The organism is Parendozoicomonas sp. 209JJ7-1, assembly GCF_058147085.1.
On sequence record NZ_JBYVJU010000002.1, the window covers coordinates 230,685 to 288,355 of the forward strand.

Consider the following 57,671-nt stretch of genomic DNA (forward strand, 5'->3'; position numbering starts at 1 on the left):
GAACAGGTCTCCTATATTTCCACCGGCGGTGGCGCGTTCCTTGAATATGTTGAAGGTAAGGTTCTGCCGGCAGTTGCCATGCTGGAAACGCCGGCTAAGTAAACGTGTTTTTCGGTTTTTGAGGGGTGCGACATGTACCCCTTTTCTCTGGACTTTGAAAACAGGACAGACTCATGTCTCAGACTATTTCTCAAAAGCGGGCTGATTCTCAAAAGCTGGCCGACCTGGTAAAGCCGGGTGTGCTGTTTGGCGATGACGTGCAGAAGGTATTTGCTGCGGCCAAGGCCGGCCAGTTCGCCCTGCCCGCTGTGAACGTTGTGGGTACCGATTCTGTAAATGCTGTTCTGGAATCCGCTGCCAGGGTGAAGTCTCCGGTTATTGTGCAGTTCTCCAACGGTGGTGCGGTTTACTTCTCCGGTAAGGGGCTGAAGGAAGAAGGCCCGAAAGGTGTTCTGGGGGCGATTGCCGGTGCCAGGTATGTTCATGCTGTGGCCGAGGCTTATGGCGTACCCGTAATCCTGCACACTGACCATGCTGCCCGTAAGTTGCTGCCCTGGATTGACGGCCTGCTGGATGCCGGCGAAGAGTTCTACGAACAGACTGGCAAGCCCCTGTTCTCTTCCCACATGATCGACCTGTCTGAAGAGTCCCTTGAAGATAATATCGAAACCTGTGCTAAGTACCTGGAGCGCATGTCAAAGATCGGCATGACCCTGGAAATTGAACTGGGCTGCACCGGAGGTGAGGAAGATGGTGTGGATAACACTGGCATGGACAGCTCCATGCTGTACACCCAGCCGGAAGATGTGGCTTATGCCTGGGAAAAACTGAGTCCCATCAGCAAGCGTGTGACCATTGCTGCATCCTTCGGTAATGTTCACGGTGTTTACAAACCCGGCAATGTGAAGCTGACCCCGAAGATTCTGGATAACTCCCAGAAATTCTGTTCCGAGAAATTCGGCCTGCCTGAAAAGTCCCTGGACTTTGTTTTCCACGGTGGTTCGGGCTCTACTCAGGACGAAATCCGCGAAGCTGTATCCTACGGCGTGGTGAAGATGAACATCGATACCGATACCCAATGGGCAACCTGGGAAGGTGTTCTGAACTATTACAACGACAAGAAAGATTATCTGCAGGGCCAGCTGGGTAACCCGGAAGGTACCGAGAAGCCTAACAAGAAGTTTTATGATCCCCGAGCCTGGCTGCGTGCCGGTCAGGTAAGCATGATTGAGCGTCTTGAACAGGCGTTTGGTGATCTGAACAGCAAAGATGTGTTGTAAGTGTTTTTGCCAGCTCCGGTGGTAAAGCCGGGGCTGGTTTTTCCCCATAGTTAAGGTTAATTATCCCCCCACCAGAACCGTTGGCCAGCCCATGATTACCGTGCCTCCATGGGCTGTCTGGGATGTCATTCTGGCAGCCGGACGGCCATTCACCAGAACAGTAAAACTGCCTGCCACAATAGCGTCGGGTGGACCAACGCAAATACAGGGCTGACCAACAGTAGCCGCTGGCAGGCAACCAATCAGAACAGTGGATGGAAGCGGCATAATGGGGCCGCCCACATGGGGAATAGGCGGAAGTGCCGGCGTCTGCATCGGGCAGACGTGCATATCGAGCATACGGGCAGCAGGAAACATGGCAGGAGCACCCTGTGAAAAGCGACCCTGGAAGTTTAACGATCAGACGCTGGCTTGCCTGTAGTGGCCCTGCAGTTCCTCAAAACTTCTGCAGATAAAGTCTCCTGTAGCCGCGTCCGGGTTTCTTAGTGTGGCTGATGAACGGGACTGGATCTTTCTCCACCCAAGCCGTGCGGTCAGAGTGGTAAGCTCTTCTTCTGAGTTGGTGGTACACAGGGATTGCACAGTATCCGGCGTAAGTCTGCCAAGGCTGGCGGAAAGGCTCTGGAAGTTGTCTCCCACCGGGCAGTCACAGGCGGGAAGCCGGGTGCAGGATGCCCAGTATTCCTGGTACTTGGGCAGGGACTGGTACATTAAATCCATAAACACCTGCAGATGGTTTGTTAATGAAGTGTCGTGTTGCTGCCGGGCATTGGAGAAGCAGGTGGTAACAAGGTTTCGGCCATTATTTCTCAGTTCATCGTTTGAATCGAATGCCTTGCTGATATCCGCAAGCAGGCTGAAATCCAGCTGGGAGCCGTTGTATAACCCGGAAAGCGCTGCGGCACCGGATTCTGTACTGGAATGGTTGAGCATCTGATTAAGGGCGGGAATAATGGAACTGCGGTCCCCCAGACGTGCCAGAAGCAGAGCGCAGTTTTCGGCGGCGGGGGGCGAGAGTTCGGGGGCTGGCTGGTCAAACAGTTTCAGCACCCAGCGGCGCTCATCCCTGGAGAGAGACAGCACAAGTTGTTCAAGAATTTCCGGATGCTGTTCCATCAATCTGGAGAGCAGCCTGCTGCCATTGGTGGTGGCATCGAGATAGAACAGTTGAAGGGCACGGCGGCCAGACAGGGACCGAATCATCTTAACCACAGCCTTTTCCGACATGCTGTTCAGTCGTGTCAGATTCAGCCCGGCCCTTCTGGCCAGGGACAGCATCAGCGGTGTCCGGGTGACACTGGCAACGATACGGTCAAACAGCGGAATGGTGACCCGTGGGATATTACCATCCATCAATACCCGGGAGCCTGTTGTCGCACTGATCTGGCGGTTTTGAAAACGGGGGCCGGGCAGGGCTGTTAACAATGTTCTGAGTTTCCGGGTCAGCCATCCCGGGAGCATCCTTGCCATGGGGCTGCATCCTGTCTGAAGGTTCTGTTATTCAGCTTAGACGGGTTAAGCCGTGGGTTGGATTGGCAAGGGCAGGCGCAATCTGGCTACCGGTTAGCCAGCATTGCAGGGTCTGGCCTTTGCCTCGCCAATTATCTTGAACTTATCGGGAAATCCCTGTTCGTAGGGTTCCCAGACTTTCCTCTGGTCTACTTTAAGTTGATCCATGATTATTTGTTTTTTCTCTGGATTAGGACTTTCGTACGCTTCAGGGGGATAGGTCAGTGCTGACCTATTGATCAGGGTGAGATCCGGATCAACAACAACATCTTTGCCAGAGGTGATAAGCGTTTTCATAACGGTTTTGGCCGGCCCGGTGTCTGTGCTGCCCGCAAGCAGGACAGTGTCCGGATTAATCTCTTTAATAAGATCATTCAGTCCTTCTTTGCCTGCTGTGACATGATGATGGACTTTGGCTTTGGCCCATTGAGTAAATTCCATTTCGTTTTCTACATAGATATAACCTTCCCCGGTGACTCTTTCTCCAGCAAAGTCGCGGCAAAAGTCGTCGTATGTCTGGTTTTGTACACGATATATTTCATCAGCAAACATATCAGCAATGGGTGAACCTTTGGGAACTTCTCCATTACGGATTCTCCCGATATGGGCATCAATGAAGTGAACATTCTTATTGTCTGCATACTGCCCGATGAGAGCTCTCTGTTGTCCAAGAACCCCTTCCGTGACTTGTGCATACAATGGCTTGCTCCTGGCCGGAAGAGGCTGGAGATCATTGACCACCCGAGGGTTGAACCTGCGTGCGTCCATATCAACGATCAGGATAAGCACAGTCTTTCCTTCATTAATCAGGGCATCAATAGCATCATAGGTGCGGAAAAGGACGGCGCTGCAGGGAGAAAGAAAAGACAGCGTACACCACAGAACAGTAAGCTGCAGGACGACTTTGCGTAAGGATATAACAGGTAATATAAACACGGGTCAGAAACAGGGAAAACCTGCTCGCACTTAATTAATGTGAGAGAAATATAGCTGTAAATGACAATGCCAGTGTATTTTTTGTGACTGTTTTTTTTAAAGCTTGTCCTGCTGGCACCAATAGCGCGGTAATCCAGGGCGTAATTCCCTGAAATAATGTTTAATTACAATTGAACTTCCATTGCCGTTGCATTGTCGTTGAGCATGAAGCAATGGTTTTCTGTCGTTTATATATAGACACTTGTGGATTGGTTAAACAGCGCTGCTTTTATGTTCAACTCGAAGTGAAAAACGCAAAAAATATAGATTGACAGAAATCCCGAATTTGCGCCATTCAACTATAGTTGAGCTTCATCATTTGAGAGTTGAGCTGCATCGGGAGACCGGATAAATGGTGCGGAATATAAGGTGGAATTCACAGCAACATATCCGAGAATACTGATTTATAAACTCCACCGTCCTTGAACGGTATCCAGGCTAATAACCTTATGGTTGAAGAAGTAATAGATGTACCTGAAGATGTTTCAGGCTGGCGCCACGCGTTCAGCGATGATGACCGTAAAATCATTCGGTCAATGGAAACAATTGTTGATGGCATTGCCGGGATTTTCGGCTCCTTTTGCGAGGTTGTACTTCATTCTCTTGAAGATCCTTCCCGTTCCGTTGTTAAAATCGTCAACGGTGTCACAACAGGTCGTGACCTTGAAAGTCCGATCACCGCAGAAGCCCTGATGCAGCTGCACGAAATCGCCCAACAGGAGGGCAGTGATATACGTCATTCCTGTAAAAAAACAGCTGATGGCCAGCTGTTCAAATCCACAAGCATGGTTATACGCAACAGCGCCCAGCAGCCGGTTGGCATGCTGTGTGTAAACATCAATATGAACGTACCCACTGCGGACTTCCTGCAGACATTCGCTCTGGACCGAGCCAGCAACACGCCTTCTGTCGGGTATTTTCCGTCAAGTGTTGATGAACTGGTGGAAAGCACCGTTGACCGCACTATTGCGGAAGTGAACAGTAATCATCATCTGTCCAACAAGGTCAAGAACAAGCACATCATCATGTCCCTTTTCGACAAAGGCATATTCGATATCAAGGAAAGCGTGCCTATGGTGGCGAGGAAACTGGGTGTTTCCCGGCACACGGTTTACCTTTATATCCGCCAGCGCAAACAGGAAGAGAGTTAACCAGAACTCTCTTTCCCCGGAATTCAGGCGGCGTGGGTGGTGACCTTTCCCGGGCCGGACGAGTGGGATTAAAAACTACAGGGCTGTTTGATTTTGTATCAAATGGGCCTTTTTTATACAGTTTTTGCTGGTATAGTCGCCTCCATCCGGAAGGGAGGGGTCTCCGGAAGAATGGAAAATAATAATCCGAAGTATCAGATTTTTGAGTAAAACCATCTCTGATAACTGACCAGGGAGCCTGTGAAGCTGCAACAGCTATGTTGCAATTGCACGGCAATTGTCCTTCAGGAAGCCAGGGGCCGTATCATCGGACATCAACAGCCCCTTAATATAAAAATTACAGCTTACTGAGGTGTTTTATGGCCCATTGGCGTTTTATTGGGGGAGCCGCTGCACTTGCTCTGAGTATGCAGTCTGTCGCGCAGGTTGTACCTATTCATGATGTTCAGGGTTCCGGGTCTTCCAGTCCGTATGTGGGGATGCAGGTCGCCGTAGAAGGTGTTGTTGTCGGTGATTTTCAGGCAGCCAGCCAGCTGAAAGGGTTTTTCCTGCAGGAGCAGGTGGCGGATAACAACCCCGCGACATCCGAGGGCATTTTTGTTCACACCGGTAATAACTTCTTTGATGTCCAGGAAGGCGAAAAGGTTTCCGTCTGGGGCACCGTCAAGGAATACAACGGACTGACTGAACTGGCCAACCCCTATATTACCCGTATGGGCTGGGAGAACCTGCCGGAACCGGCGGTTATCTCCCTGCCTGTTTCCTCTAATAACCAGTTTGAGCGCTATGAAGGCATGAGGGTTACTGTTGAAGAGCCTTTGCTGGTGTCAGACACCTATGGCCTGGCGCGGTACGGGCAGGTCTGGCTGTCCAGCAAGCGTCTGTTTACCCCGACATCTCTGGTTGCCCCTGGCCCTCAGGCTGCAAAGCTGCAGAAGCAGAATGATCTGCACACCCTGCTGATTGATGATGGCAGTAACAGGCAGAACCCTGGGACCATCCCGTTCCCCTCTTCCGGTTTAAGTGCATTTAATACCATGCGTGCTGGTGACAGAGTGACTGGAATAGAAGGTGTAATGCACTTCAGTGACGATTACTACTCTGTACAGGTCACCCGTGATCCGGTATTTACCAGAACCAATTTCCGTTCAGCCGCTCCTGAAGGCATTACTGGCAATCTGCGGGTAGCCAGTGTCAACGTGCTGAACTACTTCAATGGTAACGGAAACGGTGGCGGCTTCCCCACCGAGCGCGGGGCCAGCAGTTTTGAAGAGTTTGAACGTCAGCGGGCAAAAACCATCAGCGCTATTCTTGCGACGCAGGCGGATATTATCGGTCTGATGGAGATGGAAAATGATGGTTATAACGCAAGAAGCGCAATTGCTGATCTGGTTAAAGGGCTGAATGCTGTATCAGTTAACGGGACTTATCGTTATCTGAACCCCGGTGTCAGCAAGATTGGTACTGACCATATTAGTGTTGGCTTTATCTATAAAACCAATACCGTTTTACCGGCAGGCCGTGCCGCCATTCTCGACAGTTCTGTTGATTCCCGTTTTAACGATACCAAGAATCGCCCCAGTCTGGCACAGACCTTTACCCAGAAGAGCGATGGTAAGAAGCTGACGGTTGTCGTTAACCATCTGAAGTCCAAAGGTTCCAGCTGTGAGGAGCTGGGCGACCCAAATAAGAATGATGGTCAGGGTAACTGCAATATCACCCGTACCAATGCTGCCAAAGCTGTTGCCCAGTGGGCAAATAATGCTCCAACCGGTATTGCTACAGATAACGTTCTGTTGATTGGTGATATGAATGCCTACGCCAAAGAAGATCCGATTTCAGCCTTTAAGGCCGCGGGCTTCAAGGATATGGTTGCTGAGAAAGTAGGTTCTCACGCTTATTCCTACGTGTTCCAGGGGCAGTCCGGTTATCTGGATCATGCGTTGGCCAGCGCTGCCTTGGAAGACAAAATTTCCAGCGTTGTGGAGTGGCATATCAATGCCGATGAACCACGCAGCCTGGATTACAATACTGAATTCAAGACTGACGCCCAGAAAATCAACCTTTATGCGCCTGATGCTTTCCGGGCATCTGACCATGACCCGGTTGTTATCGGCTTAGACCTGTAAACAGGGATAAAAAGGAAGTACGGCTATGCTCGTACTTCTTTTACTCTTTTTGCGCTCTGTTTTTTACTATCTGTCCTGCCTGCTCCTGAAGCTTCCCATCAGTATCCGCTTTCTTCAGTCTGTGAACAGGAATAGCCTCCATTCCCTGCGTTAAGTCCAGGCTGCAGGCACTCATTTGGAATACAGGGAAAAGATATATTTCGGCAAATCATAGACCATCGTACAAGATTCGCCCGCTACCCAGTATGAGAGGCTGGCGTGATTCACGTTCAATGCTAGTCTGCCTCTTTTGTAAATATGCAGTGAAGGTTATTTATGTCAGAAACCGGCATATCCAAGGTTATGATTATTGCTGCTGGGAAGGTGGAAGATAATAAAGGTGAGCTGGATGATGTTTTGAATCTGGAGAAAGAACTGGAATGCCGGGATATTCAACCTCGTCATTTGGTTATAGAACCCTTGTCAGCAGACTGGACAGCGCCGGAGCAACCGGGCTTTTACCGTACGGGCTGTGGTCCTCTGGAAGCTCTGGCAGAAGCCAAAGCACTTATTGCTTCAGGCCAGAAAGCCGTTGTGATCAGTGGTGAAGACCCTTTGAAAACCGGATACAGCCGGGATGAGCGGTTAACAAAAATGGCCATTTATGGGGAGGATTATCCCCTCACCCAGGCTTATACGGATTTGGCCAGGGCATTTATTGAGATGCACCAGATAAGTTCTGAACAATTTAAAGAGCTGGCGGCGGCTCTCTTTAAGAATTATCAGGGCAGTTATCGTAGAGCTATGGGGAATCAGTTCCACGACACCCTGCTGCCTGATTCCCGCTGGTATAAACCCATTACTGAGCTGTTTCGCGGAGTTGATTGCGCTAATCCTCTGGTGGATTTTTCCGGACGACTTCTGATTGCCGACAGTGATACCGCAGACCTGCTGAATATACCCGGGTATAAACGCATTCAGATAAAATCTGTGGGAATAAATAAACTGGCTGGTGACGGGAAAGATTATCTACGCAGCATTGTTCCCTATGGACATCTAAAAGCTGCCTGCCAACAAGCCTGTAAGGATGCAGGTATTAATTTTGAACAGGAATTTCGTCAGGGTCAGGCGCTAATGGAGGCTTATACCTGTTTTACTGTTGTACCTGTGGCATTCATGCTGGCAAGTGGGCTGGTTGAACGGCTTGAGGATATTCCGGAGTTTCTGGAAAAGCACAGTATTACCATAACCGGAGGTATGAACCTCGCTAAAGGTGCCTGGAATAATCCGGCTCTTAATGCATTGATTATGATGTATCAGCGCCTTCTTAAGGGGCCTGAAACACTGGGGTTGGTGCATGGTAATGGTGGGCTCGGCTATCGACAGGGGGTGGCGATACTGGGTAATTCCGCTTCAGGATAATTTGCTATTTAAGGAAACGGTCAAGTGATACCGTGTTTATGCTGATATAAAGCATTGAGTTGAATGGTATTTAACAGGAAGAAGGATTCCCCCTCGTGGCAATAGTTGAGCGTCCGGAGTTGAAAAAGGACATCATCCTGGGGATAAGCGCCTGCCTGATGGGGCAGAAGGTTCGTTATAACGGAGATCATAAACGTTCCTCTTTTGTGATGAATATCCTCGACAGGTTTTTCCATCTCAAGCCGGTCTGTCCCGAGGTGGAAATTGGTATGGGGGTTCCCCGTGAACCTATCCGGCTGGTGGGAGAGGCTTCTGGAGATTATCGGGTAAAGGCCACGGACCATCCGGAAAATGATTTTACCGACCAACTGTCGGACTTTGGTAAACAGACAGCTGAAGCCCTTGAACAGGATATCAGCGGTTATATTCTGATGCAGAAATCCCCCAGCTGCGGCATGGAGCGGGTGAAAATCTACCATGAGAACGGTCATCCCCTGGGGGAAAGTGGAGCAGGAATGTTTGCCCGTTCCCTGATGGCAAGCTGTCCGTTATTGCCGGTGGAAGAAGAAGGCCGTCTGCACGACCCGGTATTAAGGGATAATTTTTTTGTCCGGGTTTACGCCTGGCACCGCTGGCAGCAGGAAATGAGAGATAACCCTACCCATGCCGGAATGGTGGCATTTCATTCAGCCTATAAATACCAGATCATGGCTCACAGCCCCCAGAATTACCGCCGTCTTGGACAGATGGTGTCTGTTGGCAGGAAAAGGCTGATTGAAGAACTGGCAACAGAGTACATTGAACTGTTTATGGCCACTCTTCGAATGAAAGCTAACCGAAAAAGTCATACCAATGTGATGATGCATCTTCTGGGCTATATGAAGAAGACTCTGGATAGAGAGTCCCGTAAAACATTGCTGGACCTGATTGAACAGTACCGGACAGGCATGATTCCCCTGGTGGTGCCCATTACCATGCTGCGCCACTTTCTCAGTATTCATGGCAGCCAGTATGTTCAGGACCAGGTATATCTTCAGCCCCATCCGGAGGAGCTGGGGCTGAGAAACACCCTGTAAACGACCATGTATTTCTGATGATCAAGGCGTAAGCTTTCGGGTTATCCGAAGTACAAGCCCTGTTGGCAGAATACTTAACAGTTTCAGAGGCCAGATCAGCCGTTTGGGAAAATAAATTTCGAACGGCCCTTTCCAGAACTTTCGGGCAATACGTTCAGCCGCTTTATCTACAGGCATAAGAAACGGCATCCGGAACCTGTTTTTGCGGGTCATGGGTGTATCCACAAAACCGGGATTAATAATTCGCATGGCAATACCCAGTTTATGCAATTCCGGCTGGAAACTTTCTGCAAGATTTATCAGGGCTGCTTTGCTGGCACCATAAGCGCCACCACCGGGCATGCCCCGATAACCAGAGGGGCTGGTGGTAATAATAATCTGTCGGGGCTTCTGTTCGAGAGCATTCAGGCAGATATCCAGGCCGTTGGTGACGGTTTCTATGTTCAGGGAGAAGATACGGTTGGCAGCACTGGCGGAAAAGCATTTCAGCGGCATTGGCATATAAATAGCGGCGTTGTGGAGCACTGTATCAATGGAGCCAAGAATACTTTCCACCTGCTTGGCAGCCTGATGAAATTGTTCAATATTGGTGGCATCAAAGGGAACTGCTGTAATCTCTCCCGGTAAATCAATAGATTCTGCCGCCAGTTCCTGCAGTGGGCTGGAAGATCGGGCGCTGACAGCAATATGATGGCCTGATGCTGCAAGTTTTAAAGCAAGTGCACGGCCTATGCCTGTTCCGGCACCAATCAGCCAAGCTGTTTTTGTAGGAGTGTTCTCTGATGTTGTCATGCTTTTTATAGTTATATTCAGGGTGAACAGCTTCTAGCATAAGTGGTTATTGTGCTGATGAATATGTCTCTTAAGCCTGCAGCAGACTGGCAGCATATTTATAAAGGCTTATGTACTGTTCGGAAGATTCTACAAACATCTCACGACGTTGCCGCCGACCTTGGGCAATCAGTTCCTGAAGATCTCTTATCAGGTTTTCCTTATGCAATAGTCCGAGGTCATGCATTTTCTTAAGTGCAAAAGCGACCATCAGCATACCGGTTCGCCCCTTACCGAACTGACAGTGGATGATGCCAGGTCCTAAGGCTGGTATATCAAGTTCTTCCAGAGCGTTGACAAGGCAGCTGAGAATATAGGGGCTGACTGCAGACCTGGCTTTCAGATGTCTTACATTAAGGGCAGGGATTGCGAGCCTTGAGGTTTTGCTTTCGCTCAGGCTCAACTCTACAGCCCAGATTTGGGTCTCGCTGCATGGGTAATTTAACCGGGTAGACGAGTTAATTACGAAGGGCCCTCTGGGAAGAGTTTGATGCTTTTCCATAAATTGAGGCTTTAAATAATTAACTTTTCCCCCCAGACAAACAAGGTAAGTGGAATGCTGTAACAACAGATCAAAAAAAGACGGCAATGTTTCCTCTTGAGGTCCCGCAGCGGCAATTCCGTAAAACAGGACATGGTCACCAAGTTGGAGGGTAACGACGTTGGCATCCCAGATAGTTTGTGTATTTTCAATAATAATCCCTGGTGCTCGATGACACTTTTTGGGCAGTTCGGAGAACTGCTGCTCTAGCTCCTCTTTACTGACAGATTTCTGGTCCGTTCCAGAGTGGGTTTTTCCCGTGTCAGCTCTTTGAGGAGAGCTTTGGGGAGAGGGAAGCGTGGCATTTATGCTGGCAGGTTGCATGAGTTTTCTGTCTTTGTTCATCCAGAGATTAAGGAGATGAATTTAAGAATTGGACATCAGGATTTTATCTATTGCAGAAATCCCTGACAGCCTGGTCAGGCTGTTCAAAGCTGGTGGTGTGGAAAAGTACTGCTCTCAATGCCCATAAACCGGGAAAGAGGTTCTGGCATTCTATAAAGCAGAAAAGAAAAGGCCGCTCATTTGAGCGGCCTTTATGCTGTTAGTACAGAACCCGACAGCGGATGGTGCCTTCAATCTTACGCAGGGCGGCAATAGCTTCCGCACTGTGCTGGGCTTCCAGGTCGGTTACCACATAACCAACGCTTTCATTGGTCTGCAGATACTGGCCGCTGATATTGATGCCCATGTCGGAGTAGATATGGTTGATCTGTCCGAGAATGCCGGGAATATTGCGGTGTACGTGCAGAATCCGGTGACGGCCTTCATGGGCAGGCAGAGCGGCTTCCGGGAAGTTGACGGAGGACAGTGAGGTACCGTTATCGCTGTAACGAACCAGTTTGTCTGCCACTTCCTTACCAATGTTGGCCTGGGCTTCCAGGGTGCTTCCGCCGATATGGGGCGTCAGAATACAGTTGTCGAATTCCCGCAGGGGAGAGACAAACTCTTCATCGTTGGAGCGTGGCTCAACCGGAAATACGTCGATAGCTGCGCCAAGCAGGTGCTTGTCACGGAGGGAGGACGCCAGAGCATCAATATCAACAACGGTACCACGGGAAGCGTTGATCAGAATGCTGCCCTTTTTCATGGTGGCCAGCTCTTTCTCACCCATCATCCACTGGGTGGATGATGTTTCCGGAACATGCAGGGAAACAATATCGGAGGTAGACAGCAGTTCTTCCAGGGATGCTGCCTGGGAAGCGTTGCCCAGAGGCAGCTTGGTGATGGTGTCGTAGAAGGAGACTTTCATACCCAGGGACTCAGCCAGTACGCTCAGCTGGGAACCTATGTTGCCGTAACCAATGATGCCGAGCTTCTTGCCACGGACTTCAAAGGAGTTGGTTGCGTTCTTGCGCCATACACCACGGTGAGCCTGTGCGCTCTTCTCGGGGATGCCGCGAGCCAGAAGAATAGCTTCTGCGAGAACCAGCTCGGCTACGGAGCGGGTATTGGAATAAGGCGCGTTAAATACGGCAATACCGTGTTCAGTAGCGGCAGCCAGGTCAACCTGGTTGGTACCAATACAGAAACAGCCGACAGCGATCAGCTTCTCGGCTGATTCAAAGATCTCACGGGTCAGTTGCGTCCGGGAACGAATACCCACGAAGTGGGCCTGTGAGATTCTTTCCTTCAGTTCTTCGTTGGGCAGAGAAGTCTTCAGGTAATCGATATTGTTATATCCGGCGGCCTGCAGTGAATCCACGGCAGACTGGTGCACGCCCTCAAGAAGCAAAAAGCGGATTTTGCTCTTGTCGAGTGAAGTTGTGGCCATGCTCACTTTATCCTGACAGCTTTAATGATTGTGCTTATGTGTACTCTTGTACATTTTAGCCCCCCGGCCCCTTAACCGGGACGGCAATACTAACACATAACAGGTGTTAAATACCTATGCTGTTGCGGCCATCAAAGGGGTTTACAGTAGAGTCTTTTTCTGCGGAAAACCTGATTCTTGCTGGTTTTATCTGACATTTGAAACCTGAATAGAAAAAGGGACCATCAAGATAAAGGCAGAAAAACAGGGGGTAAACGAATACAATGCACCGAGCCAGAACAGAATAGTAAAGAATAATGAACCAACAGCAGTTAACCGCCCAGCTAGAAGCCGCTGTCGCTCCGGCCCGTGTACTTACAGATGCAGATTCTCTGGTGCGGTACGGACGTGACTGGACACGCTTCCATGACCCCGCCCCTTTGGCTATTGTTCTGCCAGCTTCTATTGAAGAAGTTCAGGCCGTTGTGCATTTTGCCAATGAACATGACATCGGCCTGGTGCCATCCGGTGGCAGAACCGGGCTGAGCGCTGCAGGTGTTGCTATTCATGGGGAGATTGTTGTCGCATTCGACAGAATGAACACTATCAGCGACTTTAGTCCCATAGATCGTTCTGTTGTCTGCGGGCCGGGGGTGATTACCGGGCAGCTGCAGCAGTTCGCTGAAGAGCATGGACTGTTTTATCCGGTGGATTTCGCTTCCAGTGGCTCCAGTCAGATTGGCGGTAATATCTCTACCAATGCCGGTGGTATAAAAGTTATTCGCTATGGTATGACCCGGGACTGGGTTGCAGGCCTTAAGGTTGTAACCGGTACAGGTGAACTGCTGGAACTGAATAGTGGTCTGATAAAAAACAATACCGGTTACGATTTACGACAACTGTTTATTGGTGGCGAAGGCACTCTCGGCTTTATTGTTGAAGCCACCATGCGCCTTGCCCGTCCTCCTCAGGATCTGACGGTGCTCTTGCTGGGGGCGGAAAATATGTCCGGGGTGATGTCAATTCTGGAAACTTTCCAGCAGAAAATTGATCTCACTGCTTTTGAATTTTTCTCTGAAGATGCCCTCAGCAAAGTGGTTGAACATGCGGGTGTGCCCCGTCCCTTTGAAACGCCGGCACCTTTTTACGCATTACTGGAATTTGAGTGCAGCAGTGAAGCGATATCTGATACGGTAATGGAGCTGTTTGAGCATTGCATGGAGCAGGGCTGGGTGCTGGATGGCGTAATGAGTCAGAGTCTGGGTCAACTGCAGAACCTGTGGCGCTGCAGGGAAGATATTAGTGAAACTATTTCTCGCTGGACCCCCTATAAAAATGATATTTCAGTGGTTGTTTCAAAGGTTCCAGAGTTTCTGGCAGAGATTGATGCCATTGTGGCAAAAGAATATCCGGATTTTGAAGTTGTCTGGTTTGGCCATATTGGTGATGGCAACCTGCATCTGAATATTCTTAAGCCGGATGATCTGTCCCGTGAAGAGTTTCTCCAGCAGTGTAACCGTGTCAGCAAGTGGGTTTTTGAAGTTGTGCAGAAGTATGGTGGTTCCATATCTGCGGAACATGGAGTTGGCCTGTTGAAAAAAGATTACCTGACATACACCCGCAGTGAAGCGGAAGTGAATTTGATGTGGGGAATAAAAAAGGTTTTTGATCCCAGAGGGATTATGAACCCGGGGAAAGTCTTTGATCTGTAATTTTTAGCTTCTAATCTTCAAGGGGCTGAAGTGCAGAGAGTCTGTCGAGGTTCGATCGACAGGCTCATTTACAGAATAATTTAAATCCCGATATTGCTCATGGTGTTCATGATTTGTCGAATAACCTGGGAAATCGCGGGATGTTCCTCGGCAAATTTCAGCGCTTCTTTTTCCAGTTCTTCATTGAACGCTTCTTCTGGAATGGCTCCTTCGGCCTGGGCCAGGGCTATCTGCAGTTCGGTGGTGATTTGTTTGAGAGAGGCCGCTGTACATTCATCAACAGGCTGGCCTTCCAGTATGTCATGCAGTCTCTGGATGTGGGCCTGTAGTTGTTCACTCATGGCTATGCTCCATTATCAGCAGCTCTCCGCGCTGCTTTGCATGTTTATCATAGACCAGCAGGGTACTCTGTGAATAGCAAGAAGACAGTAAATAAGGGCATAGACACCACCTTGCCTGCAGGACATGTTTAATTATGAACACTGCCTGGTGGTATGGTATATGAATAGCGGAAGGCCGTGCTAAATATAAGGAATCGAAATATGGCTTATCAACACCAATGGGCAAACGGGGAAACGGTTAATCTTCCTATGGGTAAGGTTGTCTGTGTTGGCAGAAACTATGCGGAACATGCCCGGGAGCTGAACAACCCTGTTCCCGCAGAGCCTTTGTTGTTTATGAAGCCGGGGTCCGCGGTTACGCCGATGGAGCAGCCCATTCTCTTGTCAGACGACAAAGGCGGTGTTCACTATGAAGCTGAGATTGCGGTTTTAATGGGTGAGACACTGACTTCTGCCAATGAGAGCGAAGCCAGAAAGGCGCTTATTGGTGCAGGGCTGGCGCTTGACCTGACCTTAAGGGAGCTGCAAAGCAAACTGAAAGAGAAAGGCCACCCCTGGGAGAAAGCCAAGTGTTTTGACGGTTCCTGTCCGTTGTCGCTTTTTGTTCCGGCGGAGAGTATTGCCAGCTGGGAAGATATTTCTTTTCAGTTATCGATTAACGGGGAGCTGCGGCAGGATGGAAATGCCATGCGGATGTTGAATGGTATTATTCCTCTGGTCAGTTATATCAGCCACCACTTTACCCTTGAACCTGGAGATGTCATTTTGACCGGCACGCCCGCCGGTGTAGGGCGTCTTGAATCGGGTATGGAGTTGAAGTTGACTTTATCCCGACTGCTGGAAGCCGTCACCCGGGTTGAGTAGTTCAGCTGCTCAACATTGCCCAGACTTTGCTGCTTGCTTCGTTCCTGGCATGACTTTGGGTCAGATTGAGCAAAGGTTCCTGCCTGTTTTCGTTCAGGAACAGGGCAAGGGAATCAAGGGCGATATGGCTCAGACAGAATTCATAACAGGGTATGCCCGTCAGAGCCTCAAAGAACAGCGCCATGGAGGCCGGACGTACTATTCGACCATAGTCCATAACCGGGAACTTGTATGAAACCCGGTTTAAAGCTATCTGTGTTGTGGTGAATCTGGTGGGGAAATCAGCGGATTCTTCTGGTGCGGCGATTTTCGTCGATAGCGACGAATATAAATGTACCGTCTGTTACTTTGTGGGGTTCCAGGTCTGCCGGTGGACGAACCCAGACCTCAACATCAACATGAATAGAGCTGGCACCAATATTGGTGACATTGGTGTAGCAGCTGACCATATCACCCACTTCAATGGGTCTCATAAAGGTGAGCTGGTGGATGGAGACTGTAGCAACACGGCCTTTGGCTACTTTGCGGGCGGTGATTTCAGCGGCCATATCCATTTGAGAGACAACCCATCCCCCGAAAATATCATTGTCGGGATTTGTGTCCCGGGGCATGGCTGGAATTTGTAAGGTCAGTTCACCTTGGGGAGCCGGACTGAGGTCACTCTCAGGGCCATGTTCGTCATCAAGCTTTACGAAGTTCATCATCGCTTACCATATCGTTATTATTGTTCTCGGTTACGGCATATTAGAGTATCAATAACAGGGTATTCTGCTTTGGCCCGTATTACGAGAAAGAGTGTCTCGCATGCATCTGCGCATTGCTGCTGCGCGGATTATACAGTGGGCGCACTCTTCTGGTAAGGCGTTTCTTTTGATTCCGGAATATGGACGTTCGCTGACTTTTACCAACAGGAGAAATAAAAATATTTCTCCTGTCATCTTTCTGTCATATCTCTTACATATATTTTTCATCAAACAACTAGATACTGACTGCGCACTAAGCCATTACAGATGGGCGGATGAATACGAACAATGAAAAACCTGCCCGAACAGACAATAAACACTGGGAGCGAATAATGACATTTAAAGGTCTCGCAACTGCCCTGACTCTGGCCGCTGCCAGCGTCTCTTTCAGCGCCAGCGCCAGCAAGATTGACGCTGATATTCCTGCTTACTCCAAGGCAAGCGGCGTATCCGGTAACCTGTCCAGCGTTGGTTCCGATACCCTGGCCAACCTGATGACCCTGTGGGCTGAAGACTTCAAGCGCACTTACCCCAACGTAAACATCCAGATTCAGGCTGCCGGTTCTTCTACTGCGCCGCCGGCCCTGACTGAAGGGACTTCTAACCTCGGCCCCATGAGTCGTAAGATGAAGGATAAGGAACTGGCTGCTTTCGAAAAGAAATTCGGCTACAAGCCCACTGCCGTTCCCGTTGCTATCGATGCCCTGGCCGTATTTGTAAACAAGGACAACCCCATCAAGGGCCTGACCATGGCTCAGGTTGACGCTATTTTCTCCTCCACGCTGAAGTGTGGTGGCGACAAGGCTATCAACACCTGGGGCGGCGCTGGTCTGACTGGTCCCTGGGCTGGCCGCGACGTACAGCTGTACGGTCGTAACTCTGTATCCGGCACCTACGGCTACTTCAAGAAAAAGGCTCTGTGTAAGGGTGATTACAAGAACAATGTAAACGAACAGCCTGGTTCCGCTTCTGTTGTTCAGTCCGTATCCGCTTCCCTGAACGGCATTGGCTACTCCGGTATCGGTTACAAGACTTCCAGCGTTCGTACTGTACCTCTGACCAAGAAGGCCGGTACTCCTTTCGTTGAAGCTAACCCCGCTAACGCTGTAAACGGCACTTATCCGCTGGCTCGCTTCCTGTATGTATACGTGAACAAGCAGCCCAACAAGCCTCTGGCTCCCATTGAGCGTGAATTCCTGAAGATGGTTCTCTCTCAGCAGGGTCAGGAAGTTGTTGTTAAGGACGGCTACATTCCTCTTCCTTCCAAGGTTGTTGAGAAGCAGTTGAGCGCTCTGGGTCTGTAAGACCGACAGAGCCTGGCGCAGGGAAGCGCCACTTCTGACTAACGCCCGCATTACTGATGCGGGCGTTTTTTATTGTCTTTATATAGGTAGCCGAAGCGCTGTTTCCAGCTGAAATAAAGGGATTTTGCAGTTTCTGGCAGCTGGATTTTATAAAGATGACATAGAAACATGATTGTTACAGATGTGTAATATTACTGTCATATTGCACGGGTATCGTTCGCACATACTAAGGACCGAACCGGCCAGACAATAACTCATGAGCGAACAAAGTATGCAATCGGCTCCGGACATCAGCTTTGATACGCCGGCTCTTCTGCGTTATCGCAACCTGCGGAAGCTGAAAGATCGCACAGCCCGTTACGGTATAGCTGTTGGTGGGTTAAGTGTTATAGCAGCCATTCTGCTGATCTTCTTTTACCTTCTTTATGAAGTTATTCCCCTGTTTCGTTCCGCAGAAGTGAATGAACAGTACCGTTACACTGTTCCCGTAACCAGTAATCAGAATTTCTACCTGGCCACAGAAGAACAGGCTGAAATTGGTCTGCAGATCAGTCAGGCTGGTCAGGCTGTTTTCTTTGATGCTGCCACCGGCAAAGAGCGTTTGAGCAGTCAGCTGCCGGTGCCTGCCGGTGTGACTGTGACATCCGTTTCTGAATCCGGCCCGGGCGACAACCTGCTGGTAGCCGGCCTGTCCAATGGCTCTGCGATTGTCTTTAAACACAAATACAAAACCACCTGGCCGAACGACCAGCGTCTTATTACTCCTTCTGTTTCCTATCCCTACGGCGAAGAAGCCATTTCCCTGGCTGAAGGCTTGCCTCTGGAGCAGGTGGCTGTTCAGGATTCAGAAGAAAAATTGATGATTGCCGGTTCCAACGGCGGTCAGCTGTTCCTGGCCAGGTTTACCCGTGAAGTGGATTTCCTCACTGAAGAAGAGACTCTGGAGCGGGAATCTGTATCCATGCCGGTGATTGGCAGTGATATTCGCAAGCTGCTGATTGAGCCGGACCTGAAACATATGTACATCCTCTCCGGAAGTGATGCTCTGACCCAGATTGATATCAATTCTTCCCTGCCCTCTGTGGAAGACACCATTGTGCTTGTGGATGGTGCAGGCGAAGTGACAGATATTGAGTTCCTGCTGGGTGGAATCTCTCTTCTGGTGGGTGACAGTAACGGTAATATTACCCAGTGGTTCCAGGCCCGCGATGAGTCCGGCAAGAAGGTTCTGACCCGTATCCGCAGCTTTAAGCAGGGCAATGCCGCGATTACTCAGATTATACCTGAGCACCGTCGTAAAGGTTTCCTGGCTCTGGATGCCGATGGTGTACTTGGTCTGTACAACACAACTGCTGAACGTCAGGTTCTGACTGTTGATGTTTCTGATCGGACTGTAAATATGGCGGGTCTGGCCCCTCGGGGTAACGTGCTGTTATTGCAGTCAGGTAACGAGCTGGTGTCGTTCAAGGTTGAGAATGAACATCCGGAAGTGTCCTGGAGCGCGCTGTGGCACGAAGTCTGGTATGAGTCCTACGACGAGCCGGAGTTTATCTGGCAGTCCTCTGCATCTAACAATGATTTTGAACCTAAGCTGAGCCTGACGCCCCTGGCATTTGGTACTCTGAAAGCTGCGTTCTACGCTATGTTGCTGGCGGCGCCCCTGGCGATCTGTGGTGCGATCTACACCGCTTACTTTATGGCTCCGGTCATGCGTCGCAAGGTCAAGCCGGTTATCGAATTGATGGAAGCGCTGCCCACGGTCATCCTGGGCTTCCTGGCCGGTCTGTGGCTGGCACCGTTTATTGAAAATAATCTTCCGGCCATATTCAGCCTGTTGTTGCTGATGCCGGTGGGTATTCTGGTGTTCGCATTTTTCTGGGATCGCCTGCCTGTAGAAGTTCGCAGCCGTGTACCAGAAGGCTGGCAGGCACTGCTGCTGGTTCCGGTGATTCTGGCTGTTGGTTGGATCAGCCTGGCGATGAGCGGACCCCTGGAAGGCGCTTTCTTCGGTGGCGATATGCGCACCTGGATTACCCATGATCTCGGTATTCCTTACGACCAGCGTAACGCACTGGTGGTAGGTCTGGCGATGGGCTTTGCGGTTATCCCGACCATCTTCTCAATTGCTGAAGACGCTATTTTCAGTGTGCCCAAGCACCTGAGCTATGGCTCCCTGGCATTGGGTGCGACGCCCTGGCAGACCCTGACCAAAGTTGTGCTGCTGACAGCCAGCCCCGGCATTTTCTCCGCTTTGATGATTGGCATGGGGCGGGCAGTCGGTGAAACCATGATCGTACTGATGGCGACAGGTAATACGCCGATTATGGATGCCAATATTTTTGAAGGTATGCGAACACTGGCGGCTAATATCGCTGTAGAGATGCCTGAATCTGAAGTGGGCAGCTCCCATTTCCGTATTCTGTTCCTGGCGGCTCTGGTGCTGTTTGTTTTCACCTTTGTCGTTAACACCGTGGCTGAGCTGGTTCGTCACCGGCTGCGTCAGAAGTACAGCTCCCTTTAATGGCCTGCGCCCTGCACTTATAAAGAATAGAGTGACGGTATAAAGAACGATGAAAATATCTGTCGGAAACTGGTTCAAAAGTGGGTCGCCGTGGGTCTGGATGAATGCCGGCGCGGTGGCTGTGAGCCTGATTATGGTGATCGGCCTTCTGGCCCTGATCGCCGTGCGTGGGCTGGGCCACTTCTGGCCCTCCTCCATCATGGTTGCGGAGTACACGATTCCCGGTCAGTCCACTGTGACTGTTATGGGGCAGCTGGCGGATGAGGAAGAAATTCCTACCCAACGCCTTATTGATGCGGGTTTCAGCAATCTGAAACCGGATGAACTTGTAACCCGCAAGCTGATTAAAGTGGGTAATCGTGATGTTTCCGGAAGCGATTTTGCCTGGGTTGTTGAGCCCTGGCTGGAGAATATTAAATATCCTGAAAATGCTATCGCTCTTGAACGACGGGAGTGGGGTAACTTCTACGGTTACCTGAACGAAGTACGTAACAACGGTGCTGTTGTCGCCAGCGGTACAGAAGCCTGGGCTGCCCTGAATGCCAGCATTGAGCGTGCCCTGGATATCTACAGCCAGATTTATGAAATCGAAAAAGGCGACATTGGTGCGATTAACAGCAAACTGGAGCGTCTGCGTCTGAAGCAGCGTGGCCTGGAGCTGCGAGACAAGGCCACCCCTGAAGCTCTGGCGGATATTGAAGCTCGCAGAGCTGAGTTGGATGCTGAGTACAAGGTTCTGGAGAAAGAGCTGGGCGATCTTTATGTCGCATTCACCCGGGACAGTATTCTGGCCCGTACCGTTGAAGGCAAAGACGTTGAAATTAATGTTTCCAAGATCGTGCGGGCGTATCAACCTAATGGCATGAGTACTGGTGGCAAGATCGCTTTCTACGGTAGCAAAATTTGGGAATTCGTTGCTGACGACCCCCGTGAGGCCAACACCGAAGGTGGTATCTTCCCTGCGATTTTCGGTACCGTGATGATGGTTATCATCATGTCTGTGATCGTAACCCCCTTTGGTGTGATCGCGGCTGTTTACCTCCGTGAATATGCCCGCCAGGGGTTCACCACTCGGGTGATTCGTATCGCGGTAAACAACCTGGCCGGTGTGCCTTCCATTGTTTACGGTGTGTTTGGTCTGGGCTTCTTTGTTTACTTCCTGGGAGGCCAGATGGACGCCATGTTCTTCCCGGAAGCTCTGCCTGCGCCCACCTTTGGTACTCCTGGGCTGATGTGGGCCTCCATTACTCTGGCTCTGTTGACTCTGCCGGTGGTGATTGTTGCTACGGAAGAAGGCCTGTCTCGTATTCCCAGCTCTGTCCGTGAAGGCAGTCTGGCTCTTGGCGCGACCAAAGCAGAAACCCTGTGGCGTGTGGTACTGCCCATGTCCAGCCCGGCCATGATGACTGGCCTGATTCTGGCGGTAGCCCGTGCCGCAGGTGAAGTTGCGCCTCTGATGCTGGTGGGTGTGGTAAAGCTTGCGCCGAGCCTGCCTCTGGACGGAAACTATCCGTTCCTGCATCTTGACCAGAAATTTATGCACCTGGGCTTCCATATTTATGATGTGGGCTTCCAGAGTCCGAATGTTGAAGCAGCCCGTCCGCTGGTTTATGCCACGGCCCTGCTGCTGGTGATTGTTATTGCGGCGCTGAACCTCTCAGCCGTCTCGATTCGTAATCATCTGCGTGAGAAGTACAAGTCTCTCGAAGTGTAATTAACAGAAAGTTAAGGTAGTTCTGGGCCAGGAGTGTCCGGGCTGAAAATAATAAAGGAGATGGCTGACGCGCTGATGCTGTCAGCCATCTGGAAAGAATCAGACGACTGGAAGGCCAACCATGAGTGAAACACTGGCTATAGCTCCGGAAGAGACAAAGGTGGAACCAATGGAAACTACCCGCAATGACCGCGAGAGTGACTCCAGGAGCCACGGTATAAGCCTCGATCAGCTCGGCCGCGGCCGGCAGAAGATGGTTTTGGAAGAAGAAGAGACCTGTCTTGAGATTCAGGGCCTGAATCTTTACTACGGTGAGAAGCAGGCGCTGTTCGGTGTGAATATGCCGATTCCCAAGAAGCGTGTAACCGCTTTTATCGGTCCTTCAGGTTGTGGTAAATCAACACTGCTGCGTAGCCTGAACCGTATGAACGACCTGGTGGAAAGCTGCCGTATTGAAGGCAAGGTTTTGCATGACGGCGAAGATATTTACCGCCGGGGTATTGATGTTTCGGATCTGCGGCGTCGGGTGGGCATGGTGTTCCAGAAACCCAACCCCTTCCCGAAAAGTATTTATGAAAACGTAGCCTATGGTCTGCGTATTCAGGGAATCAACAAGAAGCGCGTTCTTGATGAGACTGTTGAGTGGGCACTGAAAGGTGCGGCTCTCTGGGAAGAAGTGAAAGATCGTCTGCACGACAGCGCACTGGGACTTTCCGGTGGTCAGCAGCAGCGTCTGGTTATTGCCCGGACTATCGCAGTAAAACCTGAAGTTCTGCTTCTGGATGAGCCAGCTTCTGCACTGGACCCGATTTCAACCCTGAAAATTGAAGAACTGATTAACGAACTGAAGGAACGGTTCACCATCGTAATTGTTACCCATAATATGCAGCAGGCGGCACGTGTTTCTGATTACACCGCTTTCATGTACATGGGACAATTGATTGAATTTGGCGACACCGACACCATTTTCACTAATCCTCGTGAGAAGAAAACTGAGGATTACATCACCGGCCGCTACGGTTAACAGGCTAAGGAAAATATTATGCCAGTTGATATGAATTCAGACCTGAATCAGCACATCTCCCAGCAGTTCAATTCTGAGCTGGAAGAGTTGCGCAGTCAGCTGCTGGCTATGGGCGGTGCGGTTGAGAAACAGGTTTCTGATGCTATTGAGTCCCTGATTGAAGCGGACAGCGACCTGGCCCTGAGCGTAAGGGCCAAGGATGACGATGTGAACTACATGGAAGTCTCCATCGATGAAGAAGCTGCCCGTATCCTGGCTCGCCGCCAGCCCGCTGCTTCTGACCTGCGTCTGGTTATCGCCTGCACCAAGGCTTCTACCGATCTTGAGCGTATTGGTGATGAAGCTGCCAAGATCGCCCGTTTCTCCATGGAGCTGGCGGAGCATGGTGAATCACCCCGCGGTTATATCGAAGCCCGTCATATTGGTACCCATGTGCGTAAAATGGTACAGGATGCCCTGAACGCTTTTGCCCGCTTCGACGCTGATATGGCTCTGGCCGTAGCCCAGGAAGACAAGAGCGTTGACCGCGAGTACCGTTCCGCCATGCGTGAGCTGGTGACTTACATGATGGAAGATCCCCGTTCTATTACCCGGGTTCTGAACATTATGTGGGTGCTGCGTTCCCTGGAGCGCATTGGTGACCATGCCCGCAATATTGCCGAGTATGTAATTTATCTGGTGAAAGGTACCGACGTGCGCCATATTGGCCTGAAGCGGATGAAAGCAGAAGTATTTGAAAAGCATACGACTGAATCCTGACAGTTTGTCTGGCGGTGCCTTTTGAGGTGCCGCCAGCCATTTCTCGTTCCTGTTATAAAAACCTGATTGCAACCTGCTCATAACAGCAGCTGTAAGCGATATATTCTATTGCCTTTCCCGAGCTGGCCAGAAACTCCTCCAGCGCCTTTTTCTCGTGTTTTTCGTACCCTGAATAGTTATAAAACTCATCAAATAGTACGATTGAACCTTTTACCAGACGATGGGCAATGGCATTGAAGGCATCCATTGTTGATTGGTAGATATCGCAATCTATATGGAGAAAAGCAATGGGCTGTTCCTTTAGGATTTCCCCGGAGAAAACAGGGAGTGCCTCATGAAACACGCCCTTGTCCAGACATCAGACAAGCTTGAGTTGGTTTGCCAGTAACGGCATTGCTGAAAAAATTACCGCGATTGGTAACGCACAGAATGACAGTGTTTATTAGTTATGACGTTTATAACTATGATGTGTTCGACAAAACACTGTTGTTTAACCTATCCCGGGAGCTGCCGGGGATAGCTACCGGGCGTGCTGGCTTTCCCGCGTTAAAAACGCCAGCAGTTCCTCCTGTCGTTCCACCAGCTGATGGCTTTTACCATCCATATTGAGCAGGTTAAGCACGTCCAGCAGTTCCTCCCCGTCAGGGTAGAAATGCTTTCCCGACCCTAATAGCCCGGCATCATCAATGCCGAAAAAACGGGCAACATCCCGCCATTGGCTGGCATGACTCTGCAACAGTTCAACCGAGATACGGTGGAAGTCAGAACCATAAACAACCGGCCTGGGAGGAACGGCCCCAGGCCCGGCATGAACCCGGTCCGGGTCAAGAAAATCTGGCAGCGACCGGAGCACCCGGTGGTAGCCATAGGCCCGGGCAGTCTGCACGATTTGGCCAATAGTGGGGCTATAGCCTGCCTTAAGCTCCTTCAACATCAAATAAAAACAGTTTTTTGCGTGCTTGTAATAATTATCCTGACTGATCTTTTTCAGATCTGCATAAGGCAACCCGAGAATATGCCCCAGGCTCATCCAGTCAGCCGTTGGCTCAAGCAATGGGATATGTTCGTTATGGAGCCGGCTGTTAGAAGAGGTGGTAACCATCTGCAACATGTTAAAATCCCAGGGGGGTATATCAGGCCGTGGCAGGGGCTGGGTTCCGGGAAACAATTCCAGCAACTGCTCAATAGCATCCGGTAAACCCAACGTCTGAAGAGCCTGGAGAAAATAGCCCGGAGCCAGCAAACCCTGCTCTTCCAGCATATGAAAAAACAGCCAGGGGAAATCCTGCTGATGCTCACCATAAACGGCAAACTGCCAGGGATGTGACAGCTCCAGAGCCTCCGCTAACTGGTCAAGATGAGGCTTATCATAGTGACCAAACAGGGCGTCTATCTGGTCACTCTCCAGAGTTGCGCCTTCAGTAGTTGTACTTTCTTTAGCTGCCTCCTCTGGTACAGCCGGATCTTTATAACAACCAGCCAGATAACAGGGCCTGTTTATAGCTGGATGACGAAACAGTTGTTCCAGCCTGCGGCGCGACAACGGCCCGGCTTGAGAGAGCATCAATAAACGAATCATCCCTATCTTGAACTGCTCGTCTACCTGAAGCTTATCTACGTCAGGGAGAGTCATGCCCAGGGCAAGCCCCAGCTGCAACGTATCTATTCCGGCATCACTAATCACCTTGTGTGCCACCAGCAGGCTTAGTGGTTCATCTGGCGCACTGTTCCTGAATTGTTCTAACAGGTTTTCCGGGTCGACCACCGGGATGGGCAGTTGCCACTCCATGGCCAGTTTCTCTGTCAGGTAATGTTCTCCAATCACCGCAAGGGCCTCAATAACAGCCTGTTTATTCAACTTATTTTCCTGGCTGGCTATTGCAAGTACACCTTGCCGGAAGGCATCGGTTCTGGTGCGTGAGAGACTCTTTATCTGTGAAAATTCAAGCCCCAGAGCCAGAGCAAGTCTGATAATTGTTTCGTCAGTCGACAGGTCGAACAGGGCATGATCGTAGAAGTAGACAGCGGCTTCGTGGTTGGTATCTTTGTCCTGCAACACTCGCTGCCATCTATGGTGACCCCAATCTTGCAGCTGTTCAACCATAGAGCTGAGAGGTGTATTTTGCGAAACCTGTACAGCAGGTTCCAGATTTCTGGCCAAAGCAACAGTTTGGGTAATATCCTCGCTCTGTGACCTGTACGGATGGCTGAAGATGGTATCCAGATTCTGGCATAGCTTACTGGCCTGCTTAAATATCGCCTGAATTTTCTCCTGGCTCTGCCCCAAAAGGGTGAAATCAAGCTCATCGTTATCCTGGCAGGCCTGCCTGAAATGCTGGTATTGCACAGCATCTACCACATAATCCTGCAGATATTTCATATTCTCCTCAAAGTTATTGCAGTAGCATAGCCGTCTCAGGTCTGGCAAGATTTTTTGGGCTACCTCTATTTTCTGGACTGCCTCAGAATAATTATCCTGCTGCGCCAGCGTGACAACTTCTCTTACAACATCCTGCACCTTGTCTTGGAGTGCAATAGCGGGATTCGGGCCAAAAACGACAGGAGCCAGCATGGTATTAACGATGGCGCTCAATTTGTCAGTCACCCGCCGGACTCTAAGTGCGTGGTTATCTTTAAGCTTGTTATAAACAGCGCTCTGTACACGGTTAATATGGGGCAATGCGTGGTCACAGGCCTGCACATTGTGCCTTAGCCTGGGCCATGACGGACTTGGCTGGCCATCATGGCCTGCAGGCCTTCTGGGCGGGAGGGATATATCGGCTCCTGTTCGTTTCATCATCAGGCTTCCCTGCAACAATGCGATAAACACGGTATTCTCAAACAAGCTAGGGCAAACCGCCCTAACCAGACGGTCAGGCAGGCCGAAAAACTGACGGATTTCCATAACCCTTCATCAGATAAAACAGAGCCGAAAAGGCGAGTGACAGAATAACGACATTTATTTCCGGGCAATGTACGCCTCAGTCGGCTGTTGAGTACGGAGAGTGAGAAATAAAAACCGTTTTCAGTCAGCTTTGTTCCTACCCCTGAAATCACAACTTGCCTGATTAATGGCGGCTTTCTTTCATCCTCGGGACACTCTCTGATCAAGCTCCTAGTCTGATAGCAGGATTTCTGAAAGGTAGTTTGTCGGTCTTATGTCTGAATCAGCCGGCGCGTTTTCAAGGCCCCCTTCCGGTCAAGAGAGTAGTCAGGACTGGGCTATTCCCCGTGATGGCAGTACCCATCTTGACCCTCTGCTGGATTCCCTGGTTACCATCACCCGTATCCACGGCCGCCCCTGCAGTGCTGATGCCTTGAGGCATGGCCTTCCTCTTCAGGATGGCAAGCTGACCGCAGAGCTGTTTATTCGGGCTGCTGCCAGGGGGGGGTTCTCTGCCCGGCTGGTGAAAATTTCCCTTAAGAAAATCTCTAACCTTGTGACGCCGGTGGTTCTTCTGCTGAAAGACCGGCGGGCCTGCACCCTGGTGAGTGTTGACCGAAAAAAAGCCAGCGCACGGGTGATTCTGCCGGAATCCGGTACCGGAACCCGGGAAATCAGTCTGAATATGCTGGCCAAAGAGTATACCGGCCATAGCTTCTTTATTCGGGAAAAGTACCAGTATGATGAGCGAACGCCGGAATCCCTGAAGGTGCACTCCCGTCACTGGTTCTGGGGCACTATCACCAAGTCATGGCGCATCTACCGTGATGTTCTGATGGCATCTTTCCTGATTAATATTTTCGCCATTGCCAGCCCGTTATTTGTGATGAATGTGTATGACAGGGTTGTGCCAAATAATGCGATTGAAACCCTGTGGGTGTTGGCGGCAGGGGCATTTACCCTGTTTACCTTTGATGCCGCGTTAAAGCTGATGCGCAGCTACTTTATCGATCTGGCGGGAAAGAAGTCGGATATTCTGTTGTCGTCCCGTATTTTTGAGAAGGTGCTAGGGATTTCCATGGCTGCCCGGCCCCAGTCCGTGGGTTCCTTCTCCCGGAATATTCAGGAGTTTGAAAGTATCCGTGACTTTATTACCTCATCCACAGTTACGGTGCTGGTTGATTTGCCTTTCACGGTAATCATTCTGCTGGTTATAGGTTTTATTGGCGGGCCTCTGGCCATTGTTCCGGCCATTGCTGCTGTAATTATCGCAATTTATGGGTTTTTACTGCAGGCACCACTGCGTAAATCTGTTGATAAAACCATTCGCTCTTCCTCCCAGAAAAACGCCACCCTTATAGAGGTGATGACTAATATTGAGAGCCTGAAAGTGGCCAGAGCGGAGAGTGAACTGCAGGCCCGCTGGGAAAAGAATGTTGGTCATATCGCGAAATGGGGCATCCGCAGTAAATTGCTGTCTGCCTCTGCCGGAACCGTCGCTGCCTTTATTCAGCAGATGGTCACTGTAGTCATGGTGATTGGCGGTGTATACATGATTGCAGAAGGCGAATTGAGTATGGGAGGGTTGATTGCTGCCGTTATGCTCTCTGGCCGATGTCTGGCTCCCATGGGGCAGATTGCGGGTCTCTCTACCCGTTACAACCAGAGCAAGGCCGCCCTGCAGGCTCTGAACGATATTATGGAATTGCCCACAGACCGCCCGGAAGGGAAATCCTACGCTCACCGCCCGGTCTTAAAAGGCGATATTGAATTTGACCAGGTGAACTTCTCCTATCCCGGCCAGGAATTTAAAGCCCTGAATAATGTGAGTTTGAAGATTCAGGCTGGAGAAAAGGTCGGCATTATCGGCCGCATAGGATCAGGGAAAACCACCGTTGAGAAAATGCTGCTAGGGCTTTATCAACCCGGAGAAGGCGCTGTTCGTATAGATGGTGTTGATATACGGCAGATTAACCCTTCCGACCTGCGCCATAACATCGGTTGCGCACTCCAGGACAGTACCCTGATGTATGGAACCCTGAGGGACAATATTGCCTTGGGTGCCCGCTATATGGACGACAATGCTGTTTTACATGCTGCTGAAATATCCGGGGCAAAAGAGTTTGCTGACCGTCATCCGGAAGGTCTGGATATGCAGGTGGGAGAGCGGGGGAGCTGCCTATCCGGTGGACAGAGACAGAGTGTTGCTCTGGCCAGGGCCATGCTGATGGACGCTCCCATTATGGTTCTGGATGAACCCTGTAGCTCCATGGATAACACTACGGAAACCCGCCTGAGGGAAAACCTGCGAACCTACTGCAAAGACAGAACCCTGATACTTGTAACCCATAAAGCATCCATGCTGGAACTGATTGACCGGCTTGTGGTGATGGATCAGGGCAGGGTTGTGGCTGATGGCCCTAAAGAGCAGGTATTCGCGGCCCTGCGTGAAGGCAAGCTGAGGATTTCCTGATGAGTGATAAGCCTTCTGAGAAAAAGCCCGTTAGCAAAAAAACGGTGCCTCTTGACCCTAAGAGGGCTCGTAAAAAGCAAAGACCCCCGATTCCCAAAGGTGAAAAAGCCCCGGTTGCCCAGTTTCCTCCCGGCGGGCGCGCAGGAAAGGCTTCCGGCATTGAATTGGAGTATATGTCTGATGCTTCGGCTGCACTGCTGCTGAAATCCCCTCACGGCGGCCGAATGCTGATTCTACTGAGTTTTATGGCCATTATCATGGCTGTGCTCTGGGCCAGCTGGGCAGAAGTGGATGAAATTACCCAGGGTGATGGCAAGGTTGTCCCCTCGTCAAGATTACAGGTTGTACAGAATCTTGAAGGGGGAATCCTGAAAGAACTTCTGGTTCGTGAAGGCGACAGGGTTGAACAGGGACAGCCTCTGATGCAGTTAGACGACATCAGTTTTAATTCGTCGTTTAAAGAATCTGAGGTGGAGTACTTCAGTGTTCTGGCGGCAATGGCCCGTTTAAGAGCGGAAACAGAAGACAGGTCTCTGGTATTTCCCGATGAAGTGCGTGTTTACCCGGATATTGTTCACGGGGAACGTCAGCTTTTCAAAGGTCGCCGTGAAGGCCTGGAAGCGGAACTGGCCACTGTCAGTGAAAAAGTGCGTCAGAGTGAGCAGGAACTTCGGGCAATGGAGACCCGAAGGGGGCACCTGAAACGCAGTTATGACCTGGGACTGAAAGAACTCTCCCTGACCCGTCCTCTGGCATTAAAAGGCGTTGTGTCGGAAGTGGAAATGATTCAGTTGGAACAACGGGTGAATGATCTGTTGTCTGAGTTGAATGAATCAGAACTGACCCTGCCCCGCCTGCAATCCACCATGCAGGAGCAGAAAAGCCGGGAGAGGGAGGTCAAGCTGAAATACCGTGAAGAAGCTCTGGAGCAACTCAGGGATCAGGAAGTCAGGCTGGCGCAGCTGTCTGAGAGCAGGAAGAGCTTGAAGGATCAGGTCAGTCGCCGTGAAGTCCGAGCACCTCTGGCGGGTATTGTTAAGAAAATTCACGTTACTACCCTTGGGGGTGTGGTTCAGCCGGGAATGGACTTGATTGAAATAGTGCCGGTTGAGGAAGCCTTGCTGGTGGAAGCAAAAATTAATCCCAAAGATGTAGCCTTTTTGCAGACAGGTGACCGGGCCATTGTAAAACTGACATCCTATGATTTTGCCATATACGGAGGCCTGAAAGGCGTAGTCGATCATATCAGCGCAGACACAATCACCGATGAAGAAGGGGAAAGCTTCTATCAGGTGCGTATCCGGACGGATAATAATCACCTTGGAACATCTGCAAATCCTCTGGAAATCATCCCCGGCATGCACGCCCAGGTGGATATTGTGACCGGCAGAAAAACCATACTCTCCTATCTGCTGAAACCCATTTTGAAAGCCCGTGACAACGCCCTGACAGAGCGTTAACCGACAAGGCATTCTTCGGCTTCCTGATAACGATTGGAAATATCCCGGTGAAGCGCTCATTCCCTATTTTCAGGAAGTGACTTGTCAGTGCTATCTAACCTTTAAATAAGCCCTGCCAGAGGGAACAGCAGGAATTCTGTACCCGGCAGGTGACTTCTCGAAGTTATGAGGTGAGAAGGATGCTCCAGCCAGAACCCACTAGCCAGTCCGCTGTTGTTGTCAGTATTGATGGTATCCTGAACGGACAGCTCCCCGATGGTTCCATTGTTGGCCATGTCCCCGGTGACGAGCTTGTTCCGGGTGAAATGCTGTTGTTAGCAGAAGGGACCACTGCGCAGATAAGAACAGAAGACGGAAGGCTGATTACTTTGCCTTCTGGCGTAAATATCTCTTTGGAAGACGCCATTGAAAGTGCTGCGATGGAAGAGACAACCAGAGAACAGGCTTCCGGTGATTCAGGGAGTACGGTTGCCGAGGTTGATGAGCCAACTGATAAAGAACCAAAGCTGGAAGTTGAGCCTGAACAGGGGGGGAACTCTGAACTTCACAGCTTTGGTGTGACACCGGTTTTAAATCCTGCGGTAGATTTTTTATCTCCTGGCCCTGCCCCACAGAGCTTTAGGCCACAGGCTGTTGCAGAAGAATCCAATAAGTTTGTTGCTGGCCAGGAAGCCAATGTTGATGTTGCTTTCCGTAATGTCAGTGGATATTCAGATGTTCAAATACAACCGTCACAGGTTGTAAATACACATCAGGATCAGTCATCAGCACCACAATTATCAGGCTCTTCATCCAATGTTGTGATTGCACCGGGAGGACAGTCTGTTGTTAATAATGCCCCACCGCCGCCATCCACAATGGATCTCGAGAATGACAATGGTGTTGTACGTGTTGGAGCGCAATTACAGAGCCAGGTCGGACTGTTAAGCAATGATGATGTTCCGGACGGTTCCAGAATCACCAGTATCAATGGCATCGCGATTGCTGAAGGGGGCCAGACTGTTGTTCAGGGAAAACTGGGAACTCTGACCGTATCTGCAAACGGAGAGTACAGCTACAACTCTTCAACCGCAGATATTCAGGATGAGATGATGGGCCAGTGGACATTTGATGTTCTGCACGGCGGAAGCACATTTATCGATACCGGCAGTGATAGCAGTGAAGATGAAAACCTGAGTAACTCCGGTGGACAGGTGGTGGCAGGTTTATCAGGCAATGCTCTTTCCGTAAGCAATGGGCAGTTCGCAACGACCACTGTGACCAATGAGTCCTCACCGGCAGAGGAAGATACAGATGCTCTGACAATGTCACTGGCATTCAAGATAGGCGACGGTAATGATCTTTCTGGCCGGCAGGTTATCTTCTCGAATTTTAATGAGATGACCGGAATTGTGGCCTATATCGATGAAGGTACTCTCTATGTGGGCGGTGTGCACCACACCCCCAGTTCTACATTTATGACTTTTGATCTGAGTACTACAGATACCAGCGCCTGGCACCATATAACCCTTACCCATAACGCAGATACCAATTCTCTTGCGGCTTATTTTGATGGCGAGCATATAAGTGGTTCCCCCAGTGGTCTGCCCAGTATTAATAATCAACCGGATTTTGAACTGACATTCGGTGCTTCCGTCGGGCAGATTATCTACCATGATGGCGCAAGCAGCGCGACCAATGGTTTTAATGGTCTGATTGATGAAGCCCGTTTTTACAGCAGAGAGCTGGAGTCCCATGAAGTTGCTGTGTTAGCCGCGAATCAGCTTGGTACAACACTGGAAGAGTCGTTCACTTACACGGTGACAGACCCGGATGGAAATACCAGTACAGCGGATCTGGATATCCTGTTGCAGGAGAACCATAACAGTCTGCCTGTTATTGAAGGGCAAACCCTGAACGTCGCCCATGCCCAGAGCGCGGCAGCTGTAACCATTCCATCCCTTGGGTTGCTAGGTAATGTCTCTGATGCTGATGGTGATAATGTCACGCTGGCCAATATTAATGGAACGAATATCGCCACTAACGGAACAACCAATATCTCCGGCCAGTACGGAACCCTGGTGGTGGCTGCGAACGGGACATACAGTTATGTGCCCCTGGAGTCAGCTTCCGGAGGGGGAACCGATACCTTTACCGTGGCAGTTTCCGATGGCATAGGGCAGAGTACAGCAACCCTCACGGTAAATGTTCTGGCAGCTGGTTTTGCCGGATATGACAGTGCCACGGTCTATGAATCTGAAGCGCCTGCTTCCATGTTCCTGATGTTTGACAAGGGTGGTAGACAGATTGTTGCCGTAGATTCTGAAACCGGCGTCAGCCACAGAATTTATGCAGGGAGCCACAATATAGTTGACCTTGCGATTGGTCCGAATAACACCATTTATGCGGCAACGGACGGGAAAATCCTGTCTGTTGATATTGAAGCAGGTACAGTTTCAACAGTGGTTTCCCATAATGTGTACTACACGCAAGGAATAACATTTGCTGATGATGGCACTTTATATGCCGTGAACAGACATGGCGGTTTTTACAGTATTGACCTGACCAATGGCACAACAACACTGCGCGGCCAGGTGTCTGGTACCCCTTCCGGAGGGATGACCTGGTATGAAGGGGAAGCTTATATGCTTATCTCCGCTGATGGAGGTTCCCTGAGAAAAATTGATCCTTCCACCGGCTCAGCAAGACTGGTAAGCGCGGGATTTGAAGACTTTACAAGTCTGGCTACAGTGGATGGAAAACTGGTCGGCGTAAAGGAAAATGGCTCTATATATGAGATAAATCCGGATACTGGAGCCATTACGCCAATGGCGGAAACCAGTACCGGGGAAGATGTTCTGGGCGCGGTTCAAATTGCCGATGGGCAGGCTTCCGGGAATATTATCAGCAATGATACCGGGGCCACCGGAGTCACCCAGGTGATGGGGGCTAATGGACAGAACACAGCCATTAATGAGAGTGGCGTGACTGTTATTCAAGGCGCTTTTGGTGAGCTGCGAATCAGCCAGGATGGTTCTTACTCTTACCATGTGGATAACAGCAAGCCGGCCTTTAATGAAATTAATGCTGGTGAAACAGCAAATGACCGTTTTGTATACACAGCAGTCAACGCAAACAATGAAACAGCCCAGAGTGTTCTAACGCTGTTCGTATCCGGAGCAACGGATGTTTCTGTGGCCACAGCCCCTGCATTCACTGGTGCCCTCAAGACTTACATTTTCGATGAGAACCAGGACAGCATGGGGGTTGCCTTCAGTTTTGATGCTGGCAGTAACCAGAAAATAACCGGAATCACCATCAGTGGTCACCAGAACGCTTCCCTGTCCTCACCAACTGAGTTGACTGATGCAGGATCAATAAACTCCTCGCATAATTCATGGTCCTGGTCAGCAACATCGGGCAATAATGCAGGATTGCAGGTTTATAACGGTGAAGGGCTGACCCTTGGTGATGTAAATAATGGTCTGTCCGGCAGCCTTCGTATTGAAGTGACTGTTACGGCTTACAACGATGATGGAACCCCTTCTGGCAGCTGGACGTCCACGGTGCCTATGGATGCCAGGATTCTCTATCTAGAGGATTCAGTCGTTGGAGATAACCATAACAATACTCTGAGCGGTACCGACCAGAATGACGCCATTATTGGCGGTGGGGGGAATGACATCCTGTCTGGCGGAGGAGGTATGGACGCATTTGCCTGGCAGACAGAGCACGTCGGAACCCCCGGGCAGGCTGCGGTGGACACTATTACTGACTTTTCCCTTGGCTCAACTGGTGATGTATTGAATTTGGCAGATTTGATACCGGAAGCGGTTGGTGCCACCAATCTTGATGAATACCTGAGTTTCAACTTTGATGGTGGCAATACCACCATTGATGTCAGCACCACAGCAGGTGGTGATACCGTTCAGCAGATTGTTCTTCAGGGGGTTGATCTGTCAGCCAACTATGGCACCACCGATGCTACCACTCTGATCAATAATCTCACCGATGATGGTAATTTAATGACTTGATCGGTTTGCCAGCCATTATCCTTCAAGGTCCAGGTGCTTATAATGGGGCCTTGTATCGGAACCCAGCAAAACAACGCCTGATGAAACGTTTACCTGATAGTCCTGATATTGTGCTGATTGGCACACCTTCCCTGTTTGATGTTCAACCAGTCGTTGAGCCGGACACCATTAAAAATGATGATTTCCAGCACAATATTGATGTGCTGATAGAGAGTCAGGCTCGCTTTAACGGCGTTGGCATTGCCGCTCCCCAGATAGGCTGGGCAGCGAGGGTGATGACTTTCGGAATTGCCAAACCCAACCCCCGCTATGCCGCTGCCGGTGTTCATCCCCTGGAATGCTGGATAAACCCGGAAATCATCTGGAGCAGTGACCAGATCTCGTGGGTTTGGGAAGGCTGCCTGTCTGTTCCTGGGTTCAGGGGTTGGATTGGGCGGCCTGCCGAGGTCGTGCTGAAAGGCCTGAATAGAGAGGGGCAGGAGCTGGAGAAGAAGCTGGATGGCTTTATGGCCCGGGTGGTTCAGCATGAACTGGATCATCTGGACGGTGTTCTGTTTCCACACCGGGTTGGCAGTCCTGAACGTATTGTCCCCATGCCCTGCTTTGATAACCAGGATAACTGGGCCGACGGATGGCCGACACCCGGTGCCCGCAAAACAAAACCGGGAGAAGTTTCTTCCCTACCTTAAGGCACCTTCTAAACTCAAAAGCGAGAGCCGTCGATAACGAATAAGAGTTGTCGGCCCTGGGCAAGCTGTTAATCGGGCCGGAAATCTTTCGCTGCAGGTTAACATGAGGGTCCATGGATGGGCTTTTCCACCGCAAAAGGCTTCCTGGGAGGGCTGACACTGGCTTTAGCCACTTTTTCCCAGGCGGACTCTCTCCAGGAAACAATCTCCTACACAATTGAAACCAACCCCGAAGTGCTGATCAGCATCAATCGTTACCGTGCCGGGGAAGAGGCCGTGACCATTGAAGAAGCTGGTTACCTGCCCAAACTGGGGGTAAGTGCCCGAACCGGCTGGCAGAGAAAGCACAATCGCAGGAAAGGAGGCAATTCCAAGACGACAGACCGGGTTGGGGAAGCGACTTTCTCCATCCGTCAGATGCTGTTCGACGGTTTCCGCACCAGTAACCGGGTGGAAGGGGCCAGAATGGATGCCCGTTCCCGCTCTCTGCTCATGCACTCCCGGGCAGAAGATGTCGCCCTGAAAGTGGCTGAAGTTTATTTGAAGGTGATTCGCTCAGAACAGCTGGTGGAACTGGCGCGGGAGAATCTGGCGGTTCATGATGAGATTTACGACCAGATTCACCAGCGTACCGACAGCGGCCTGGCCCGTAGCTCTGATCTGGAGCAGATTCGTGGCCGTCGGGCCAGAGCCAGCGCAAATCTGGTTACTGCTATCAATGACCTTTCCAACGGTCGCAGTGAGTTCTTCAGTATTGTGAACCGAAAGCCTACTGATCTGGTGATGCCGGGTGTGGACAATACCTTACTGCCGGTCACCCTGGATGAAGCTATGGCTTTGGCGGGCAATAATAATCCGGTGATTCTGGTGGCCGGTTACGATATCAAAACCTATGAAGCCCAGGCCGAAGCCACGAAGAGCAATTTCCTGCCCAAGCTGGATCTGGAAGTTGGCCAGACCTGGAGTGATATCCGTTCCGATATTCCCACTTCTGATGGTCGTACCGATGAACTCAGCGCCATGCTGAATTTCTCCTTCAATCTCTACAATGGTGGTGCAGACCAGGCCCGCCGCCGTGAATCCGCCTGGAAGGTGGAAGAAGCCAGGGCCAGCCGGGAACTGAGTTATCGCACGGTAACCCGGGATTTACGTCTGGCCTGGGATGCCTTTGTGTATATGGAAGGACAGGTGAAATATCTCAGAGAGCATATTGAAGCGAGCCGGGAAGTCGCGAAGGCTTACCAGCAGCAGTTCAGGCTGGGGAAGCGCTCTCTGCTGGATTTGCTGGATACTGAGAATGAACTGTTCCAGTCCCAGCGGGACTTTATTCAGGTTGTGCACGAAGAGATATTTTCCCGATACCGGATTCTGCACAGCACCGGTCAATTGCTGGATTCTATGAATGTTGACCTGCCTATGGTTATGCGGGCAGATATGAACTTCAGAGCAAGCCTTCCTGAGGATCAATAAGATGGGTGGTATCATCCTCTCCCCTTAACTTCTGGCGATACCAGCGCCTGTTCAGCAGCTTGTCCTGAGCGGGCGTGGGCAGTTCGGTGAACTGAAACAGCTGTTTTTCTATCAGCAGTTCAATTACATCATCAAGAACCCGGATAAACTGCAGGTCAGACTCTGCCAGAGCGTTAGCCTCTGCGGTCTGGCTGTTATCCTGGTGCTTCAGGAACTGCTGGGCTTCCTGTGACGCTGTATCCAGCTCCTGCCACTCGCTGGAAATCTGTTGTTCGCCTATGGCTATCAGAGCGCCGGATTCATCCCTGAGTCCGTAAATCATGGTGAGTTATCCTTTGCCAGGCTAATCGAATAAGAACTTCCATTCAGATTAGCAGCCCGGCTCTAACTGGTTTCTTACACCCCCGGAACCCAGCTGAACCAGCCCCGTATACCGGGGGGAGCAAGGTTCTCTGTAAGGGGCAATCCGGAAAGCAGGGTGTTGGTCAGGCTGCGGCCAATGGTGAATGGATCATCACCGGGACGACCTTCAGCTTGCCCTGAGGTTGTCCAGAGGACTTCGCCGGATTTGATATCAACCAGCTTCAGGGTAAGCCCGATCAGGAAGCGGCCATCGGATTCCTGCTTCCATTCATCAACGGAGCCTGTCATGCCCAGAACTACGTTATGTTGTTTGGCCCACTGGGTGGCATTCTGAAGTCTGTGGGCACTTTTCATCAGGGTTGAGTGGCCACTGGTTTCTGAGCCGGGTGTGATTTCAACTTTCTGAATACCTTTGGCCGCCAGCAGCACTTTCAGCATTCTTTCGGCCTGCACGCCAACCTCACCGGACTCCAAAGAAGTCATGGGAAGAACTGCCCAGTTTTCCTGGCGGGGAAAGCCATCACGATAGGGGGATGTGCTGCATCCGGCCAAAAAGGTCAGGGCAAGGATCATTAACAGGTAACGCAGCTTATTCATGGGTTATGTCTCGGGAAAAATCCTGTTTTCCTGCATTCTCAGACTTGTTCCCTGTAGGAGCGCAGCCATTGCAGGGCAATAATTGTTGTGGCGTTATTTATCCTGCCCTGATCCAGCATGGCAAGAGCATCAGCGCTTTTTAACACATGGACAAGAATATCTTCATTCTCTGATTCCAACCCGTGGATTCCACCGGCATCAGTACTGTCTGTCAGGCCGCAATAGAGATGAATAATCTCACTGCAGGCACCAGGAGACGGGTAATAACTGCTGATAGGGATCAGCTCCCTGATGATACAGCCGGACTCCTCTTCCGCTTCCCGCCTGGCAACCTCCTCCGGCTGTTCACCGGGCTCCTGAATACCAGCAACAACCTCCAGCATCCACGGATGCTCCCCGGCAATCATTGGACCGGGGCGGAACTGTTCAATCAGGACAACATTATCGTTTTTGTCATCATAAAGAATAACGGCGACAGCTGGCGTACGCAGAAACATTTCCCGGTCGATGGTGGCGCTTTGCTTGCCACCAAACAGACTGTGACGGAAAAAATACCGGGCAGCCTGGAAAAATCCGGAATACAGAGACTCTTTTCGTTCAATCTCAAAGGTGTATTCGTTGCTGGTTCTGTGCTTATCCATTTACGTATTCCGGTATAAATTATGCTGCTGAATAAAAGACAGTACAGAAGGTGGAACAAGACGGGAGAGCAGCGCTTCAAAGTCGCCCGGTTGTTCAGCCAGAAGTTCCCTGATACGTGAGCTACGGGCCGGATTGTTCTCTTTGGCGGTAAAAAGTGGCCAACGATGTTCTATGTCCTGATAACGGTAAAAACGCTGCCAGGTGCCCGGCTCGGCATTATCCGGCCCGCGAATAAAGCCTATTTCTTCATCCGGGCGTTGTTTGCTCAGGGCATCCAGCAGAGTCCAGGTATATACAGGCTGGTTAGGCTGTTGAGCCAACAGGTCTTTTTCCAACAGGCAGACTTCTACTTTACAGGACAGGCCAGAAGCATCGGCGCAGAAATGTTTCAACAGCTGTTCTCGAATATCTACGGGCTGGGAGCGCTTCTGAAAGGCATGGGCGACACTGGGCACCAGTAAAATTGTGTCAAACTGCGATGCGGCCTGGCTCAGAACATCCAGATGTCCGTAAGTGGGAGGATCAAAGGCTGAGCCGAATACGCCTGTGCGCTGCATGGATAATAGGCCGCTGTCTGGAATACGAACCAGTCATTCTATCCAAACAGCGTGCGACTGGCATAAATTCTTTTTGAAGTCCGGAAACCCCGTGCCCCGAAAACGCAGAAGGATGGGAAAAGGCTCCGCTCAGGGCATGTGAAAACGACTGTCCAGGTACTTACTATCGGGTGTTTGGAGATCCAGGGAAGGAATTAAAGCCTGGCAAATAGTAAGTCCCAAACCCCATAGCCCAAGCGTTCACCCCGCTTTTCAAATTTAGTGATTGGGCGATAATCCGGACGGGAGGAGTAGTTATTGTCTCCGGCCTGGTTTGTCCAGCCATCGGCGGCAGACATGACTTCCATCATCTGTTCCGCATAGTTTTCCCAGTCCGTTGCCAGGTGCAGAATGCCACCAGCTTTCATCTTCGGACGAATGGACTCAACAAACTCCGTTTGAATCAGACGACGCTTATTGTGACGCTTCTTGTGCCACGGATCAGGGAAGTAGATCTGCATGCGATCGATAGAGTTATCGGGAATGCACTGGCGCAGAACTTCCACAGCATCATCACAGTAGGCACGCAGGTTGCTGAGTCTGGCTTTATCGGCTTCATTCATCAGACTGCCGACACCGGGACGGTGAACCTCAATGCCGATAAAATTCTTGTCAGGCTCTTTACCGGCCATCTCCACCAGAGACAACCCCATACCAAAACCTATTTCAACAACAAGAGGCGCTTTACGCCCGAATGTTGTGACGATATCCAGCTTGCCGTCTTCAAGCTTCAGGCCCTGTTTGGGGAAAATCGTATCCCATCCCCGCTGCTGTCCTGAGGTCATTCGGCCTGCTCGCAGTACGAAGCTCTTGATCTTGCGGTGATGCTGGTTTTCAGTTTCGGTCATGGAGGTGTTGATTTTGCAAAATAAAGCACAGGGTGAGGCATTATACGGGGATATTCAGCCGGTGCCAGAATTCCCCGTATGGCGGGTGTCAGGGCTTAAGTTTCATCCCGTGGAGGAAAAGTGTAAGCCAGCCAAGTAAAAAAGTGACTCCACCAAAAGGAGTCACCATACCCAGCTTGGAAACACCTGTGAGTGCCAGTACATAGAGACTGCCGGAGAACAATACAATACCAGCCAACATTAACCTGGCGGACCAGTTCAACAGCTGGCCAGGATGTTGAATCGCAAGTACCGCAACAATGGCAAGAGCTACAGTATGGAACATCTGGTACAGCACAGCCTTCTGCCAGATGCTTTGCTGATAGGCACTGAAAGTTGGCTCAAGGACATGGGCACCAAAAGCGCCCAGTGCCACCACTAAAAAGCCAGAAACTGCTGCTGAAGACAGGTAAAACCGGGACATATTATTCTTATCCTGAATCTTGAAAGAGGAGACCGTCAGGCTTCCTGTTCTGCTGCCATGGCCAGGCCTTTCTGGAAGTAGCCGGAACTCAGTTCGTGTTCACCACGCTGAGCCAGTAACAGGCCAAGTTCGTTGTAGATATCTATGCTGTGACGCAGCTTCAGGCTGGTTTCCAGATATTCCCGGGATTTGCCCCAAAGCTGGTTACGGGTACAAATACGACCAAGTGCCATTAATAAATCGGCATCGTTGGGGCGTTCTGCCAGCAGCTTTTCCGCTGTCAGAAGCTGGCGGCTGCTGTCTGTACATTTCAGACGACCATAAATACCAATAAGCCGGGCGCTGTAGATGGAGGAAAACTGCCTGCGTATAAAGGCTTCTGTCTCTTCCTCCGCTCCCAGTCGATGGAGGCAGCGGGCATAACTCCATACCAGGTCTTCGTTCTTGCGCTGGGCCTTGCTGAAGGATTGCCAGACTTCATCGGCTGGCTCTGTACGGTTTTTGTACAGATTGCGTCCTTTGTTCCAGGCCTGCTCAAACAGCTCATGGAAAATATTCTGCTCAAGTTCCTCCAGTGCTTCCGTATCCAGTACCTTAAGCTTGCGCAGGGATGGTAACAGTTGGGCGAGAGCGTTCCAGTCGGCCAGTTTTTCATAGGTCTGCTTAAGCAGCTTATGAACATAGGGGTGCCGGGGAGACTTCTTCCGCAGGGATTTCAGGGTGGCCAGCGCTTGTTCAAGCTGGTTGTGGGAAAGTTGTATCTCTGCCTGGGTAATGCCTATAGCCATATAGGCTGCGGGGGCTTCCTCATCCGCTTTGCGCAGAAAATCCTTGCTGGACTCCATATCGTTGTTGGCGCTGGCGGCACGGGCAGCCACCAGATAATTCAACAGAGGCAGGGTGCCTGCTTTGGCAGACTGTCCGAGCAGGCGCTGAGCGTTTTTCCAGTGGCCGTTGGCGAACTGGATAAGCCCTTTATTAGATAAACGCTCTGAACGTTTACGACGTGCACGGGATGTCATGGGCAGAATAAATTCAGCCTTGCCGGTCAGCAGTTTCAACAGATAAATACAGGCTTTGAAAACAACCACCGTGATAACCATGGACAGCAGCATGGCCCACAGACTGCTTTCCAGGGTGTAGCCGTTATAGGCGATCAGTACATAACCACTGTCTGTCAACATATACTGGGTCAGTAAATAGCTGCCAACAATCAACAGCAGGATCAGGACAGATTTGAGAAGAAGTTTTCTCATGACTGCCCTCCGGCCCTGGTTTTCTCGACAGGCTGCTTTTTAACAGGCTGTACGGGTAGGCGCTGGCCAGCTTTCTCGTCGATATAGGCTTTCAGGGCGATAAGTGAACGGCTTATGTCGGGTATTGGCTGTTCAACCGGTATGGTAGAGAGGTGAGTCAGGGTTTTCTGGGCCGCGATCATTTCCGGCGTGTTGTTAATAAACCACTGCTTCATCCAGCTCTGGGCTTTCTTGATACTGGCACGATAAATATCCGTACGGCCCTGCAACAGGGCTGTCTGTGCCTGTTCCAGCATCAGCTGCAGGTTCTGGCGCAGATACATTTCCTGCTCTGGTGGCAGCAGTGCGGGAATCTGTTGGGCAGTGTTCTTACGAATACGGAACTGTCCAGAAAACGCTTCCCATATCGTTTCTGCGCCAGCAAGAGTCTGATATTTGATTTCATCCAGTGTGATGTCGGAAAAGATATTGTTACCTGTGTTGGTTTCAGGTTCTGCCTTAACGGGGGGAGTCTCTGCTTCTGGCTGTGTTTGTGCCTGAGTCTGGAACTGGGGCGTTTTATCAAGGATGGATAACTTATTAATGCGGTTAGACAGAGCATTCAGCTCCATCCATGCGCCATCAATATCCGGAGACGGCGTCGCCCGCAGCGCGGCAATGTCTTCGGCCAGGGCCTGACGTACATTGAACAAACCATATTCATCTACGGCAATCAACAGTTCATCAGCCTGACGCAGAAGCGTACGGGCACTTTTTACATCGTGCATGGTGAGCAGACGCTGGTTGGCCAGTCTCATCAGGTATTCCGCTTCCGCCAGCTTCCAGTCGTTGCGGTCTGCGCCCTGGAGTTGGTTCAGGCGGCGATTCACATTGTCGATACGGGAAACCAAACGCTGAGATTGTTCCGTGACACTGGTCATTTCACTTCTGGATAAAGCAGCAGACTGACTTGCCGAGATTTCCAGCTTTTTCTCAGTGGTATCTATTTGTTGAGTAACCCAGCTTCGATCCGCCAGGGTTCCCTGGGAAATAATGGGCCAGACGGTTTTGTATCCGTACCAGCCAACGCCACCCAGACTCGTCAGAGCACCCACAGAAAGAAGCAGCGACAATACAGCCAGTTTACTGACCGGATTTTTCACCGGAACCGTGGCTTTGGATTGTGCTTTTTTACCAGCTTCAGTTTTACTGCCTGAATCCTTTTCTGCAGGTTCAGTAACGCTGGTGGAAGGAGTGGTCTTTTCCGGTGTGTTTTCGTTCACCCTGATCTACTCATTCTCTGTTTGTTTGTTACAAGGCTGACAAGCGCTTTGGCAATATCGTCGTTGCCGGCTCCCTGACAGGTTATTACCCGGGAAAAATCCTGTTCCCGGGCCTGTTCGGCCAGGCGCTCACTGGGTACCAGCAAGGGTATCTCTGTTACGGTGTCTGGACATCCGCAGCAGGACAACAAATTGGTAATAATCTGACCGCTGGTGGCGACGATAGCGTTGATATCAGCCTGTGCCATTGTCCGCTCAACCTGTCCGGTCGGATATTCCGGGCAAATACGGCGGTACAGCGGAAGCTCTGTAATGGTCGCGCCCCGTTTTCCAAGAACGCTTGCGAGAACATCACGGCCTCCATGCCCTTTTAACAACAGAATCCTCTCTCCCTGCACATTTTGCAATGTCGGCAGGGCCAGCAGGTCTTCGCTGGTAAAGCCTGAAGCCGGCATTTCCGCCTGTATGCCATGGCGGGCCAGGGCTTTGGCTGTCCCTGTTCCCGGAGTAAACCATGCAGCAAGTTCCGGGTTTACAGGATTATGGCTGAACGCGATGTCCACTGCGGGAATGCTGATGGCAATGACTTTGTTGAATTGAGGAATATTGGATAATGGAAAACTATCGTGCAAATTTCCCCGGTCTGGGGAAGATGAATTCGAAAGGCCTGGCTCTGAAAAAGCCAGCTCAGAAAAAGAAAGCGGATGAATCTCAACCATCGGAGTAATGGTTGTGTCTGCGCCGTAGCGGCGCAGGTCTTCTGAGAGACTGTCAGCCTGGGGCTGAGGGCGGGTTATCAAAACCCGTAATCCTTTCAGTGTATCCGCAGTCATTCTTGAGAGGGGGCTTCCGGCGTTGCGGCGGTGGAGTGTGGCAGAGACGCGAGGATTTCTCCTGCTCCCTGGGCCAGAAGATGTTCTGCTGAGCTGATACCCGCCTGCTCATACTCACTGGCGGGCACTGTGCACTCTGTTCGTACGATGGTGCTTGCATCGGGCTGACCGACTAAACCACGGAAATAGAGTTGTTCACCTTTCAGTTCCGCAAAGCTGGCAATAGGTACCTGGCAACCGCCGTTCAATATGCGGTTCATGGCCCGCTCTGCCAGTACGCATTTGGCAGTATCTTCGTGATGCAGGGGCAGAATCAGGTCAATAATTTCCTGGTCATCCACACGACACTCAATACCTACGGCACCCTGTCCTCCGGCGGGAAGGCTGACTTCAGGCTCAAGGTAATGGCGAATACGGTCTTTGAACTCCAGGCGAATCAGGCCCGCTGCGGCAAGGATAATGGCGTCATATTCACCGGCATCAAGCCTGGCCAGGCGGGTATTTACATTGCCACGGAGAAAATTAATGGTCAGGTCCGGGCGGTGGGCCAGAATCTGGCACTGACGACGCAGGCTTGATGTGCCAACAACAGCTCCCTCTGGCAGATCATCCAGAGAGTCATAAGTGTTGGAAACAAAAGCGTCCCGAGGGTCTTCCCGCTCACAGATAACGGGCAGCCCCAGCCCTTCGGGAAAGGACATGGGGACATCTTTCATGGAGTGCACGGCAATATCGGCCCGGTCTTCCAGCAGAGCATGTTCAAGCTCTTTTACAAACAGCCCTTTTCCTCCGATTTTTGCCAGAGGAGCATCCAGAAGCTTGTCCCCACGGCTGATCATGGTCACCAGTTCAACGGTCAGTTCAGGATGAAACTGCTTCAGGAGCTGTTTTACATGTTCTGCCTGCCACAGCGCCAGGGCGCTTTTTCGAGTGGCTATTCGCAAGGATTTCCGGGACTGTTCGGTCATGCTGATGGACACTACGTTGATAATCACCAGTCCCTATCATACTGTTTTTCTGGTTGAAGCAGAAAAATACTTGTTCTCAGCTATTATCCAGCTCTACAGCATCGTAGAAGCGTTCCAGGAAGTCGGGAATGGCGGAAACAACCCGGTTCCAGCTGGGGATAAATGGCTTTTCCATTGGGCGTTCAAGGAACTGGGAGCCGGCCTCAATGATATTCCTGGCAAACAGTTCAACGGCCTGCTCTTCGCTGTGGCGATCTACCCGCAGACCGTTCATCACACCGTCGTTGTAATAGGTTTCGATAAAATCGAGAGCCAGACGATAGTAAGTGGCCTTGATAGTACGGAATGTTTCCTGGTTAAACTGAACGCCGGTTGTCGCCAGTTTGCGAAACACAGCCTTGATAATATCGTTACTCATCTTGGATAATCCGGCTGCCGGATTGTCTTCTGAAAGTGGTTGGTGTTTGTGGTCGTAATTATCTGCTATATCCACCTGGCAGAGTCTGCGGGTGGAGTAGTTGCGCATAACTTCTGTTAATACGCCGATCTCCAGTCCCCAGTCACTGGGAATACGAATATCGTTAAAGACATGAGCACGCATGGAGAATTCGCCCGCCAGTGGGTAGCGGAAGCCATCCAGATATTCGAGATAATCGTGGTGACCGAATATCTGTTTCAGGGCGCGAATCAGTGGCGTAACCAGCAGTCGGCTGACCCGGCCATTAAATTTCTGCCCTGAAATACGGGAGTAATAACCTTTGCAGAAGGTGTAGTTAAAGCTCGGGTTGGCTACCGGATAGAACAGCCGGGCCAGCATTTCCCGGTTGTAGGTGGTGATATCGCAGTCGTGCAGGGCAACAGCCTCGGCCCGGGCAGAGGCCAGGATATAACCGTAGCAGTACCAGACATTCCGTCCTTTGCCCGGCTCAGCTGGAGCAAGACCTTCCTGCTGCAATTGTTTGTCCAGTTCCCGCAGATTCGGGCCATCGTTCCAGAGAATTCTATGGTTCTGCGGTAGCCGGCCAAAGAACTCCCGGGCATGCTCAAATTCACTTTTGTCAGCCCGGTCCAGGCCAATAACGATTTCGGTCAGGTACGGGACTTCACACAGCTCGGAAACAATATTATCCAGTGCCGGCCCCTGGAGTTCGGAATAAAGCGAAGGCAAAACCAGGGACATGGGACGAAGGCGGGAGAAGGTGAGCAGATCCTGTTCCAGTTCCTGTAATGATCGGGTGCGCAGGTTATGCAGGTTAGTGATGACACCGTTCTGGTAAAAATCGCCCATGGATGTTTGCCCCTGAGTGTGTTTTGCCACTGTCTCACAGTAACGTTCATACAATGACTCTGTAGAGTTATTGTTGTGCCTGGTTATGGCAGATTTATGAACATCATAGTTAGTGTTACAAGCTTGGAGTAAATCCTTCACATACAAAGACGGGGCAATAACTGTGCCGTTATTTTTTTATACAAATATTCAGCAGAAAAGAATCGTCCCAATGCGGGTTGAAAACAGCTTTTTTAGATGTTCTGTAAGGAAACCAGGCTTGTTGTGCTCCGTTATGGGGCGTTTTGATAAATGAGAAAGTAAGGGACGCTACATTATCGGGGATATTAAAGATGCAAAATTCCCCTAACCACCCTGTAAGACATTATGGCGAACTCCGAACCGGGACAGGTGTCTGAATCACCGACGACAACACCTTAACGTTATAACCAGGAGATGTCCCCATGCTGGCAACACAAGCTACTCCCCCGGGATTCACCACCCAATATAAAGAGCATCCTTTTTTGCAGGCGTGCCGTGAAGGCAACATGGAAGCGTTGGGACGCAGCGTTAAGGTGTTTACCGTCCCGCCCGGTACCCGTTTTACAAGCGGACAAACACATGAGGATGTAACCGGACTCTATATCGCAGCCCAAAACAGGCATTGGAATGTATGCAATTTTCTCACTCAGCAGGGTGTCTGTGTCTGTGATGGAGAGTTCCTTAACCTGTGTACCCAGGATGACGTCAGTAAGCTGCTACCAAGTATGAAACCAGATTGTCCTCGGGCATTGTTACAAAAGGGGCTTTTGCTGGCTGTTGAACAAGGCTGCCGGGAAAATGTCATCAAACTGCTGGAGATGGGAGCCTCAGCAACCGACCCCGATGCTTTGGGTGAAGCGGTTACAAAAGGCGACCTGCAGATCGCCAGTATACTGCTCTCACAGGGTGCTTTTGCTAATGGGAGTAATAGTAAGGGGCAGAGTATACTGGAACTCGCAGTCTCATCTGGTAATACAGAAATGGCTGCACTGTTGATCAAGGAAGGAGCAGATCCCAACTTTAGAACTCTCGATAAGAAGCAGAGCATGCTGGAGCTGGCTTTACGTAAAAATTCTCCGGAAATGTTTGCCCTGCTTTTACAAAAGGGCGCAGATGCTTCCGCTTATGTACCCTTTCAAACGAGCGAACGGTTTTGGGGGCAATACTCTGACGGCAGAGAAGTGCGTCGGGAAGTCACACTTCATGATGCCGAGTGCCATCTTCTCACTCTCGCCATTAAAAAGAAAAATGAGGAGATTGTCGATTTGTTGTTAAAGACAGAAGCTTTTAGCGGCCATCGTCAGATAGATCCGGACAGTTTTTTTTCCCGTGATTGGAGCCGGGCAAGTTCTGACGTTAAGTGTAATGGAAACATCGAAAGGCTTAAATCAGAGGTGCCCGGTGAATGGGTGTGGGCATATACACCGCTGCAGACTGCTGTGAGAGAAGGAGATCTCGAGGTCTTAAGACGGCTTTTACAAGTATCAGCCATTCGAAACACCATCGATGCACCTTATGAGCATGGCAGAGGGGATGTGACGCTGTTGGGTCTGAGTGCAGGGAGTGGGAGAGGTGACATAGTCAACATTCTCCTTGAGCATGGCGCAGATCCCACCTACAGGAAGGCCGTCCGGATATTTGGGGCCAGAATACCTGGCTTTTATAACCCGCCATCACCTGCGTCCATAGCAAGGAAGTACGGACACCCCGATATTGCCGAGAATATTGAGAAGGCAAAGAAAAAATCGAGGAGCGCAAACTCCGCTGAGAAATATGTTGTCTCTTCTGCTCCTGCTTCGACTCAGCAGGTCGGCACAAAAGAAAAATCCATTACAACTGATAAAAATGCAGTGGTCTGATGACTCAGCGATACGGGGAGGAAGCTCTTGCGTCAGATGCTCCCCGTAAAGGTATTGACCAGTGTGATGACCTCGTCATTCCAGCCAGAAGGACCGGGTTTACTGGTGATTATCAGGTTAGGGATATAACCCGCTTGTGGTGCGTTCCCGTGGGTTGAGCTGATCAGCACCGGGTAATCCACCGCTTCAAGCATGGGAATATCATTGGTGCCGTCACCCAGGCCAATAGTAATAAAGCGGGTATTTGGATTTTCCGCCTGAAAATGTTCTGTCAGCCAGCGAACAGCCAGCCCCTTATCTCCCGCGCTGGAGACATGGTAAAACCTTCCGCCTTTGGTGATCTGCAGTTTGCGGGCGTTCAGCAGGCGTATGAATAACTCAAGGTTTTCATCTGAATCATTCCATATCAAAGGCTCGCTGCAATCCCTGTCAGCTGCTCTTGCGGCTTCTTCAGTTGTGAGACCTGTGCAGTCAGAAATATCTTCCACAGTCATATCCCCAAAACCCGTGAGCTTAAGGCCATATTCTGTACGGATACTGGAAAGTGTCTGGCGTATCTGTGAATACAGGCTGCCAAATACTGTTGTATGAACCGTGTTCTGTAGGGTGCCCTGGAAGTAATTGTCGGGAATTGAAAGGCAACTGCCGTTTTCTGTAGCGAAAGGATCAGTGTTGTTCAGTTGCAGACGGAGGTGCAGTGTTTCAGAGCGGGTTTTGCTGGTATTGAAGATCAGGGGAATGTTGTGCTTTTTGAGGAGATTAAGCGCGTCTTTTGCAGGTTCTGTACTATAAGTATCGTGTTCAAGAAGACTGCCGTCGAGATCGGTGAACACAAGCAATTGAGTGTGAGATATGTGAGTGTTAGAGCTGTTCATGAACTCTCTGTTTCTTCACAGTCATTGACTTGTTTCCATTCTCACCCTGTAAGGATAATTTTACCAATATCGCACAAAATACCCGACCGGAATAGTCTTTCACCTGTTAGGTCTTGTTGGTAGTTTGTTTGTGTGCTGCCAAAATAGAGCGTCGTAAAGCTAGAAAATAAAGTGGCCTTGCTATGTCAGGCCTTAAGTTCCATGAAGATAATGTCAGCGTACAAGAGTGAGCCTGCCGGATGTAAGGTCAGTCATCAGGGAGAGAGTTCAAGTTACAGGGATACCGGACAGAGCCTGCGATAAGAGACACGATAAAACGGGTAGTAGTATGTCCTTATTTCAGCATTACCAGAGCCGTTACGACTCCACGCAGCAGGAAGAGATGAGCCTGCAGGAATACCTGGATCTGTGTAAGGAAGACCCGGGTGCCTATGCCAATGGGGCGGAGCGGATGCTAATGGCCATCGGCGAGCCGGATATGGTGGACACATCACGTGACCCTCGCCTGAGTCGTATTTTCTCCAACAAAATTATCAAGCGTTATCCCAATTTTGATGAATTTTACGGAATGGAAGAAGCGATTGAGCAGATTGTTTCTTACTTCCGCCATGCTGCCCAGGGGCTGGAAGAGAAGAAGCAGATTCTCTATCTTTTGGGACCTGTGGGGGGGGGAAAGTCTTCCCTGGCAGAGCGTCTGAAGGCTCTGATTCAGAAAGTGCCTTTCTATGCCATTAAAGGTTCCCCGATATTTGAATCGCCCCTTGGTCTTTTCGATGACAGTGAAGACGGTGCGATTCTTTCCGAAGACTATGGAATTCCCCGCCGTTACCTGCGCCACATCATGTCCCCGTGGGCAGTGAAGCGGCTGAATGAGTATGATGGTGATATTTCCAGGTTCAGGGTTGTGAAACTTTATCCGAGTATTCTCAATCAGGTAGCCGTATCCAAAACGGAGCCAGGGGATGAAAACAATCAGGATATTTCCAGCCTCGTTGGTAAGGTTGATATCAGACAACTGGAAGAGTTTTCTCAGGATGATCCGGACGCCTACAGTTTCTCCGGAGCCCTGTGTCGTGCCAATCAGGGCCTTATGGAATTTGTCGAAATGTTCAAGGCACCCATCAAGGTACTCCACCCGTTATTAACTGCTACCCAGGAAGGTAACTACAACAGTACCGAAGGTTTGGGCGCAATTCCCTTTGAGGGGGTATTGCTGGCCCATTCCAACGAATCGGAGTGGCAGGTTTTCCGTAACAACAAGACCAACGAAGCCTTTATCGATCGTGTGAACATCGTCAAGGTGCCTTACTGCACACGTGTCAGCGAAGAGGTGAAAATCTACGAAAAGCTGCTTGAGCACAGTTCACTGAAGCAGGCACCCTGCGCACCTGACACCCTGAAGATGCTGGCGCAGTTCAGCACTCTTTCCCGTATCAAAGAACCGGAAAACTCCAATTCTTACTCCAAGATGCGTGTATACGACGGTGAAAACCTGAAAGATACCGATCCACATGCCAAGTCCCTGCAGGAGTACAAAGACGCTGCCGGTGTTAATGAAGGCATGGAAGGTCTCTCCACCCGTTTCTCCTTCAAGACACTGTCCAAAGTGTTCAATTTTGACCCGTCAGAAGTGGCGGCCAATCCTGTACACCTGCTGTACGTACTGGAGCGTGAGATTGAGCAGCAGCAGTTCCCGCAGGAAACCCATGATCGCTACATGCGTTACATCAAGGAATACCTGGCCCCCAAGTATGTAGAGTTCCTGGGCAAGGAGATTCAGACGGCATACCTGGAGTCATACTCCGAATACGGCCAGAATATCTTTGACCGGTACATCACCTATGCCGATTTCTGGATTCAGGATCAGGAATTCCGCGATCCCGATACTGGCCATATCCTTGACCGTGCGACCCTCAATAATGAACTGGAGAAGATAGAGAAACCGGCGGGTATCGCCAACCCGAAAGACTTCCGTAACGAAGTGGTGAATTTTGTGCTGCGGACCCGTGCCAGCAACGAAGGCAGGAATCCCAGCTGGCTGAGTTACGAAAAGATGAGGGCGGTGATTGAAAAGAAGATGTTCTCTAACACTGAAGACCTGTTGCCGGTCATCAGCTTCAACACCAAGTCCAGCCAGGACGAGCAGAAGAAGCACCACGACTTTGTGGAGCGGATGATGAATCATGGCTACACAGAGAAGCAGGTGAGACTCCTGTGTGAATGGTACATCCGGGTTCGCAAGTCTCAATAAGAGCCAGTGATGTGTGACCGATGCTCCCGGCCCCTTTTCTCTTGGATTGGCCTCCTGGAGGGCCTGGGAGCATCACTTAAAGAAACACAAAGCTGGAGGCGTGTATGAGCAGCGTAATCATAGACCGTCGTCGTAACAGTAAAGGGAAGAGCACGGTCAATCGCGAGCGTTTTATGCGTCGCTACCGTAATCATATCCGTAAAGCTGTGAACGATGCGGTCAACAGCCGAAGCATTACCGATACGGACAGCGGTGAGCAGATAAAAATTTCAAAAAAGAATCTGTCTGAACCGTTTTTTCACCATGGCGAAGGCGGCAGACGCAACCAGACTCACCCAGGTAACAAAGAGTTTGTTACCGGAGACCGTTTTCCAAAACCCACCAAAGGGGGCGGCCAGGGATCAGGCGGTAGCGACGCTTCTGACAGTGGTGAAGGTGTTGATGATTTTGTCTTCCAGATAAACCGGGATGAGTTTCTGGAATATCTTTTTGACGACCTTGAGCTGCCAAATATGGTGCGCAAGGAGCTGAAAGAGACTAGTGAGTTCTCTTTCCGCCGTGGTGGTTTCACCAGTGCTGGTGCGCCGGACAGGTTGAATATTATCCGTTCCCTGCGGGGAGCCCATGCCCGTCGCATAGCTCTCGGAGGCAAAGACCGTAAGGAAATCCGAGTCCTTAAGCGTGAACTGAGGGAAATGGAAGTCAGCCCGGAAGAGACAGATCGCAAGCGGGTTGAAGAACTGCGGCTGCTCATTAAAGAGTTGAACGAGAAAATCAAACGTCTGCCGTTTATTGATGACTTTGACCTGAAGTTCAACAACCTGATCAAAGTACCCATGCCATCCAGCAGCGCGGTTATGTTCTGCGTGATGGATGTTTCCGGTTCCATGACCCGGGACATTAAGGATATGGCCAAGCGCTTTTTCTTCCTCCTTTATATGTTCCTGCAGCGCAATTACGAAAAGGTGGAAGTGGTCTTTATTCGCCACCACGCTGAAGCCAAAGAGTGTGATGAGCATGATTTTTTCTATGCCCGGGAAACCGGCGGTACCGTTGTGTCATCGGCTCTGCAGCTGACCAGGAACATTATTGAAGAGCGGTATGATGCCAAGGACTACAACATCTATGTAGCCCAGGCATCTGACGGCGATAACTGGGAAGCGGATTCGCCCAAGTGCTCAAAACTTATCTCCGAGAATCTGATATCCCAGCTGGCTTACTTCGCTTATGTGGAGATTACTGACCGGCACCATCAGAACCTCTGGCATGAGTACAAGAGGCTGGAGAGCGCACATCCGAAATACTTTTCGATGGCTCATATACGTTCTCCGGCGGATATCTTCCCGGTGTTCAGGGAGCTGTTTGTGAAGAAAGAGGCGATGGCATGACAAAGTCTGAACCGATGTTTACCGGATCCGAGTGGAGCTTTGAACTGGTTGAAAAGGTAGACCGGGAAATATCTGCCATAGCCGCAGAGTATGGCCTGGATACCTACCCGAACCAGATTGAAGTAATTACATCGGAGCAGATGCTGGATGCTTACGCATCTGTCGGCATGCCGCTGATGTACAATCACTGGTCATTCGGCAAACATTTTCTGTCCAACCAGAGCAGATACCAGCGCGGGCAGATGGGGTTGGCCTACGAGATAGTGATTAACTCCAATCCCTGTATCTCTTACCTGATGGAAGAGAACTCCATGACCATGCAGACACTGGTTGTCGCCCATGCCTGCTATGGCCATAACTCGTTCTTTAAAGGGAATTACCTGTTCAAAACCTGGACGGATGCAGATTCTATTATTGATTATCTGCTGTTTGCCAAGAACTACATTGTCGAGTGCGAGGAAAAATACGGCATCGATGCTGTTGAGGAGGTGCTGGACGCGGCCCACTCCCTGCAAAGCCAGGGAGTAAACCGTTACAAGCGGCCCGTACCTATTTCCGCAGATGAAGAGAAACACCGGCAGAAAGAGCGTCAGGAGTACATCCAGCGCACGCTGAATGATATCTGGACAACGATTCCACAGAAATTCCGTAGGGAAGAAGTGTTGGAAGAACGGTTCCCCAGGGAACCGGAAGAGAACATTCTTTACTTTATAGAGAAGCATGCCCCTCTTCTGGCCACCTGGCAGCGGGAATTGCTTCGCATTGTCCGCAAAATGGCCCAGTACTTCTATCCCCAGAAGCAGACCAAGGTCATGAATGAAGGTTGGGCGACATTCTGGCATTACACCTTGATGAGGGAACTCCATAACAGGGGCAAGATCACCGATGGCAGTATGCTGGAGTTTCTCCAGTCCCACACTAATGTGGTGATGCAGCCAGACTTTGATGATCCGCGTTACAGTGGCCTGAACCCATATACTCTGGGTTCCAGCATTTTTATGGATATCAAGCGTATATGTCTTGAGCCAACCGATGAAGACAAACGCTGGTTCCCCGAGTTTGCCGGTAATACAAACTGGGTAGAAGTGCTTGATTACTCTATGCGTAACTTCAAGGATGAGAGTTTTATCCTGCAGTACCTGTCACCGAAGATTATGCGGGATATGCACTTTTTCACCATCTGTACCGATGAGCAGAATCCCTACCTGGAAGTGGGTGCTATTCATAATGATGAAGGTTTCCGTGAACTGCGGCAGAACCTGGCCGCGCAGTATAACCTGGGCAATCTGGAGCCGAATATTCAGGTGTACAGTGTGGATACTAAAGGTGACCGATCTATGATCCTGAGGCATTATTGCCATGACCACTGCCCACTGGATGATGCCAGCACCAACGACATTCTCGGCCATATTCAAAACCTCTGGGGTTTTGATGTGACTCTGGAGTCTGTTGATGGTGACAATGTTATTACAGCCTATCCACCACAAAAGAAGAGAGGAGCCAATAAAGCTGCCTGACAGCTGTTTCTTTTCTCTTTTGTGTCTGCCGGGATTTTTGCCCGGCTTTTTCTTATGAGCTGAGCTACTTTCTCTTTCCCACAAGTTTTTGAAAGCAACTATTCCTGAAAGCAATGCGGGGGAAAAGTTATGAACAGTGTACGTTTTTTAAATGTTACCTTTATAAATGCCGCACGTCGTTTATTGCGAAGAGTATGGGTTTCAACCTGGGTGTGGGCGGCACTATGCAGTTCAACTGTTTTTGCTGATCCTGTCGATTGGGAGAAAAAGCCATGGTTCAGGTATTTTACTCAGGATGTTCAGGCGGCTCTTAAAGGAACCCCAAACCCGGAAGATTATCTGGCATTACGTTCTTATAAAGGAATGAAAGATATATGGGAGGAGGCTTTCAAAAAAACAGACCCCCATGATATTGCACTGTTCGGTGTAAAACACAGGCTTACATGGAAACAGATGGACGATATGAGTAAACAGATTGCCGGCTATCTTCAACAGGCTAAAAGAGAGGGTCGTATAGGTGAAAATAACCGTGTAGGTGTGCTGATGCCAACATCACCTCAGGCTGCGGTTGTTTTTCTTGGGATCTTCCGGGCTGGCCTTGTACCTGTGAGCCTGCTGGCATCCGGTGAACAGCCTGAAATTCTGGGTGGAAAGCTGGCAGATCAGCTGAGTATTGCCAGGCCAGGCTGTTTGATTGGCATGAACACCCATAGCAAGGCCGTAAAAATAGCCCAGGAGAAACTGAGACATTCCGGGCTTCATGGAGTGGCTGATATGCATATGGTTTTCAGCAGTTTGTTTGATACAGAGGAAAACGTCAGTTTCGTAACTGAAAAAGCTCATCAGCTCTTATCAGGCGCAGCAAGAGCTGTTGGTGGAACACAGGGGATGCCTCATGGAGCAGTTACCCTGGAATCAATTCTGAATGGTGGGAAGCAGGAGTATCAGGACGTTTCACCGGCTCTTGACGATGTTGCCATGATGCAATTTACCAGCGGCACAACAGGTTTACCTAAAGGTATGGAGCTAACCAACAGAAACCTGGCCAGCATGATTATGCAAGTTGAGGCACTGTTGGAATCTCAGCTACAAGGCATCAATAAGCCAGTGATATTTCAACCTGCCCCTATGACCCATGCGATGGGCTTTATGTTTACCATGGGTTTACTTCCACTGCTTAAGGGCCGGGCCAATCTGGTATCCAGGCCATCTGATAATAAAATAATGATGGCGGCCTTTAAAGAAGGGGCGCCGGATATAGTGCTTGGAACAGGCAAAATGCTTCTTAGCCTGTTCAATGAGAGGAATTATCCTGATATACGCAGTACTTTGAGGGGGGGTAATCCGCGAATTGTTCTTGCCGGTGCCACAGCTATAGATCAAAACGCCCGGAGTAAGATAAAAGGAGCTTCAGGAACTGAGCTGTCAGAAGGTTATGGAATGTCTGAAACCACCGTTGGACATGCTACCGGTATAGGGGTTCCCGGAGGAGGGATGGTTCCTCTGCCCTGGCAGGATCGTCTGGTTCTGGATGAAGAAAAAATCAGAGTCCTGCAGGATTTACAGAATGTTGAACTTGAACAATATCAGGCTGAACCGAAACTATATCTCGATAGTAATGGCAAAGAGGTAAGAAGAGGTATATTGCTGGTTTCCGGACCTAATGTTATTGATGGATATTATATCAGCCCACATACCTCAGAAGAGGAAGCAAGCCGTATCAGGGGGGAGAATAAACAGACATTTATTACCGATGCCTTTGGTCGAAAATGGATAAATACCGGGGATATTGCCGAGATAGACAATGAAGACAAAATGCTGATTTATGGACGGGCAAAAGATATTGCGAAGATCAGTGGTCGCAATGTAAATCCAGAAAGAGTTCAAGAGGCATTTGTTAAAACGGGAAAAATCAAACGAATAGCGGTTTACAGCGTACCGAAAAATCCTGCTGTGAAAGCTGGTGATGAGCGTTTGGTTGCGTTTATAAGGCTGAAGAAAGAATTCAGACGTTCAACAACTGTTGATGGATTACTGACAGAAGCGAAGGCACTGGGAAGCTTGTCCCAGTATGAAGTTCCACTGGCTTCCATGGTATGGCTGCTTGATGGGAAGAAAATCCGGTTTCCTGAAACCCCCTTACAGAAACTGCAACGACGTAAACTGAAAGAGCAGACAACAGACTTTATGATTGATATTGCTCAGGGTGAGAATGCAGAATTTACTGATGAGCAATATATTCAGGCCCTGATTCAGCAGATACAGACTTTAAAGGTCAAATAATAGCTTTAGTTTCACTTCACTGTTTCGTGTTTCTCCTCCTCCATGTAAGCAACAGCGTTGACTTACATGGAGGAATAGGGGATTCAGAATTTTTATCATTGATGCAACCAGTTATTGGTGTTCAGTTATTGGTGTAAAGAGTTAAGCAGGCGTTTAACGGAAGAAACATGACGTCTGCTGACGGTCATCGGCGCTTCTTTGCCCCGGATATGCAGTTCGTAGAATCCCTGTGCATTTTTTGAAAGACTTTCTATAGATTTGTGGGCAACAAGAGCGTTCCTGTGAATGCGAACAAAGCTTTCGCCCAGTCTGTCCTGCAGGCTTTTCAGGGATTCATCAATTAACACTTCTCCCTTACTGTACATCACCGTGACGTACTTATGATCCGCATGGAAAAGGGTGATGTCATCCACAGGAATCAGTTCAATACCCTTGCGGGTTTTTGCTGTGATATGGCTCTCTTTTGCCGTATTTTTCTGGCGATTATCGAGGGCTGTTAACTGTGAACGGGTTAAGCGTTGGGCCTTTATCAGAGTGCTGGCCAGCTGTTCCTGGCGAACAGGTTTGAGAAGGTAATCTGCGGCCCGGGCTTTGAAGGCATCAAGAGCGTGTTGATCGTAAGCAGTGCAGAAGATAACGGCTGGTGGTGTTTCCATCTCTGCAATTTTCCGGGCACAGGTCAGGCCGTTCATACCGGGCATATGGATGTCCAGCAAAACAATATCTGGAGAGAAACGTTCTATCTGTTCCAGAGCCTGGGGGCCGCTGGAGGCTTCTTCCGCGACAGGCTGCACCCCTTCAATACGTTCAAGCATAACCCGCAAACGTTCCCGGGCCAGCGGTTCATCATCGCAGATCAGTACCTTCATAGCGTTACGTTTTCTTATTGTTCAAGGGGCAGATAATCCGGGTTTCAAACCAGTCGCGATCTTCCGCTCGAATAACTCCGGTTTGCAGATGGCCTTTTTCGCCATAAATGGCCTGTAAACGGTCTGCGATATTTCTTAGTGCCAGCTCGTTTCCAGGTTTTTTCTTGCTGATATTTTCCTCGGGAAGTGTGTTGCGCACAATCAAATACAGAGACGCTTGGTCATGATGTACCCGGATATCAATAATACCGCCGTCAGGGTCGGGCTGTATGCCATGGGTTATGGCGTTTTCAAGAACAGGTTGCAGGCAAAGTCGAGGCAGGAGTGCATCATCGGGGGACTCTGTTGCAGACCAGTTCACTGAAAGCCGAGAGCCAAACCGCAGTGATTCAATATTGAGATATTGCCGTGCAAGCGCAATCTCTTCTTCAACGGATACAAGAATGCTGGCTTTATCAAGACTGGCCCGAAACAGGTCGGACAAATCCTCCACCACCTGTTCCGCCAGAACCGGACGTGTGGAAATGAGGCTGGCAATGGTATTCATGCTGTTAAAAAGAAAATGCGGCTGAATACGGGATTGCAGGGACTGGATACGGGCATTGAGTTCCGCCTGCTGCTGCCGTGATAGCTCTTTTTGCAGGTAGAAGTAACGGAACATAATGGTGCAGATAATCAGGGCAATAACATTGTTCCGCAGCAGCTGTCCGCTCTGTTCCTGCCAGAAATTCACAGGCTGAAATAATGACTGACTAACTGGCGATAGTGTATCCAGCAGGTAGCCGGCAATCAGGGTGAAGAGTGTGGTGATAAGCAAACACACTGAGAACCCAACAATTGCGATAACGGGCGTTCCGGCTTGAGCAAGAAAGGGG

48 protein-coding genes (2 of these 48 cut by a window edge) are annotated in these 57,671 nt (G+C 50.3%); 23 read left to right on the forward strand and 25 right to left on the reverse strand.

Features of this window, described 5'->3' with window-relative positions:
• Both ACY2RQ_RS02990 and fbaA read left to right on the forward strand, forming a co-directional pair.
• Positions 1 to 102 carry the 3' portion of a phosphoglycerate kinase gene (locus tag ACY2RQ_RS02990; RefSeq protein ID WP_490111473.1) on the forward strand. The gene continues 1,062 nt to the left of window position 1, outside the view, so the window shows 102 of its 1,164 coding nt (coding positions 1,063-1,164); its start codon lies beyond the left edge, outside the window; the stop codon is at positions 100 to 102.
• A 71-nt stretch (positions 103 to 173) separates the two neighbouring features.
• Entirely contained in the window at positions 174 to 1,280 is a 1,107-nt protein-coding gene (gene fbaA / locus ACY2RQ_RS02995) for a class II fructose-bisphosphate aldolase (protein WP_490111474.1), read from the forward strand.
• A 60-nt stretch (positions 1,281 to 1,340) separates the two neighbouring features.
• On the opposite strand, the gene ACY2RQ_RS03000 is transcribed toward fbaA, so the two are convergent.
• The 3 genes from ACY2RQ_RS03000 to ACY2RQ_RS03010 form a co-directional block, all read right to left on the reverse strand.
• On the reverse strand, positions 1,341 to 1,637 hold the full coding sequence (locus ACY2RQ_RS03000) for a PAAR domain-containing protein (protein WP_490111475.1): 297 nt from the start codon (positions 1,635 to 1,637) through the stop codon (positions 1,341 to 1,343).
• A 42-nt stretch (positions 1,638 to 1,679) separates the two neighbouring features.
• Positions 1,680 to 2,750 (reverse strand): hypothetical protein, encoded by a 1,071-nt coding sequence (locus ACY2RQ_RS03005; RefSeq protein WP_490111476.1) that lies wholly within the window; start codon positions 2,748 to 2,750, stop codon positions 1,680 to 1,682.
• Positions 2,751 to 2,843: 93 nt separating this feature from the next.
• Entirely contained in the window at positions 2,844 to 3,725 is an 882-nt protein-coding gene (locus ACY2RQ_RS03010; RefSeq protein WP_490111477.1) for a hypothetical protein, read from the reverse strand.
• 488 nt (positions 3,726 to 4,213) lie between these two features.
• Here ACY2RQ_RS03010 and ACY2RQ_RS03015 point away from each other — a divergent pair, with 488 nt between their 5' ends.
• The 4 genes from ACY2RQ_RS03015 to ACY2RQ_RS03030 all read left to right on the forward strand — a co-directional run bounded on the left by ACY2RQ_RS03015 (position 4,214) and on the right by ACY2RQ_RS03030 (position 9,521).
• Positions 4,214 to 4,915, forward strand: a complete 702-nt coding sequence (locus tag ACY2RQ_RS03015) for a helix-turn-helix transcriptional regulator (RefSeq protein ID WP_490111478.1) — start codon at positions 4,214 to 4,216, stop codon at positions 4,913 to 4,915.
• A 359-nt stretch (positions 4,916 to 5,274) separates the two neighbouring features.
• Entirely contained in the window at positions 5,275 to 7,044 is a 1,770-nt protein-coding gene (locus tag ACY2RQ_RS03020; RefSeq protein WP_490111479.1) for an ExeM/NucH family extracellular endonuclease, read from the forward strand.
• Between the two features lie 315 nt (positions 7,045 to 7,359).
• Positions 7,360 to 8,445, forward strand: coding sequence for a hypothetical protein (locus ACY2RQ_RS03025; protein WP_490111480.1), 1,086 nt, complete (start codon positions 7,360 to 7,362; stop codon positions 8,443 to 8,445).
• A 95-nt stretch (positions 8,446 to 8,540) separates the two neighbouring features.
• Positions 8,541 to 9,521, forward strand: coding sequence for a YbgA family protein (locus tag ACY2RQ_RS03030; RefSeq protein WP_490111481.1), 981 nt, complete (start codon positions 8,541 to 8,543; stop codon positions 9,519 to 9,521).
• A gap of 21 nt (positions 9,522 to 9,542) precedes the next feature.
• On the opposite strand, the gene ACY2RQ_RS03035 is transcribed toward ACY2RQ_RS03030, so the two are convergent.
• From ACY2RQ_RS03035 to serA, 3 genes are all read right to left on the reverse strand, one after another.
• Positions 9,543 to 10,313, reverse strand: a complete 771-nt coding sequence (locus tag ACY2RQ_RS03035) for an SDR family NAD(P)-dependent oxidoreductase (protein WP_490111482.1) — start codon at positions 10,311 to 10,313, stop codon at positions 9,543 to 9,545.
• Between the two features lie 70 nt (positions 10,314 to 10,383).
• Positions 10,384 to 11,217: a protein-tyrosine phosphatase family protein gene (locus ACY2RQ_RS03040; RefSeq protein WP_490111483.1), complete on the reverse strand. Its 834-nt coding sequence runs from the start codon at positions 11,215 to 11,217 to the stop codon at positions 10,384 to 10,386.
• Positions 11,218 to 11,437: 220 nt separating this feature from the next.
• A complete protein-coding gene (gene serA, locus ACY2RQ_RS03045) occupies positions 11,438 to 12,667 on the reverse strand; it encodes a phosphoglycerate dehydrogenase (protein WP_490111484.1) in 1,230 nt (409 codons plus the stop codon).
• A gap of 296 nt (positions 12,668 to 12,963) precedes the next feature.
• Here serA and ACY2RQ_RS03050 point away from each other — a divergent pair, with 296 nt between their 5' ends.
• Complete coding sequence (locus ACY2RQ_RS03050) at positions 12,964 to 14,358, forward strand: FAD-binding oxidoreductase (protein ID WP_490111485.1); 1,395 nt, start codon at positions 12,964 to 12,966, stop codon at positions 14,356 to 14,358.
• An 80-nt stretch (positions 14,359 to 14,438) separates the two neighbouring features.
• On the opposite strand, the gene ACY2RQ_RS03055 is transcribed toward ACY2RQ_RS03050, so the two are convergent.
• Entirely contained in the window at positions 14,439 to 14,699 is a 261-nt protein-coding gene (locus ACY2RQ_RS03055; RefSeq protein ID WP_490111486.1) for a DUF4404 family protein, read from the reverse strand.
• Between the two features lie 201 nt (positions 14,700 to 14,900).
• On the opposite strand from ACY2RQ_RS03055, the gene ACY2RQ_RS03060 reads away from it, so the two are divergent.
• Positions 14,901 to 15,563, forward strand: coding sequence for a fumarylacetoacetate hydrolase family protein (locus ACY2RQ_RS03060; RefSeq protein WP_490111487.1), 663 nt, complete (start codon positions 14,901 to 14,903; stop codon positions 15,561 to 15,563).
• 1 nt (position 15,564) lies between these two features.
• On the opposite strand, the gene ACY2RQ_RS03065 is transcribed toward ACY2RQ_RS03060, so the two are convergent.
• Positions 15,565 to 15,780 carry a hypothetical protein gene (locus ACY2RQ_RS03065; protein ID WP_490111488.1) on the reverse strand — a complete coding sequence of 72 codons (216 nt, stop codon included), beginning with the start codon at positions 15,778 to 15,780 and terminating at the stop codon, positions 15,565 to 15,567.
• A gap of 64 nt (positions 15,781 to 15,844) precedes the next feature.
• Entirely contained in the window at positions 15,845 to 16,267 is a 423-nt protein-coding gene (locus tag ACY2RQ_RS03070) for an acyl-CoA thioesterase (protein ID WP_490111489.1), read from the reverse strand.
• A 371-nt stretch (positions 16,268 to 16,638) separates the two neighbouring features.
• Here ACY2RQ_RS03070 and ACY2RQ_RS03075 point away from each other — a divergent pair, with 371 nt between their 5' ends.
• The 5 genes from ACY2RQ_RS03075 to phoU all read left to right on the forward strand — a co-directional run bounded on the left by ACY2RQ_RS03075 (position 16,639) and on the right by phoU (position 23,628).
• Positions 16,639 to 17,610 carry a PstS family phosphate ABC transporter substrate-binding protein gene (locus tag ACY2RQ_RS03075; RefSeq protein WP_490111570.1) on the forward strand — a complete coding sequence of 324 codons (972 nt, stop codon included), beginning with the start codon at positions 16,639 to 16,641 and terminating at the stop codon, positions 17,608 to 17,610.
• Between the two features lie 256 nt (positions 17,611 to 17,866).
• Entirely contained in the window at positions 17,867 to 20,131 is a 2,265-nt protein-coding gene (locus tag ACY2RQ_RS03080) for an ABC transporter permease subunit (RefSeq protein WP_490111490.1), read from the forward strand.
• A 49-nt stretch (positions 20,132 to 20,180) separates the two neighbouring features.
• Positions 20,181 to 21,845: a phosphate ABC transporter permease PstA gene (pstA, locus tag ACY2RQ_RS03085; RefSeq protein WP_490111491.1), complete on the forward strand. Its 1,665-nt coding sequence runs from the start codon at positions 20,181 to 20,183 to the stop codon at positions 21,843 to 21,845.
• Between the two features lie 253 nt (positions 21,846 to 22,098).
• Entirely contained in the window at positions 22,099 to 22,869 is a 771-nt protein-coding gene (gene pstB, locus ACY2RQ_RS03090; RefSeq protein WP_490111571.1) for a phosphate ABC transporter ATP-binding protein PstB, read from the forward strand.
• A gap of 18 nt (positions 22,870 to 22,887) precedes the next feature.
• Positions 22,888 to 23,628 (forward strand): phosphate signaling complex protein PhoU, encoded by a 741-nt coding sequence (gene phoU, locus ACY2RQ_RS03095; protein ID WP_490111492.1) that lies wholly within the window; start codon positions 22,888 to 22,890, stop codon positions 23,626 to 23,628.
• A gap of 52 nt (positions 23,629 to 23,680) precedes the next feature.
• Here phoU and ACY2RQ_RS03100 read toward each other — a convergent pair whose 3' ends face one another.
• Entirely contained in the window at positions 23,681 to 23,971 is a 291-nt protein-coding gene (locus tag ACY2RQ_RS03100) for a TylF/MycF/NovP-related O-methyltransferase (RefSeq protein ID WP_490111493.1), read from the reverse strand.
• 177 nt (positions 23,972 to 24,148) lie between these two features.
• On the reverse strand, positions 24,149 to 26,428 hold the full coding sequence (locus ACY2RQ_RS03105; RefSeq protein WP_490111494.1) for a hypothetical protein: 2,280 nt from the start codon (positions 26,426 to 26,428) through the stop codon (positions 24,149 to 24,151).
• 358 nt (positions 26,429 to 26,786) lie between these two features.
• Here ACY2RQ_RS03105 and ACY2RQ_RS03110 point away from each other — a divergent pair, with 358 nt between their 5' ends.
• The 5 genes from ACY2RQ_RS03110 to ACY2RQ_RS03130 all read left to right on the forward strand — a co-directional run bounded on the left by ACY2RQ_RS03110 (position 26,787) and on the right by ACY2RQ_RS03130 (position 36,617).
• Positions 26,787 to 28,985, forward strand: a complete 2,199-nt coding sequence (locus tag ACY2RQ_RS03110; protein ID WP_490111495.1) for a type I secretion system permease/ATPase — start codon at positions 26,787 to 26,789, stop codon at positions 28,983 to 28,985.
• Entirely contained in the window at positions 28,985 to 30,445 is a 1,461-nt protein-coding gene (locus tag ACY2RQ_RS03115) for an HlyD family type I secretion periplasmic adaptor subunit (protein ID WP_490111496.1), read from the forward strand. The genes ACY2RQ_RS03110 and ACY2RQ_RS03115 overlap by 1 nt, the downstream gene beginning before the upstream one ends.
• Positions 30,446 to 30,624: 179 nt before the next feature.
• A complete protein-coding gene (locus ACY2RQ_RS03120; RefSeq protein ID WP_490111497.1) occupies positions 30,625 to 34,458 on the forward strand; it encodes a cadherin-like domain-containing protein in 3,834 nt (1,277 codons plus the stop codon).
• An 80-nt stretch (positions 34,459 to 34,538) separates the two neighbouring features.
• Positions 34,539 to 35,147: a peptide deformylase gene (def, locus tag ACY2RQ_RS03125; RefSeq protein WP_490111498.1), complete on the forward strand. Its 609-nt coding sequence runs from the start codon at positions 34,539 to 34,541 to the stop codon at positions 35,145 to 35,147.
• Between the two features lie 117 nt (positions 35,148 to 35,264).
• A complete protein-coding gene (locus ACY2RQ_RS03130) occupies positions 35,265 to 36,617 on the forward strand; it encodes a TolC family outer membrane protein (RefSeq protein ID WP_490111499.1) in 1,353 nt (450 codons plus the stop codon).
• Here ACY2RQ_RS03130 and ACY2RQ_RS03135 read toward each other — a convergent pair.
• The 11 genes from ACY2RQ_RS03135 to ACY2RQ_RS03185 form a co-directional block, all read right to left on the reverse strand.
• On the reverse strand, positions 36,589 to 36,939 hold the full coding sequence (locus ACY2RQ_RS03135) for a hypothetical protein (RefSeq protein WP_490111500.1): 351 nt from the start codon (positions 36,937 to 36,939) through the stop codon (positions 36,589 to 36,591). The two genes, ACY2RQ_RS03130 and ACY2RQ_RS03135, sit on opposite strands and share 29 nt — an antisense overlap.
• 74 nt (positions 36,940 to 37,013) lie before the next feature.
• On the reverse strand, positions 37,014 to 37,577 hold the full coding sequence (locus ACY2RQ_RS03140) for a hypothetical protein (RefSeq protein WP_490111501.1): 564 nt from the start codon (positions 37,575 to 37,577) through the stop codon (positions 37,014 to 37,016).
• A gap of 38 nt (positions 37,578 to 37,615) precedes the next feature.
• On the reverse strand, positions 37,616 to 38,218 hold the full coding sequence (locus tag ACY2RQ_RS03145) for an NUDIX domain-containing protein (protein WP_490111502.1): 603 nt from the start codon (positions 38,216 to 38,218) through the stop codon (positions 37,616 to 37,618).
• A complete protein-coding gene (locus ACY2RQ_RS03150; RefSeq protein ID WP_490111503.1) occupies positions 38,219 to 38,776 on the reverse strand; it encodes an adenylyltransferase/cytidyltransferase family protein in 558 nt (185 codons plus the stop codon).
• Between the two features lie 194 nt (positions 38,777 to 38,970).
• Positions 38,971 to 39,663 (reverse strand): tRNA (guanosine(46)-N7)-methyltransferase TrmB, encoded by a 693-nt coding sequence (gene trmB / locus ACY2RQ_RS03155; RefSeq protein ID WP_490111504.1) that lies wholly within the window; start codon positions 39,661 to 39,663, stop codon positions 38,971 to 38,973.
• 88 nt (positions 39,664 to 39,751) lie between these two features.
• Positions 39,752 to 40,126: a DUF423 domain-containing protein gene (locus ACY2RQ_RS03160; RefSeq protein WP_490111505.1), complete on the reverse strand. Its 375-nt coding sequence runs from the start codon at positions 40,124 to 40,126 to the stop codon at positions 39,752 to 39,754.
• A 35-nt stretch (positions 40,127 to 40,161) separates the two neighbouring features.
• Positions 40,162 to 41,382, reverse strand: coding sequence for a heme biosynthesis HemY N-terminal domain-containing protein (locus ACY2RQ_RS03165; RefSeq protein WP_490111506.1), 1,221 nt, complete (start codon positions 41,380 to 41,382; stop codon positions 40,162 to 40,164).
• Positions 41,379 to 42,644, reverse strand: coding sequence for a uroporphyrinogen-III C-methyltransferase (locus ACY2RQ_RS03170; RefSeq protein ID WP_490111507.1), 1,266 nt, complete (start codon positions 42,642 to 42,644; stop codon positions 41,379 to 41,381). Before ACY2RQ_RS03170 ends, ACY2RQ_RS03165 begins: the two co-directional genes overlap by 4 nt.
• Complete coding sequence (locus ACY2RQ_RS03175; protein WP_490111508.1) at positions 42,641 to 43,477, reverse strand: uroporphyrinogen-III synthase; 837 nt, start codon at positions 43,475 to 43,477, stop codon at positions 42,641 to 42,643. Before ACY2RQ_RS03175 ends, ACY2RQ_RS03170 begins: the two co-directional genes overlap by 4 nt.
• Positions 43,474 to 44,445 carry a hydroxymethylbilane synthase gene (gene hemC, locus ACY2RQ_RS03180; protein ID WP_490111572.1) on the reverse strand — a complete coding sequence of 324 codons (972 nt, stop codon included), beginning with the start codon at positions 44,443 to 44,445 and terminating at the stop codon, positions 43,474 to 43,476. Before hemC ends, ACY2RQ_RS03175 begins: the two co-directional genes overlap by 4 nt.
• Before the next feature lie 76 nt (positions 44,446 to 44,521).
• A complete protein-coding gene (locus ACY2RQ_RS03185; protein WP_490111509.1) occupies positions 44,522 to 45,733 on the reverse strand; it encodes a glycosyltransferase family protein in 1,212 nt (403 codons plus the stop codon).
• Positions 45,734 to 46,176: 443 nt separating this feature from the next.
• Here ACY2RQ_RS03185 and ACY2RQ_RS03190 point away from each other — a divergent pair, with 443 nt between their 5' ends.
• Complete coding sequence (locus tag ACY2RQ_RS03190) at positions 46,177 to 47,613, forward strand: ankyrin repeat domain-containing protein (RefSeq protein ID WP_490111510.1); 1,437 nt, start codon at positions 46,177 to 46,179, stop codon at positions 47,611 to 47,613.
• A 32-nt stretch (positions 47,614 to 47,645) separates the two neighbouring features.
• On the opposite strand, the gene ACY2RQ_RS03195 is transcribed toward ACY2RQ_RS03190, so the two are convergent.
• Positions 47,646 to 48,488, reverse strand: a complete 843-nt coding sequence (locus tag ACY2RQ_RS03195; RefSeq protein ID WP_490111511.1) for an HAD-IIB family hydrolase — start codon at positions 48,486 to 48,488, stop codon at positions 47,646 to 47,648.
• A 328-nt stretch (positions 48,489 to 48,816) separates the two neighbouring features.
• Between ACY2RQ_RS03195 and ACY2RQ_RS03200 the strand changes: the two genes are divergently transcribed.
• The 4 genes from ACY2RQ_RS03200 to ACY2RQ_RS03215 all read left to right on the forward strand — a co-directional run bounded on the left by ACY2RQ_RS03200 (position 48,817) and on the right by ACY2RQ_RS03215 (position 55,927).
• Positions 48,817 to 50,739 carry a PrkA family serine protein kinase gene (locus ACY2RQ_RS03200; protein ID WP_490111512.1) on the forward strand — a complete coding sequence of 641 codons (1,923 nt, stop codon included), beginning with the start codon at positions 48,817 to 48,819 and terminating at the stop codon, positions 50,737 to 50,739.
• A gap of 104 nt (positions 50,740 to 50,843) precedes the next feature.
• Positions 50,844 to 52,127: a YeaH/YhbH family protein gene (locus ACY2RQ_RS03205; protein WP_490111513.1), complete on the forward strand. Its 1,284-nt coding sequence runs from the start codon at positions 50,844 to 50,846 to the stop codon at positions 52,125 to 52,127.
• On the forward strand, positions 52,124 to 53,644 hold the full coding sequence (locus tag ACY2RQ_RS03210; RefSeq protein ID WP_490111514.1) for a SpoVR family protein: 1,521 nt from the start codon (positions 52,124 to 52,126) through the stop codon (positions 53,642 to 53,644). The genes ACY2RQ_RS03205 and ACY2RQ_RS03210 overlap by 4 nt, the downstream gene beginning before the upstream one ends.
• Before the next feature lie 129 nt (positions 53,645 to 53,773).
• Complete coding sequence (locus tag ACY2RQ_RS03215) at positions 53,774 to 55,927, forward strand: class I adenylate-forming enzyme family protein (protein WP_490111515.1); 2,154 nt, start codon at positions 53,774 to 53,776, stop codon at positions 55,925 to 55,927.
• Between the two features lie 125 nt (positions 55,928 to 56,052).
• On the opposite strand, the gene ACY2RQ_RS03220 is transcribed toward ACY2RQ_RS03215, so the two are convergent.
• Both ACY2RQ_RS03220 and ACY2RQ_RS03225 read right to left on the reverse strand, forming a co-directional pair.
• A complete protein-coding gene (locus tag ACY2RQ_RS03220; protein ID WP_490111516.1) occupies positions 56,053 to 56,796 on the reverse strand; it encodes a LytR/AlgR family response regulator transcription factor in 744 nt (247 codons plus the stop codon).
• Between the two features lie 4 nt (positions 56,797 to 56,800).
• Positions 56,801 to 57,671 carry the 3' portion of a sensor histidine kinase gene (locus tag ACY2RQ_RS03225; protein ID WP_490111517.1) on the reverse strand. It continues 218 nt past the right edge of the window, so 871 of the gene's 1,089 nt are visible here — the last part of the coding sequence; its start codon lies off the right edge, out of view; the stop codon is at positions 56,801 to 56,803.

Bases quoted from the DNA above. Each gene is read 5' to 3' on its own strand.
- fbaA (WP_490111474.1), top strand. From the start codon at position 174: ATGTCTCAGACTATTTCTCAAAAGCGGGCTGATTCTCAAAAGCTGGCC.
- ACY2RQ_RS03000 (WP_490111475.1), bottom strand. From the start codon at position 1,637: ATGTTTCCTGCTGCCCGTATGCTCGATATGCACGTCTGCCCGATGCAG.
- ACY2RQ_RS03005 (WP_490111476.1), bottom strand. From the start codon at position 2,750: ATGGCAAGGATGCTCCCGGGATGGCTGACCCGGAAACTCAGAACATTG.
- ACY2RQ_RS03015 (WP_490111478.1), top strand. From the start codon at position 4,214: ATGGTTGAAGAAGTAATAGATGTACCTGAAGATGTTTCAGGCTGGCGC.
- ACY2RQ_RS03020 (WP_490111479.1), top strand. From the start codon at position 5,275: ATGGCCCATTGGCGTTTTATTGGGGGAGCCGCTGCACTTGCTCTGAGT.
- ACY2RQ_RS03025 (WP_490111480.1), top strand. From the start codon at position 7,360: ATGTCAGAAACCGGCATATCCAAGGTTATGATTATTGCTGCTGGGAAG.
- ACY2RQ_RS03035 (WP_490111482.1), bottom strand. From the start codon at position 10,313: ATGACAACATCAGAGAACACTCCTACAAAAACAGCTTGGCTGATTGGT.
- ACY2RQ_RS03040 (WP_490111483.1), bottom strand. From the start codon at position 11,217: ATGCAACCTGCCAGCATAAATGCCACGCTTCCCTCTCCCCAAAGCTCT.
- serA (WP_490111484.1), bottom strand. From the start codon at position 12,667: ATGGCCACAACTTCACTCGACAAGAGCAAAATCCGCTTTTTGCTTCTT.
- ACY2RQ_RS03050 (WP_490111485.1), top strand. From the start codon at position 12,964: ATGAACCAACAGCAGTTAACCGCCCAGCTAGAAGCCGCTGTCGCTCCG.
- ACY2RQ_RS03055 (WP_490111486.1), bottom strand. From the start codon at position 14,699: ATGAGTGAACAACTACAGGCCCACATCCAGAGACTGCATGACATACTG.
- ACY2RQ_RS03060 (WP_490111487.1), top strand. From the start codon at position 14,901: ATGGCTTATCAACACCAATGGGCAAACGGGGAAACGGTTAATCTTCCT.
- ACY2RQ_RS03065 (WP_490111488.1), bottom strand. From the start codon at position 15,780: ATGGACTATGGTCGAATAGTACGTCCGGCCTCCATGGCGCTGTTCTTT.
- ACY2RQ_RS03070 (WP_490111489.1), bottom strand. From the start codon at position 16,267: ATGATGAACTTCGTAAAGCTTGATGACGAACATGGCCCTGAGAGTGAC.
- ACY2RQ_RS03075 (WP_490111570.1), top strand. From the start codon at position 16,639: ATGACATTTAAAGGTCTCGCAACTGCCCTGACTCTGGCCGCTGCCAGC.
- ACY2RQ_RS03080 (WP_490111490.1), top strand. From the start codon at position 17,867: ATGAGCGAACAAAGTATGCAATCGGCTCCGGACATCAGCTTTGATACG.
- pstA (WP_490111491.1), top strand. From the start codon at position 20,181: ATGAAAATATCTGTCGGAAACTGGTTCAAAAGTGGGTCGCCGTGGGTC.
- pstB (WP_490111571.1), top strand. From the start codon at position 22,099: ATGGTTTTGGAAGAAGAAGAGACCTGTCTTGAGATTCAGGGCCTGAAT.
- phoU (WP_490111492.1), top strand. From the start codon at position 22,888: ATGCCAGTTGATATGAATTCAGACCTGAATCAGCACATCTCCCAGCAG.
- ACY2RQ_RS03105 (WP_490111494.1), bottom strand. From the start codon at position 26,428: ATGATGAAACGAACAGGAGCCGATATATCCCTCCCGCCCAGAAGGCCT.
- ACY2RQ_RS03110 (WP_490111495.1), top strand. From the start codon at position 26,787: ATGTCTGAATCAGCCGGCGCGTTTTCAAGGCCCCCTTCCGGTCAAGAG.
- ACY2RQ_RS03115 (WP_490111496.1), top strand. From the start codon at position 28,985: ATGAGTGATAAGCCTTCTGAGAAAAAGCCCGTTAGCAAAAAAACGGTG.
- ACY2RQ_RS03120 (WP_490111497.1), top strand. From the start codon at position 30,625: ATGCTCCAGCCAGAACCCACTAGCCAGTCCGCTGTTGTTGTCAGTATT.
- def (WP_490111498.1), top strand. From the start codon at position 34,539: ATGAAACGTTTACCTGATAGTCCTGATATTGTGCTGATTGGCACACCT.
- ACY2RQ_RS03130 (WP_490111499.1), top strand. From the start codon at position 35,265: ATGGGCTTTTCCACCGCAAAAGGCTTCCTGGGAGGGCTGACACTGGCT.
- ACY2RQ_RS03135 (WP_490111500.1), bottom strand. From the start codon at position 36,939: ATGATTTACGGACTCAGGGATGAATCCGGCGCTCTGATAGCCATAGGC.
- ACY2RQ_RS03140 (WP_490111501.1), bottom strand. From the start codon at position 37,577: ATGAATAAGCTGCGTTACCTGTTAATGATCCTTGCCCTGACCTTTTTG.
- ACY2RQ_RS03145 (WP_490111502.1), bottom strand. From the start codon at position 38,218: ATGGATAAGCACAGAACCAGCAACGAATACACCTTTGAGATTGAACGA.
- ACY2RQ_RS03150 (WP_490111503.1), bottom strand. From the start codon at position 38,776: ATGCAGCGCACAGGCGTATTCGGCTCAGCCTTTGATCCTCCCACTTAC.
- trmB (WP_490111504.1), bottom strand. From the start codon at position 39,663: ATGACCGAAACTGAAAACCAGCATCACCGCAAGATCAAGAGCTTCGTA.
- ACY2RQ_RS03160 (WP_490111505.1), bottom strand. From the start codon at position 40,126: ATGTCCCGGTTTTACCTGTCTTCAGCAGCAGTTTCTGGCTTTTTAGTG.
- ACY2RQ_RS03165 (WP_490111506.1), bottom strand. From the start codon at position 41,382: ATGAGAAAACTTCTTCTCAAATCTGTCCTGATCCTGCTGTTGATTGTT.
- ACY2RQ_RS03175 (WP_490111508.1), bottom strand. From the start codon at position 43,477: ATGACTGCGGATACACTGAAAGGATTACGGGTTTTGATAACCCGCCCT.
- hemC (WP_490111572.1), bottom strand. From the start codon at position 44,445: ATGACCGAACAGTCCCGGAAATCCTTGCGAATAGCCACTCGAAAAAGC.
- ACY2RQ_RS03185 (WP_490111509.1), bottom strand. From the start codon at position 45,733: ATGGGCGATTTTTACCAGAACGGTGTCATCACTAACCTGCATAACCTG.
- ACY2RQ_RS03190 (WP_490111510.1), top strand. From the start codon at position 46,177: ATGCTGGCAACACAAGCTACTCCCCCGGGATTCACCACCCAATATAAA.
- ACY2RQ_RS03195 (WP_490111511.1), bottom strand. From the start codon at position 48,488: ATGAACAGCTCTAACACTCACATATCTCACACTCAATTGCTTGTGTTC.
- ACY2RQ_RS03200 (WP_490111512.1), top strand. From the start codon at position 48,817: ATGTCCTTATTTCAGCATTACCAGAGCCGTTACGACTCCACGCAGCAG.
- ACY2RQ_RS03205 (WP_490111513.1), top strand. From the start codon at position 50,844: ATGAGCAGCGTAATCATAGACCGTCGTCGTAACAGTAAAGGGAAGAGC.
- ACY2RQ_RS03210 (WP_490111514.1), top strand. From the start codon at position 52,124: ATGACAAAGTCTGAACCGATGTTTACCGGATCCGAGTGGAGCTTTGAA.
- ACY2RQ_RS03215 (WP_490111515.1), top strand. From the start codon at position 53,774: ATGAACAGTGTACGTTTTTTAAATGTTACCTTTATAAATGCCGCACGT.
- ACY2RQ_RS03220 (WP_490111516.1), bottom strand. From the start codon at position 56,796: ATGAAGGTACTGATCTGCGATGATGAACCGCTGGCCCGGGAACGTTTG.